54 protein-coding genes and 2 tRNA genes (2 of these 56 only partly in view) are annotated in these 56,947 nt (G+C 68.3%); 28 read left to right on the top strand and 28 right to left on the bottom strand.

Going from position 1 to position 56,947, the window contains the following annotated elements:
* From BLV57_RS22570 to BLV57_RS22580, 3 genes are all read right to left on the bottom strand, one after another.
* A protein-coding gene (locus BLV57_RS22570) for an SAM-dependent methyltransferase (RefSeq protein WP_245757455.1) crosses the window boundary here: on the bottom strand, nt 1-19 show its beginning. 830 nt of this gene lie to the left of the window's left edge; only the first 19 of its 849 coding nucleotides appear in the window; the start codon lies at nt 17-19; the stop codon falls past the left edge of the window.
* 83 nt (nt 20-102) lie between these two features.
* Complete coding sequence (locus tag BLV57_RS22575) at nt 103-2,433, bottom strand: GH92 family glycosyl hydrolase (RefSeq protein ID WP_091291744.1); 2,331 nt, start codon at nt 2,431-2,433, stop codon at nt 103-105.
* 93 nt (nt 2,434-2,526) lie between these two features.
* On the bottom strand, nt 2,527-3,969 hold the full coding sequence (locus BLV57_RS22580; RefSeq protein WP_091291746.1) for an amidohydrolase: 1,443 nt from the start codon (nt 3,967-3,969) through the stop codon (nt 2,527-2,529).
* Nucleotides 3,970-4,091: 122 nt separating this feature from the next.
* Between BLV57_RS22580 and BLV57_RS43380 the strand changes: the two genes are divergently transcribed.
* Nucleotides 4,092-4,253, top strand: a complete 162-nt coding sequence (locus BLV57_RS43380) for a hypothetical protein (RefSeq protein ID WP_176968747.1) — start codon at nt 4,092-4,094, stop codon at nt 4,251-4,253.
* Between the two features lie 248 nt (nt 4,254-4,501).
* Complete coding sequence (locus tag BLV57_RS22585) at nt 4,502-7,726, top strand: S8 family serine peptidase (RefSeq protein ID WP_091291750.1); 3,225 nt, start codon at nt 4,502-4,504, stop codon at nt 7,724-7,726.
* Nucleotides 7,727-7,786: 60 nt separating this feature from the next.
* On the opposite strand, the gene BLV57_RS22590 is transcribed toward BLV57_RS22585, so the two are convergent.
* Together BLV57_RS22590 and BLV57_RS22595 are read right to left on the bottom strand one after the other, a co-directional pair.
* Nucleotides 7,787-7,990 (bottom strand): hypothetical protein, encoded by a 204-nt coding sequence (locus BLV57_RS22590; protein WP_091291752.1) that lies wholly within the window; start codon nt 7,988-7,990, stop codon nt 7,787-7,789.
* A complete protein-coding gene (locus BLV57_RS22595) occupies nt 7,987-9,069 on the bottom strand; it encodes an ROK family transcriptional regulator (RefSeq protein WP_091291755.1) in 1,083 nt (360 codons plus the stop codon). Before BLV57_RS22595 ends, BLV57_RS22590 begins: the two co-directional genes overlap by 4 nt.
* A gap of 73 nt (nt 9,070-9,142) precedes the next feature.
* Here BLV57_RS22595 and xylA point away from each other — a divergent pair, with 73 nt between their 5' ends.
* Nucleotides 9,143-10,291: a xylose isomerase gene (xylA, locus tag BLV57_RS22600; protein WP_091291756.1), complete on the top strand. Its 1,149-nt coding sequence runs from the start codon at nt 9,143-9,145 to the stop codon at nt 10,289-10,291.
* Between the two features lie 46 nt (nt 10,292-10,337).
* On the opposite strand, the gene BLV57_RS22605 is transcribed toward xylA, so the two are convergent.
* On the bottom strand, nt 10,338-11,810 hold the full coding sequence (locus tag BLV57_RS22605; RefSeq protein ID WP_176968748.1) for a pentapeptide repeat-containing protein: 1,473 nt from the start codon (nt 11,808-11,810) through the stop codon (nt 10,338-10,340).
* Nucleotides 11,811-12,014: 204 nt separating this feature from the next.
* A complete protein-coding gene (locus BLV57_RS22610) occupies nt 12,015-12,458 on the bottom strand; it encodes a MarR family winged helix-turn-helix transcriptional regulator (RefSeq protein WP_091291759.1) in 444 nt (147 codons plus the stop codon).
* Between the two features lie 134 nt (nt 12,459-12,592).
* Between BLV57_RS22610 and BLV57_RS22615 the strand changes: the two genes are divergently transcribed.
* The 3 genes from BLV57_RS22615 to BLV57_RS22625 all read left to right on the top strand — a co-directional run bounded on the left by BLV57_RS22615 (nt 12,593) and on the right by BLV57_RS22625 (nt 16,573).
* Complete coding sequence (locus BLV57_RS22615) at nt 12,593-13,771, top strand: MFS transporter (protein ID WP_091291761.1); 1,179 nt, start codon at nt 12,593-12,595, stop codon at nt 13,769-13,771.
* A gap of 50 nt (nt 13,772-13,821) precedes the next feature.
* On the top strand, nt 13,822-14,613 hold the full coding sequence (locus BLV57_RS22620; protein ID WP_245757473.1) for an aldo/keto reductase: 792 nt from the start codon (nt 13,822-13,824) through the stop codon (nt 14,611-14,613).
* 73 nt (nt 14,614-14,686) lie between these two features.
* A complete protein-coding gene (locus tag BLV57_RS22625; RefSeq protein WP_091291766.1) occupies nt 14,687-16,573 on the top strand; it encodes a M48 family metallopeptidase in 1,887 nt (628 codons plus the stop codon).
* Here BLV57_RS22625 and BLV57_RS22630 read toward each other — a convergent pair.
* Nucleotides 16,570-17,301: an AraC family transcriptional regulator gene (locus tag BLV57_RS22630; RefSeq protein WP_091291769.1), complete on the bottom strand. Its 732-nt coding sequence runs from the start codon at nt 17,299-17,301 to the stop codon at nt 16,570-16,572. The genes BLV57_RS22625 and BLV57_RS22630 overlap by 4 nt on opposite strands.
* Before the next feature lie 11 nt (nt 17,302-17,312).
* Between BLV57_RS22630 and BLV57_RS22635 the strand changes: the two genes are divergently transcribed.
* A complete protein-coding gene (locus tag BLV57_RS22635) occupies nt 17,313-18,206 on the top strand; it encodes an SDR family oxidoreductase (RefSeq protein ID WP_245757456.1) in 894 nt (297 codons plus the stop codon).
* A gap of 38 nt (nt 18,207-18,244) precedes the next feature.
* Here the strand turns inward: BLV57_RS22635 and BLV57_RS22640 are convergent, their stop codons facing one another.
* Together BLV57_RS22640 and BLV57_RS22645 are read right to left on the bottom strand one after the other, a co-directional pair.
* Nucleotides 18,245-19,558 carry a lipase family protein gene (locus tag BLV57_RS22640; protein WP_091291771.1) on the bottom strand — a complete coding sequence of 438 codons (1,314 nt, stop codon included), beginning with the start codon at nt 19,556-19,558 and terminating at the stop codon, nt 18,245-18,247.
* Nucleotides 19,555-21,132: an acyl-CoA synthetase gene (locus BLV57_RS22645; RefSeq protein WP_091291773.1), complete on the bottom strand. Its 1,578-nt coding sequence runs from the start codon at nt 21,130-21,132 to the stop codon at nt 19,555-19,557. Before BLV57_RS22645 ends, BLV57_RS22640 begins: the two co-directional genes overlap by 4 nt.
* 144 nt (nt 21,133-21,276) lie before the next feature.
* On the opposite strand from BLV57_RS22645, the gene BLV57_RS22650 reads away from it, so the two are divergent.
* The 9 genes from BLV57_RS22650 to BLV57_RS22690 all read left to right on the top strand — a co-directional run bounded on the left by BLV57_RS22650 (nt 21,277) and on the right by BLV57_RS22690 (nt 29,164).
* On the top strand, nt 21,277-22,056 hold the full coding sequence (locus tag BLV57_RS22650) for a DeoR/GlpR family DNA-binding transcription regulator (protein ID WP_091291775.1): 780 nt from the start codon (nt 21,277-21,279) through the stop codon (nt 22,054-22,056).
* Nucleotides 22,057-22,066: 10 nt separating this feature from the next.
* Nucleotides 22,067-22,438 (top strand): DUF4406 domain-containing protein, encoded by a 372-nt coding sequence (locus BLV57_RS22655; RefSeq protein ID WP_245757457.1) that lies wholly within the window; start codon nt 22,067-22,069, stop codon nt 22,436-22,438.
* Nucleotides 22,439-22,708: 270 nt separating this feature from the next.
* Entirely contained in the window at nt 22,709-23,128 is a 420-nt protein-coding gene (locus tag BLV57_RS22660; protein ID WP_091291777.1) for a hypothetical protein, read from the top strand.
* Nucleotides 23,129-23,161: 33 nt separating this feature from the next.
* A complete protein-coding gene (locus tag BLV57_RS22665; RefSeq protein ID WP_091291779.1) occupies nt 23,162-24,322 on the top strand; it encodes an ROK family transcriptional regulator in 1,161 nt (386 codons plus the stop codon).
* 64 nt (nt 24,323-24,386) lie between these two features.
* Nucleotides 24,387-25,400, top strand: coding sequence for an ABC transporter substrate-binding protein (locus BLV57_RS22670; protein ID WP_091291782.1), 1,014 nt, complete (start codon nt 24,387-24,389; stop codon nt 25,398-25,400).
* On the top strand, nt 25,397-26,146 hold the full coding sequence (locus BLV57_RS22675) for an ABC transporter ATP-binding protein (protein WP_091291784.1): 750 nt from the start codon (nt 25,397-25,399) through the stop codon (nt 26,144-26,146). The genes BLV57_RS22670 and BLV57_RS22675 overlap by 4 nt, the downstream gene beginning before the upstream one ends.
* Nucleotides 26,146-26,979 (top strand): ABC transporter permease, encoded by an 834-nt coding sequence (locus tag BLV57_RS22680; RefSeq protein ID WP_091291786.1) that lies wholly within the window; start codon nt 26,146-26,148, stop codon nt 26,977-26,979. The genes BLV57_RS22675 and BLV57_RS22680 overlap by 1 nt, the downstream gene beginning before the upstream one ends.
* Entirely contained in the window at nt 26,976-28,295 is a 1,320-nt protein-coding gene (locus tag BLV57_RS22685) for an LLM class flavin-dependent oxidoreductase (RefSeq protein WP_281244425.1), read from the top strand. The genes BLV57_RS22680 and BLV57_RS22685 overlap by 4 nt, the downstream gene beginning before the upstream one ends.
* On the top strand, nt 28,292-29,164 hold the full coding sequence (locus tag BLV57_RS22690) for a TauD/TfdA dioxygenase family protein (protein WP_091291788.1): 873 nt from the start codon (nt 28,292-28,294) through the stop codon (nt 29,162-29,164). The genes BLV57_RS22685 and BLV57_RS22690 overlap by 4 nt, the downstream gene beginning before the upstream one ends.
* Here BLV57_RS22690 and BLV57_RS22695 read toward each other — a convergent pair.
* The 7 genes from BLV57_RS22695 to BLV57_RS22725 all read right to left on the bottom strand — a co-directional run bounded on the left by BLV57_RS22695 (nt 29,149) and on the right by BLV57_RS22725 (nt 33,367).
* Nucleotides 29,149-29,754: a LysE family transporter gene (locus BLV57_RS22695; protein WP_091291790.1), complete on the bottom strand. Its 606-nt coding sequence runs from the start codon at nt 29,752-29,754 to the stop codon at nt 29,149-29,151. The genes BLV57_RS22690 and BLV57_RS22695 overlap by 16 nt on opposite strands.
* 184 nt (nt 29,755-29,938) lie before the next feature.
* Nucleotides 29,939-30,397, bottom strand: coding sequence for a SecDF P1 head subdomain-containing protein (locus tag BLV57_RS22700; protein WP_091291792.1), 459 nt, complete (start codon nt 30,395-30,397; stop codon nt 29,939-29,941).
* A 57-nt stretch (nt 30,398-30,454) separates the two neighbouring features.
* Nucleotides 30,455-30,661, bottom strand: a complete 207-nt coding sequence (locus tag BLV57_RS22705) for a helix-turn-helix transcriptional regulator (protein ID WP_091292016.1) — start codon at nt 30,659-30,661, stop codon at nt 30,455-30,457.
* A 22-nt stretch (nt 30,662-30,683) separates the two neighbouring features.
* The gene (locus BLV57_RS22710) at nt 30,684-31,535 is read right to left on the bottom strand and encodes an ABC transporter permease (RefSeq protein WP_091291794.1); all 852 of its coding nucleotides are present in this window, start codon (nt 31,533-31,535) and stop codon (nt 30,684-30,686) included.
* Complete coding sequence (locus BLV57_RS22715) at nt 31,532-32,416, bottom strand: ABC transporter ATP-binding protein (RefSeq protein ID WP_218134867.1); 885 nt, start codon at nt 32,414-32,416, stop codon at nt 31,532-31,534. The genes BLV57_RS22710 and BLV57_RS22715 overlap by 4 nt, the downstream gene beginning before the upstream one ends.
* Nucleotides 32,417-32,509: 93 nt before the next feature.
* Complete coding sequence (locus tag BLV57_RS22720) at nt 32,510-33,157, bottom strand: DUF998 domain-containing protein (RefSeq protein WP_143047122.1); 648 nt, start codon at nt 33,155-33,157, stop codon at nt 32,510-32,512.
* Nucleotides 33,158-33,293: 136 nt separating this feature from the next.
* A tRNA-Gly gene (locus BLV57_RS22725) sits at nt 33,294-33,367 on the bottom strand.
* Between the two features lie 87 nt (nt 33,368-33,454).
* Between BLV57_RS22725 and BLV57_RS22730 the strand changes: the two genes are divergently transcribed.
* Nucleotides 33,455-33,528, top strand: a tRNA-Pro gene (locus tag BLV57_RS22730).
* 144 nt (nt 33,529-33,672) lie between these two features.
* A complete protein-coding gene (locus BLV57_RS22735; RefSeq protein ID WP_176968749.1) occupies nt 33,673-34,464 on the top strand; it encodes a lysozyme in 792 nt (263 codons plus the stop codon).
* A 52-nt stretch (nt 34,465-34,516) separates the two neighbouring features.
* Here BLV57_RS22735 and BLV57_RS22740 read toward each other — a convergent pair whose 3' ends face one another.
* The 3 genes from BLV57_RS22740 to BLV57_RS22750 form a co-directional block, all read right to left on the bottom strand.
* Nucleotides 34,517-36,142, bottom strand: coding sequence for a carbohydrate-binding protein (locus tag BLV57_RS22740; RefSeq protein ID WP_091291801.1), 1,626 nt, complete (start codon nt 36,140-36,142; stop codon nt 34,517-34,519).
* 234 nt (nt 36,143-36,376) lie between these two features.
* Nucleotides 36,377-36,835: a nuclear transport factor 2 family protein gene (locus BLV57_RS22745; RefSeq protein WP_091291802.1), complete on the bottom strand. Its 459-nt coding sequence runs from the start codon at nt 36,833-36,835 to the stop codon at nt 36,377-36,379.
* 10 nt (nt 36,836-36,845) lie between these two features.
* Complete coding sequence (locus tag BLV57_RS22750) at nt 36,846-37,715, bottom strand: TIGR03619 family F420-dependent LLM class oxidoreductase (RefSeq protein WP_091291804.1); 870 nt, start codon at nt 37,713-37,715, stop codon at nt 36,846-36,848.
* A gap of 74 nt (nt 37,716-37,789) precedes the next feature.
* Between BLV57_RS22750 and BLV57_RS22755 the strand changes: the two genes are divergently transcribed.
* The 3 genes from BLV57_RS22755 (at nt 37,790) to BLV57_RS22765 (ending at nt 39,153) form a co-directional block, all read left to right on the top strand.
* Nucleotides 37,790-38,092, top strand: coding sequence for a class I SAM-dependent methyltransferase (locus tag BLV57_RS22755; protein ID WP_245757458.1), 303 nt, complete (start codon nt 37,790-37,792; stop codon nt 38,090-38,092).
* Nucleotides 38,017-38,247 (top strand): hypothetical protein, encoded by a 231-nt coding sequence (locus tag BLV57_RS22760; RefSeq protein ID WP_143047123.1) that lies wholly within the window; start codon nt 38,017-38,019, stop codon nt 38,245-38,247. The genes BLV57_RS22755 and BLV57_RS22760 overlap by 76 nt, the downstream gene beginning before the upstream one ends.
* A gap of 96 nt (nt 38,248-38,343) precedes the next feature.
* Entirely contained in the window at nt 38,344-39,153 is an 810-nt protein-coding gene (locus BLV57_RS22765) for a hypothetical protein (RefSeq protein WP_091291809.1), read from the top strand.
* Between the two features lie 67 nt (nt 39,154-39,220).
* Here BLV57_RS22765 and BLV57_RS22770 read toward each other — a convergent pair whose 3' ends face one another.
* Nucleotides 39,221-40,030, bottom strand: coding sequence for an Fpg/Nei family DNA glycosylase (locus BLV57_RS22770; protein ID WP_091291810.1), 810 nt, complete (start codon nt 40,028-40,030; stop codon nt 39,221-39,223).
* On the bottom strand, nt 40,030-40,500 hold the full coding sequence (locus tag BLV57_RS22775; RefSeq protein WP_176968760.1) for a ribose-5-phosphate isomerase: 471 nt from the start codon (nt 40,498-40,500) through the stop codon (nt 40,030-40,032). Before BLV57_RS22775 ends, BLV57_RS22770 begins: the two co-directional genes overlap by 1 nt.
* A 46-nt stretch (nt 40,501-40,546) precedes the next feature.
* On the opposite strand from BLV57_RS22775, the gene BLV57_RS22780 reads away from it, so the two are divergent.
* Both BLV57_RS22780 and BLV57_RS22785 read left to right on the top strand, forming a co-directional pair.
* The gene (locus BLV57_RS22780) at nt 40,547-41,206 is read left to right on the top strand and encodes a 2-phosphosulfolactate phosphatase (protein ID WP_091292017.1); all 660 of its coding nucleotides are present in this window, start codon (nt 40,547-40,549) and stop codon (nt 41,204-41,206) included.
* On the top strand, nt 41,203-42,030 hold the full coding sequence (locus BLV57_RS22785) for an MBL fold metallo-hydrolase (protein WP_091291813.1): 828 nt from the start codon (nt 41,203-41,205) through the stop codon (nt 42,028-42,030). The genes BLV57_RS22780 and BLV57_RS22785 overlap by 4 nt, the downstream gene beginning before the upstream one ends.
* On the opposite strand, the gene BLV57_RS22790 is transcribed toward BLV57_RS22785, so the two are convergent.
* Nucleotides 41,993-42,604 carry a mycothiol-dependent nitroreductase Rv2466c family protein gene (locus BLV57_RS22790; protein WP_091291814.1) on the bottom strand — a complete coding sequence of 204 codons (612 nt, stop codon included), beginning with the start codon at nt 42,602-42,604 and terminating at the stop codon, nt 41,993-41,995. The genes BLV57_RS22785 and BLV57_RS22790 overlap by 38 nt on opposite strands.
* 159 nt (nt 42,605-42,763) lie before the next feature.
* Here BLV57_RS22790 and pepN point away from each other — a divergent pair, with 159 nt between their 5' ends.
* Nucleotides 42,764-45,334, top strand: coding sequence for an aminopeptidase N (gene pepN / locus BLV57_RS22795; RefSeq protein WP_091291816.1), 2,571 nt, complete (start codon nt 42,764-42,766; stop codon nt 45,332-45,334).
* A gap of 88 nt (nt 45,335-45,422) precedes the next feature.
* On the opposite strand, the gene BLV57_RS22800 is transcribed toward pepN, so the two are convergent.
* The 5 genes from BLV57_RS22800 to BLV57_RS22825 form a co-directional block, all read right to left on the bottom strand.
* Complete coding sequence (locus BLV57_RS22800) at nt 45,423-46,007, bottom strand: hypothetical protein (RefSeq protein ID WP_091291818.1); 585 nt, start codon at nt 46,005-46,007, stop codon at nt 45,423-45,425.
* An 8-nt stretch (nt 46,008-46,015) separates the two neighbouring features.
* The gene (locus BLV57_RS22805; RefSeq protein WP_091291820.1) at nt 46,016-50,392 is read right to left on the bottom strand and encodes an RHS repeat-associated core domain-containing protein; all 4,377 of its coding nucleotides are present in this window, start codon (nt 50,390-50,392) and stop codon (nt 46,016-46,018) included.
* Between the two features lie 231 nt (nt 50,393-50,623).
* Entirely contained in the window at nt 50,624-51,106 is a 483-nt protein-coding gene (locus BLV57_RS22810; RefSeq protein WP_091291822.1) for a DUF5130 family protein, read from the bottom strand.
* Nucleotides 51,093-51,335, bottom strand: a complete 243-nt coding sequence (gene ctaJ / locus BLV57_RS22815) for an aa3-type cytochrome oxidase subunit CtaJ (protein WP_091291824.1) — start codon at nt 51,333-51,335, stop codon at nt 51,093-51,095. The genes BLV57_RS22810 and ctaJ overlap by 14 nt, the downstream gene beginning before the upstream one ends.
* A 645-nt stretch (nt 51,336-51,980) precedes the next feature.
* Entirely contained in the window at nt 51,981-52,481 is a 501-nt protein-coding gene (locus BLV57_RS22825; protein WP_091291826.1) for an HNH endonuclease, read from the bottom strand.
* A gap of 386 nt (nt 52,482-52,867) precedes the next feature.
* On the opposite strand from BLV57_RS22825, the gene BLV57_RS22830 reads away from it, so the two are divergent.
* The 4 genes in view from BLV57_RS22830 to BLV57_RS22845 are tightly spaced (at most 40 nt apart) and all read left to right on the top strand, a layout consistent with a single transcriptional unit that may run on beyond the window.
* Nucleotides 52,868-53,920 carry a mechanosensitive ion channel family protein gene (locus BLV57_RS22830; protein ID WP_176968750.1) on the top strand — a complete coding sequence of 351 codons (1,053 nt, stop codon included), beginning with the start codon at nt 52,868-52,870 and terminating at the stop codon, nt 53,918-53,920.
* Between the two features lie 40 nt (nt 53,921-53,960).
* The gene (tnpB, locus tag BLV57_RS22835; RefSeq protein ID WP_091291828.1) at nt 53,961-55,346 is read left to right on the top strand and encodes an IS607 family element RNA-guided endonuclease TnpB; all 1,386 of its coding nucleotides are present in this window, start codon (nt 53,961-53,963) and stop codon (nt 55,344-55,346) included.
* Nucleotides 55,347-55,350: 4 nt separating this feature from the next.
* Nucleotides 55,351-55,740: a globin gene (locus tag BLV57_RS22840; RefSeq protein ID WP_176968751.1), complete on the top strand. Its 390-nt coding sequence runs from the start codon at nt 55,351-55,353 to the stop codon at nt 55,738-55,740.
* Nucleotides 55,740-56,947: the 5' portion of a glycoside hydrolase family 13 protein gene (locus tag BLV57_RS22845; RefSeq protein WP_091291831.1), read on the top strand. The gene runs 364 nt beyond the window's last position; the window shows 1,208 of its 1,572 coding nt (coding positions 1-1,208); it begins with the start codon at nt 55,740-55,742; the stop codon falls past the right edge of the window. The genes BLV57_RS22840 and BLV57_RS22845 overlap by 1 nt, the downstream gene beginning before the upstream one ends.

Below are 56,947 nucleotides of genomic sequence, written 5' to 3' on the forward strand. Positions count from 1 at the left end.
GATCCGCAATGTCACTCAAGTTGCACTCCCCAACACACGTGCACGTGGATGGCCTCCACAGTACCGCTCCGGCAAGTCATTCACTCACCGGAGCCACCCGTTTCAGCCTCCCGCCACCAGCGATGGCGGGGCCGAAGCCGTGCCCCAGCCGTTGGGCTCCGACGTCAGGGTAAACCGCGTCGTGCCCGATTGGAGTAGTTCACGGTGATTGATCCACGAGTCTTTCACCTCGGTTCCGCCTGCCCGCACCGAGGCGATGTACTGGAACTTCGACGCGTCCGCGCCAGGCGCCTGGATGGCGAAGCGGCGCCCGCCCTCCGGGGTGATCTCGATCTTGGGGAACATCGGCGCGCTCAGCAGGTACTGCCCGGATCCCGGTGTCGCCTCGAAGATCCCGGCCATCGAGAACACCAGCCACGCGGAGATCGTGCCCAGATCGTCATTGCCCGGCATGCCGTACGGCGTGTCGGTGAACAGCGTCCGCGCGGCGCGCAGCACCGCCGAGGTCTTCCACGGCGCGCCGGTCCAGGCGTACATCCAGGGCGCGTGCAGGTCGGGCTCGTTGTTGGGGTTGAAGGCGAAGTTGTTGTGATAGTCGTACGCCCCATGAACCCATGAATCCTTGGCGGCCTTCGCGGGATCGGTCAGCAGCAGCTTCATGTCGAAGAACGTGTCGAGCCGCTTCTCCGCCTCGGCCGGGCCGCCCATCAGGCCGAACAGCTTCCGCGTGTCCTGCTGCGCGAGCCACTGGTACTGCCACGGCGTGCCCTCGTGGAAGCCGGTCGACTTCGCCGGGTCCGCTTCGCCGGCCCACGTGCCGTCGGCCGCGCGCGAGCGCGGGAAGCCGGTGAAGCCCTTGGACTGGGTGCCGGTGTCCCACAGCTTCGTGAAGTTCGAGCATCGCGAGGCCAGCGTCGCGGCCTTGTCGCGCTCGCCGAGTCCTTGTGCCATCAGGGAAAGCGAGCAGTCGGCCAGCGCGTACTCGAGTGTCGCCGAGCCTGCCTGCCTGGTGTCGCCGAAGGTGTAGCCGGGCACGTCGCGGTAGCCGATCCAGCCGTTCTGGACGTAACTCGGATTACCGTCGCGGCCGCGGAACTTCGACTGGTCGGCGGGCACCTCGTTCGCGTTGCGCCACAACGCGTCGAACAACGCGCGCGCCGTCCTGTCGTCGAGCAGGCCGCGCCGGTAGTTGTCGACCACCCACGGCGTCACCGGATCGCCGCTCATCACGTTCGTCTCGCCACCGGCCAGCGCCCAGCGGGGCACCCAGCCGCCGTCCTGGTAGATCTTGAGCACCGAACGCGTCATGTCCCCCGCGCGTTCCGGATGCAGCAGCGCGACGAGCTGATTCTGCGAGCGATACGTGTCCCACAGCGAGAACATCTGGTAGTACGGCCGGTCACTGGCATGGACCTTGTCGTCGAACCCGCGGTACTTGCCGTCCACATCGGACCCGACGGACGGGTGCAGCAGCGAGCGGTACAGCGCGCTGTAGTACGTGCGCTGGTCCTTTGTGGACCCACCGGCGACGCGCATGCGATTCAGCTCGTCACGCCAGGTCTTGTTCGCCTGAGACTTGGTCTTGTCGAAGGAGCCGGCCTCGGCGGCGCGGTTGAGCCGAGCACCGTCCACAGAGGTGTAGGAAAGCCCGACCGAGGCGCCGACCTGTTTGCCCTGCGACTGGTCGAACGTCAGCCACGCGCCGGTACGGCCACCGCTCAGCGACGCGTCGCGCGCCCCCGGCTTGAGCACGCCGCCGCTCCAGGTGCCGAACGACGCGAACGGCCGATCGAACTTGGCGCTGAAGAAGACCCGGTACCGCTCCTTTTCGGTCTCCCAGCAGAAGTTCCCGCCCTGCAACCAGCCTTCGACGGTGTCACCGCCGACGACCTTCACCTCACCCGCGTAGCTGTAGCCGTTGCTCTCGCCGACCTCGATCAGCACGTTCTCGCTCTGGCCCGCCGGGTAGGTGTAGCGGTGCTTCCCGGTGCGCTCGGTCGCGGTCAGCTCGGCGCGCACGTCGTACTTGTCGAGCTTGACCGAGTACTCCCCCGGCGCCTTGGACTCGTTGGCGTGACTGAACTTCGAGCCGTACTGCGCCGGGTTCGACGAGGTCACCGCGCCGGTGGTCGGCATGAACCGGATGTTGCCCATGGTCTGGCAGCCGACGCCGGACAGATGCGTGTGGCTGAAGCCGAGGATGGTGTCCTGCGCGTAGTCGTACGACGCGTACTTCTTGAGCTGCGTGTCCGGGCTCAGCTGCACCATCCCGAACGGCACGGTCGCGCCGGGGAACGTGGTCCCGTCGCCGTTGTTGCCGATCGAGGTGTCGACCAGCTCCGTCGGATCGGCCGGGAACCCGGGCCCCGCCTCGGCGGCGGGCGCCAGTGCGACCCCGAGCGTGACGGCCATCAACCCGGCCAACCAGCGCATGTGCGAACTCCTCTGACAACGTTGTCACAACCCCTGCCGAAGATCCTCTCCGACGCCCGGGATCTTCGTCAACCGACGATCGTCGCGCCCTTCTCAGGAGCGGAAGGTGACCTTGCCGCCCATGATCGTCGCGCGGATCGGCATCGCACGGAGATCAGCGCTCTCGGCCGGATCTTCGGCGGTGATCACCAGATCCGCGACATCGCCGGCGCGGACGCCGGACCGGCCGCGCGCGGCGGCGCTCAGCGTGTCCGCGAGCGGGATCGCCTGCTCGGGGTGCCACGCCGGGCGGTCGTCGTCGGTCCGGCTGACCGCCGACGCGATGCCGTCCCACGGGTCGAGCGGCGCGACCGGCGCGTCCGAGCCGATCTCCAGCCGCGCGCCCGCCGCGAGCAGCGCGCCGTAGGGAAACGCCCGCGCGGTACGGGAAGCCCAGTACCGGTCGGCCACGTCGCGGTCGTCCGGCTGCTGTGCGGGCTGGACGCTCGCGATCACGCCCAGCTCGGCGAAGCGGGCGAGGTCTTCGGCGCGCAGCAGCTGCGCGTGCTCGATGCGGCCGGGACAGCCGACCTCGGCGAACGCGTCGAGCGCGATCGTGTTGGCGTGGTCGCCGATCGCGTGCACCGCGGGCGAGATCCCGTTCTCCCAAGCCTTTCGTAACAGTGGCACGAGTTCGGCGGGTGGCGTTTCGAGCAGCCCGAACGACGGCGAGCCCGGATACGGGTCGTGGCAATAGGCCGTGCGCGTGTTGAGCGAACCGTCCACGAACACCTTGAGCGGGCCGACGGTGAGCAGCCCGCCCGAATCCGGCACGACATCGCCGGTGCGCAGGCCCCGCGAGATCGCCAGATCTAGCGCGAACCTCGCGATCACGCAGTCGACCCGGATGGGCGGCGGCGTGGCCGCGAGCCTGCGCGTCCAGTCGGCGATCGTGTCGGTGTACTCGTAGTCGGCGATCCCGGTGACGCCGCGCGCGGCCGCGGCTTCGAGCGCCTCGGCGACCCAGCGGTCCTGGGTCTCGCGGGACGCGACCGGGAGTTCGGCGGTCGCGCTCATGCAGTCGTTCTCCAGCAGCACCCCGGTCGGATGCTGCTCACGGCCGACCAGTTTCAGCGCGGCCGGGCTCAGCCACAGCGCGTGGAGATCGCCGCTGAACAACGCGACCGGCTGACCCGGCAGCGCGCGCTCGAGCAAATCCTTGTGCGGGACGTCCGGCCAGAGGCCGTCGCGGAACCCGGCGCCGGTGACCAGCTCACCCGGCCCGCACGGGTGCGCGGCGACGAGGTCGACGGCCTCGGCGGCCGAACGCGCGCCCTCGAGCGGAATCCGCCGCCGGGCGGCGGCCCACTGGACGGTGTGGACATGCGCGTCGACGAGCCCGGGCAGCAGGGTGCCGCCGTCGGCGTCGAGCACTTCCGCGGCCCCCGCGGGCTCCCCCGGCGGGGTGATCGCGACGACGCGATCCCCGGACAGCCGGACGTCGGCCAGGTCGCCACCGACACCCCGGCGGACGCCACGCAACAACAACTCGCTCATGGAAACCACCCTGCCAGACCTCCACTCGGCGGCAGACGCTTCGAGCGCATTCGAAGTGCTTGGTCCGCGGTCACTACGCGGTGAGACTGAGTGAACGACCTTGGTGACATCTGGGGGCTGCCGTGACCATTCGCATCACCGTCGCATCCCCGCCCGGCCATGATCCGGGCGTGGTGCGGACGGCGGCGAAACACGGGTGGGCCGCACTCGGCACGAGGGGCACCGATCAGCGCGGATTCACCCGCAGGCTCCGGCTGGCCATCAAGCGGCGAGCGGAGTCCTGAGTGTTGCCAACGGGAAGAGCCGTCGGCACACTCACAATTTCGAATGCGCATTGAAACTCGCATATATCGATTCGATCACCGTTACCGAATAACGGTAACGGATCTTCTCCGGGAATTCCGCAACGTGTTACTCCATTCAGCTCACACCGAATGGCCGAATTGCACAGAACAGTGACAACCGCTTATTGCGGTCTGCCGATTCCGGATATCTACTGCTCGGGCATGTCCATGAACGAGAGGCCGGAACAGTGAATTCACGCTGGAGAAGGCGAGCAGGCATCACCGTGCTCGCCACCGCGTTGAGCGCTTCCACCCTTGGCGCCGCGCCGAGTGCGTTCGCTCAGGAGGCGCCACCGAGCAGCCCGACGGCCGGTGCGTCGAACGGGAGCGAGCTCGACACGCACGACAAGGAACTGGTCGCCGAAGCCGAAAAGGCCGGTAAGCCGGATGTCACGCTGCTGATCGCGGCGGAGCGCGGCAAGGCCGAGGTAGCGGCGAACGAGTTGCGCGCGCTGGGCGGTGTCGTGCAGTCCAACGACACGAAGCTCGATTACCTCAAGGTGACCGTGCCGGTGAAGCAGGCCGAGAAGGCCGCCAAGCTCGGCAGCATCAACGCGGTCGACGTCGACGGCCTGATCAAGCTCGACGACCCGCGGCCCGACGGGGCGTCCGACCCGCTGCCGCAGCCGGCCCCCGGCAAGAACACCCCGCGCGTGAACCCGTACATGCCGACCGGTGACACCTACGCCGCGCAGTTCGGCCAGGTGCTCCCCGGCTGGGACGGCAAGGGCACCACGGTCGCGGTGCTCGACTCCGGCGTCGACCTGGAGAACCCGGCGCTGCAGACCACCAGCCACGGCGAGAAGAAGATCGTCGACTGGTACAACGCCAACTCCCCCACCTCGGGCGACGGCACCTGGGTCAAGCAGTCCACGCAGACCTACACCGGCACCTTCACCGCGAACGGCCGCACCTGGACCGCGCCCGCCGGTGGCCCCTACACCCTCGGCACGCTCGCCGAGACCGCGGGCGACCTGGGCGGCGCGGGCAGCGAGACCGGCGGTGACCTCAACCGCGACGGCGACCGCACCGACACCTGGGGCATCCTGCTCGACACCGTGACCAAGCAGGTCCGCGTCGACCTGAACCAGAACGGTGACTTCACCGACGACAAGGCGATGGCCGACTACAAGGTCGCCAACGACTTCGGCTTCTTCGGCACCGACAACCCGGCCACCGACGTCGTCGAGAAGATGGCGTTCGTCGTGCAGACCGACCACGACGGCTACGTCAACATCGGCATCGCCGGTGCGGCGCACGGCTCGCACGTCGCGGGCATCGCCACCGGCCACGACCTGTTCGGCGGCAAGATGCAGGGCGCGGCGCCCGGCGCGAAGGTGCTGGCCGTCAAGGTCTGCCTGACCACCTCGTCGTGCACCTCGTCCGGCCTGATCGACGGTGTCATCTACGCCGCCAAGAACGGCGCGGACGTCGTCAACATCTCCATCGGCGGCCTGCCGGCGCTCAACGACGGCAACAACGCGCGTGCGGAGCTCTACAACCGCACGATCGCCGAGTACAACATGCAGCTGTTCATCTCGGCCGGTAACAGCGGCCCCGGCGGCAACTCGGTCGGCGACCCGTCCGTGGCCACCGACGCGGTCAGCGTGGGCTCCTACATCACCAAGGAGACCTGGCTGTCCAACTACGGCTCGAAGACCGCGCAGGCCGAGTCGCTGCACCCGTTCTCCTCGCGTGGACCGGCCGAGGACGGTGGCTTCAAGCCCGACATCATCGCGCCGGGTTCGGCCATCTCGACCATCCCGCGCTGGCAGGCGCCCGGCCCGCTGCCCGGCACGTACACCCTGCCCGCCGGGTACGCGATGTTCAACGGCACGTCGATGGCCGCCCCGCAGGCGACCGGCGCCGCCGCGCTGCTGGTGAGCGCGTACAAGGCCACGCACAACGGCCAGCGTCCCGCGGTCGCGCAGCTGCGCTCGGCGATCAAGTCGACCGCCCGCTACGTCAACGGGATCGGCGCCTACGCGCAGGGCGCGGGCCTGTTCAACGTGCCCGCGGCGTTCATCGCGCTGCAGCTGAACCCGAAGCCGGACACCGTCGCCACCTCGGTCGAGGTGCACACCGTCCTCAGTGGACTGCTGAAGACGCCGAACACCGGTGTCGGCATCCACGACCGCGAGGGCGTCGTGGCAGGCAAGTCGTTCACCCGCACCTACACGCTGAAGCGGACCACCGGTTCGGCGAACCCGGTGCCGTACTTCGTCAGCTGGGTCGGCAACGACGGCACCTTCTCCTCGGGCAACCACGTCCAGCTGCCGCTGAACACCGAGGTGAAGTTCGACGTCAAGGTGAACCCGGCGACCGCGGGTGTGCACTCAGCGCTGCTGCGCCTGGACAACCCGTTCACCATCGGCATCGACGTGCAGACGATGAACGCGGTGTTCGCGGCCCAGGACTTCGAGGCCGCGAAGGGTTACAAGATCGACAACTCCGGCAAGGCGGCGCGCAATCAGGCGCAGAGCTTCTTCGTGCGGGTGCCCAAGGGCGCCAGCGCGCTGAAGATCGACCTCGCCGGTGGCGGCGCTGAGAAGGGCAAGGGCCAGGTCCGCTTCCTGCGCTACGACCCGACCGGTGTGCCGCTCGACGTGACCTCGTCGACGAACTGCTACAACCCCGACGCGGGCGCGGGCTGCTCCGGCGGCACGGCGACCAGCCGCACGGTGGCGAACCCGCTGCCGGGTGTCTGGGAGATCACCGTCGAGGCCAGGCGTACGTCCGATGTGGACAACGCGCCGTTCACCGTCAGCGCTTCGGTGCTGGGCACGGCCATCTCGCCGAACCCGGATGACATCGCCTCGGCGACCGTCGGCACGCCGCTGGCGCGCAGCTACACGGTGACGAACACGCTCGGCGCGTTCACCGGGAAGCTGACCGGCGGCGCGCTGGGCAGCACCTCGATCCAGAAGCCGACCATCGGCAACCTGGAGCAGAAGCAGTTCCCGATCACGGTGACCCCGGGCTCGACGTCGCTCACCGCGACGATCGGCAACACCTCGGACGTCGGCGCCGACCTGGACCTGCTGGTGTTCAACTGCACCACGGGCTCGTGCGTGCAGGCAGGCGCCAGCGCCGACGGTGACTCCGAGGAGTCGGTGACCATCGCGAACCCGGCCGCTGGCCAGTGGGTCGTGCTGATCGACGGCTTCGCGGTGCCTTCCGGCTCGACGACGTACGACTACCTCGACACGTTCGTCAACCCGGCGTTCGGGTCCGTCGCGGTGACGGACGCGGACGCGGCGCGTGCCTCCGGCAGCGCCTGGACCGTGCCCGGCGTGGTGACCGTCAACGCGGCGCCCGCCGCCGGCCGCATCCTGCGCGGTGTCCTGTCGGTCCGGACGTCCGAGAACGTCCAGGTCGGCACGGGCACGGTGCTCGTGAGGTCGGTCAGCTAGTGATAAAGCGGGCTTTATCCCGGGTGCTTTTCCCGGGATAAAGCCCGCTTTATCCCGTTCCTAGGGCTTGGGCTCGTCGCGCTGGATGTCCTCATCGACCTGAACATGAGTCACGGACTCCAGCGCGGCGAGCTCTTTTACTTTGGCCGCAGGGACTTCCGCTCTCGTGGCACCTAGCCGCGGCTCCACCGAAAGCACCCGGCCGCCCAGCGCGGCCACGGCCTCGGCGATGTCCGAGGTCGCCATGATCAGCACTGTCCTCATCGTCCACTCCGCAAGTAGGCACCGGGGTCCGTCAGCACGCGGTGGATCACGCGCCCGGCCGCGCCGAGCGTCGCGGCCTGCGCGCCCAGCCCGGACGCGGTCAGTGTCGGGACCGAGCCCCTGAGCTTGCCGAGCCGCTCGCGCAGTACCCGTGTGATGGGCTCGGACAGCTTCGGGAACAGCGGCGCGAAGATCCCGCCGAGCACGATCCGGTCGACGTCGAAGAGATTCACGGCCGACGCCAGCGCGACACCGAGCGCCTCACCGGCGACCAGCTCGTCGCCGAGAACTTCTTGTCCCGCATAGGTTTCCAGGCAGCCCCGGCCGCCACAGCGGCACGGCGGGCCGTCCGGTGACACGACGACGTGACCGAGTTCGCCCGCCAGCCCGTTCGGCCCCCGGAACAGCTCGCCGCCGACCACCAGTCCGGCGCCGATGCCGATTTCTCCTGACACGTAAAGGAAATCGCGCTCGCCGGCGCCGAACCACAGCTCACCGAGCGCGGCGAGGTTGGCCTCGTTGTCGAGTTCGACGGCGACCGGGAGGTCAAGCAGCTCGGCCGCGCGGACGTCCCGCCAGCCGAGGTTGGGGGCGCTGACCAGCAGCCCGGCGCCGACCGGGCCGGACAGCGCGAGCCCAGCGCCCGCGACGGTCAAGCCGAGACCCCGGGCTTCTTCGAGCACTTCGAGCGCCATGGTCCGGAGTTCGGCGAGCACGTCTTCGGGGCGCTCGCGGTTGTCACGTTCGCGGCGGACGTCCCGCCGGACCTCGCGCGTGAGATCGACCAGGCACACGGCCAGGTAGTCGACGTTGATCTCCAGCCCGAGCGCGGCGACCCGCGCGCCACTGAGCACGACGTCCACCCCGGGCCTGCCGCGCTCACCGGCGCGCGCGGGGCCGGACTCGGCGAGTATCCCGGCGTCGACCAGGTCACCGACCAGTTTGGACACCGTGCTCTTGGTCAGGCCGGTGAGCTCGGCAAGAGCGGCGCGGGTCAGCGGGCCGCGCCTGCTGACCTCGCCGAGCACGACTTCGAGGTTGCCGGCACGCATCGAGTCGTGCCGCACGGCCTGGGACATGGCACGCACCTTATTGACTCGGGCGGGTCGGCGTATTTAGTCTATAACGTGAACTAAATGGAAGGAAGCCAGCATGGACGCCTACGCCCCCACCCCGGCCGACAAGTTCACCTTCGGCCTGTGGACGGTCGGCTGGCAGGCGAGCGACCCCTTCGGCACGGCGACCCGCGCCCCGCTCGACCCGGTCGAGAGCGTGCACCGGCTGGCTGAGCTGGGCGCGTACGGCGTGACCTTCCACGACGACGACCTGCTCGCCACCGAGCCCGACCGCGACAAGGCCGTCCAGAAGTTCAAGGACGCGCTGGCCGCGACCGGCCTGCAGGTCCCGATGGCGACGACGAACCTCTTCACCCACCCCGTCTTCAAGGACGGCGGCCTCACCAGCAACGACCGCGACGTCCGCCGCTTCGCCCTCGCCAAGGTCCGCCGCAACCTCGACCTCGCCGCCGAATTAGGCGCCCGCACCTACGTCGTCTGGGGCGGCCGCGAAGGCGCCGAGTCCGACGCGGCGAAAGACGTCCGCGCGGCACTCGACCGCTACAAGGAAGGCCTCGACCTGCTCGCCGAGTACGTCGTCGAGAAGCGCTACGACATCCGATTCGCCTTGGAGCCCAAGCCGAACGAGCCCCGCGGCGACATCCTGCTCCCCACGATCGGCCACGCGCTGGCGTTCATCTCCCAGCTCGCGCGCCCATCGATGTTCGGCCTGAACCCGGAAGTCGGCCACGAGCAGATGGCCGGGCTCAACATGGTGCACGGCGTCGCGCAGGCACTGTGGCAGGGCAAGCTGTTCCACATCGACCTCAACGGCCAGCACGGTCCCAAGTACGACCAGGACCTCATCTTCGGCCACGGCGACCTGACCAGCGCCTTCTTCCTGGTCGACCTCCTCGAGCACGGCGGCTACGACGGTCCCCGCCACTTCGACTACAAGCCCCTGCGCACCGAGGACTCCTCGGACGTCTGGGAATCTGCGGCGGCCAACATGCGCACGTACCTCATCCTCCGCGCCAAAGCCCAAGCCTTCCGCGAAGACCGCGAAGTCGCCGAAGCACTGGCCGCCTCCCGCGTCCCCGACCTGGCGACCCCCACCCTCGCCCCCGGCGAAACCCTCGACTCCCTGCTCACCGACGACTTCGACCCGGCCGCCGCCGCTGCGCGCGGCTACCACTTCACCCGCCTGAACCAGCTCGCCCTGGAACACCTGCTCGGCATCCGCTGACCTGTTCAAAGCCCGAAGCCTCCGCGGCGGCCGCCTGAGCGTGGGATCAAGGCTCAGGGCTCTCAGCGTCGCTCGCGGAGCCGCCTCGCACGATCCGACGCCGAGCGCCGGTTCCCTCGGACTTTGACTGGATAACCCAGCCAGCCGGCAACACGTGCCCGCTTCTCGTATTGACAACGGTAGCGTCGACCAAGGACACGACGGAGTCGAAAACCGCCCGGTCGAACCTGGCGTCCCAGGCGAAGGACGCACCAGCGAACCAGGCGCTCCCCGCGAACGACGCCTCCTCGAACGAGGCGTCCGCACCGAACGAAACCCTGCCGAACAAAGCGTCGCCGTCGAACGACGCCGTGTCGAATCCGGCGTTCATGGCGAACGACGCACCGGTGAACGTCACATCCTCCGCGAACGACGCCCCGCCAAACCATGCGTGCCCGGCAAATGATGCCTCGTCGAACAAGACTTCTCCTGCGAACAACGCCTCGCCGAACGAGGTGGTCCCTTCAAACGCCGCTTCGCCGAACCTCGCGCCCCCGGCGAACGACGTACCACGGAACCCGGCTACCCCACCGAACGACGCTTGCTCGAAGAGGGCGTGTTCTCCGAACGAGGCCCGGCCGAATGCGGCGTCCCCGGCGAACGACGCCTCCTCGAAAAGGGCTTCCCCATGAAACGCCGCCTCGCTGAACCAGGCGGTCCCTCCGAACGAGGCCCCGGTGAACTTGGCGCCCGTGCCGAACACAGCTTTGCCGAACCTGGCTTTACCCGGGAACGACGCTCCCCTGAACTCGGCGTTCCCGATGAACAAGGCTTCATCGAAGCGCGCGTCCTGCGAGATGACCATGTAGGTGAAAGTGGCTTCGCTGTGAAATGTGGCCTTCCGGAAATCCGCGGAGGCAATGCGGCTTCGAGTCAGGTCGAACTCGACGAGGACGGCGTCACGCAGATCCAGCTTGATGTTGTCCCACAAGGTTTCGGGAATGTCTTCGACCGTCTCGTCCCAATGCAGGTGGCGCTGCAGGATCTGTTGCGCCGTGCGACGCACGTCCAGTTCCAGGCGGCGAGCCGCGACTTCCTCATCGCTGACAACGTGTTCGCCTGCCTCCCCGTCATCACCGGGCGACGGTTCGGCATTCCGGTCGGGCGGTGGCCGGTACGGAGCGCGCAAGTAGGCGCAAATCCGATCCACCACCGTTTGCCGCAGATCAGGATGGGTCTGAGCGAGGCGTTCCAGGTCCGTCAGGCCACCGATACGCACGGCGGCCTTCTCACTGCCCAGCTGCTCGCTGGCTTTAGCGGACAAATCGGTGATCTGCGCTGCCCGATCAGCGGCCAGCTGCCGGTGGTGCTCGCGCTGCCCCAGGCGCAGCCGCTCCACGGTGACCACGGCGGCAAGGATCGCGAGGACCGCGGCCGCACTTTTCCAGCCGGTGTCAAAGGCATCGCGATGCTCGGCACGGGTGCCGCCCCACAGCAGGACGGTGACCCCGACGCCCACCGCGATGCTCAGCACCAGCACGAGCCACACCCACAGCCAGGCGAACTCCCGCTGCCGTCGGTCCGCCCTCGCCCTGCCCATTCGCCTATTCCAGCACGAACGAATACGCCCTGACCCAGGTTCCAGCCGTTGTAGCCCGAAAGCCACTTTCGTCAGATGCGATCTGACGAAAGTGGCTTTCGGGCTATCACACCTGACGAACGCCCCTTTCGGGCAAGGCTTGGGTCAGAAGGCTAGGGCGCCCAAGGCCGAGACCAGCGGAGCCAGCTCGGGCAGGGATTCCGCCTCGGCCAAGGCTTCCGCCAAAGCCGAGTCGTGCGTCGGGCGCGCAGCCTCCAGCAGCTCGCGGCCCGACGGCGTGACCTCGGTATAGATGCCCCGCCGGTCCGTCGGGCACAGGTACCGCTGCAGCAGCCCCCGGTCTTCGAGCCGGTTCACCAGCCGCGTAGTCGCCGACTGGCTCAGCACGACCGCGTTCGACAGCTGGTTCATGCGCAGGTGGAAGCCGTCCTGGCGAGCGAGCGCGTCGAGCACGCTGTATTCGCTCACCGAAAGCTCGTGGGAGCGCTCGAGTGCGCGGCCCAGTTTGTCCTCGATCCGCGCGTGCAACGCGGCGAGCGTGCGCCAGCCCTGTGCGCGGGCTTCGACGGCGTCGTCATCCAGTGACACGGTTCACCACTCTCTCGGTTGCCAAGGCACCCTTGCGTGCGCCACTATCGAGCTTACGCAATAACCGGCGTGTGCAACTATCTCGGACGCGGGTTATTGCCAACGCCCATACTACCGGGAAGAAGGAACCTTCCATGCCTGCCGCTCTGCTCGCACTGGCGATCAGCGCCTTCGGGATCGGCACGACCGAGTTCGTGATCATGGGCCTGCTGCCCGAGGTCGCGGGCGACTTCGGCGTCTCGATCCCGTCCGCCGGCCTGCTCATCTCCGGCTACGCGCTGGGTGTGGTGATCGGCGCTCCCCTGCTGACCGCGGTCGCCTCGCGGGTGCCGCGCAAGACCGTGCTGGTCGGCCTGATGGTGCTGTTCATCGCGGGCAACCTGATCTCCGCGGTCGCGCCGGCCTACGGCCTGCTGATGACCGGCCGGATCGTGGCGGCGCTGTCCCATGGCGCGTTCTTCGGGGTCGGCTCGGTGGTCGCGGCCTCGCTGGTCGCGCCCGCGAAACAGGCCAGCGCCATCGCGATGATGTTCACCGGCCTGACCGTGGCCAACGTCCTCGGCGTGCCCGCGGGCACCGCGCTCGGCCAGGCACTCGGCTGGCGTTCGACGTTCTGGGCCGTGAGTGTGCTCGGCGTCATCGGCCTCGTCGGCATCCTGACGCTCGTCCCGGCACAGGCCACGACCGAGAGCAAGGGCCTGCGCAGCGAACTCGCCGTGTTCCGCAACCCGCAGGTCTGGCTGGCATTGGCGATGACCGCGCTCGGCTTCGCGGGTGTGTTCGCCTCGTTCACCTACATCGCCCCGATGATGACCGAGGTCGCGGGCTTCTCCGCCGGCGCGGTCACCTGGCTGCTGGTGTTGTTCGGCGGCGGCCTGTTCGTCGGCAACATCCTCGGCGGCAAGGCGGCCGACCGGAACCTCATGCCGAGCCTGTACGTGATCCTCGCCGCGCTCGCCGCGGTGCTGATCGTCTTCGTCTTCACCGCGCACGCCCAGCTGCCCGCCGCCATCACCATCGCGGTCTTCGGCGCAGCGGGGTTCGCGACCGTCGCGCCGCTGCAGGCGCGCGTCATGCAGAAGGCCGAGGGCGCGCCCGCGCTCGCCTCGGCCGCGAACATCGCCGCCTTCAACCTGGGCAACGCCGCGGGCGCGTGGCTCGGCGGCGCCGCGATCGAGCACGGCCTCGGGTACACCGCACCGAACTGGATCGGCGCGGCGCTCGCCGCCGCCGGCCTGGCCGTCGCGGTGCTCTCAGGGCTGCTCGACCGCAAGCAATCGGTTACCGTCACAGAGGAAGCACTAACCCGATGAAGGACAGTCACTTGAGCATTCCGACCATCAAGCTCAACAACGGCGTCGAGATGCCCCAGCTCGGCTTCGGCGTCTTCCAGGTCCCCGACGAGGAGACCACCGCGGCCGTCAAGTCCGCTTTGGACGCCGGGTACCGCAGCATCGACACCGCGGCCATCTACGGCAACGAAGCGGGTGTCGGCAAGGCGCTGGCCGAGTCCGGCATCGACCGCGACGAGCTGTTCATCACCACCAAACTGTGGAACAGCAAGCAGGGCTACGACGAGACGCTGCGCGCGTTCGACGAGAGCATGACCAAGCTGGGCCTGGAGCGGCTGGACCTGTACCTCATCCACTGGCCCACCCCGGAGCGCGATCTCTACCTCGACACCTGGAAGGCCTTCGAGAAGCTGTACGCCGACGGCCGCGTCCGCGCGATCGGTGTCTCGAACTTCCACCAGGCGCACCTCGAGCGCGTTTTCGAGGCGAGCGGCATCGTCCCCGCGGTGAACCAGATCGAGGCGCACCCGTACCTGCAGCAGACCGAGCTGCGCGCGTTCGACGCCAAGCACGGCATCGCGACCGAGGCGTGGAGCCCGCTCGCGAAGGGCGGCGGCCTCCTGGATGAGCCCGCGATCGCCGCGCTGGCCGAGAAATACGGCAAGACCCCGGCGCAGATCGTCATCCGCTGGCACCTCGACCTCGGCAACGTGGTCATCCCGAAGTCGGTCACCCCGTCGCGCATCCGCGAGAACCTCGACGTGTTCGGGTTCTCGCTCACCGAGACGGACATCGAGAGCCTGACCGGCCTCGACCGCGGCGAGCGCACCGGGCCGGACCCGGACACGTTCAACGTGGCGTGATCAGCTGACGAAAAACCCCATTTCGCCCTGGCCAGGTGGATTACCATCCGGTCGAGCGAAATGGGGTTTTCTCATGCATGCCTGGGGGCGGGCTTTCTTTTCGGTGCTGTTGCTGGTGGCTTTCCCGTTCGTCGTGATCGCCGTCGGCGCCGGCGGCGTCTACGCGGGCCTGCAGGTCGGCCACCGCGCGGGCGGCTACATCATGCTGGGCGGGATCGGCGTGATGCTGGCGCTCGGGTTCGGGCTGGTCAGCGCGCTGCGCGCGAAGTTCCCCGCCACCGAGGGACCGCGGCTGACCCGCGAGGAGCAGCCGGGACTGTGGCGGGTGGTCGACGATCTCGCCCGGCAGGTCAGCACCCGGCCGCCGGACGAGATCGTGCTGGTCGGCGAGATCAACGCGGCGGTCTACGAGGACAGCCGCCTGCTCGGCCTGCGCGCGGGCAGGCGCACGCTCCTGATCGGCCTGCCCTTGCTGGCCGCGATGAACGTCACCGAGCTGCGCGCGATCCTCGCCCACGAACTCGGGCACTACAGCGGCGGGCACACCCGGCTGCTCGCGGTCACCTACCGCGGCACCCGCACCCTGGAGCACACCGTCGGCAGGCTCGACTCCGGGCTCGCGAAGACGCTGCTCGACGGCTATTCGCGGCTGTACCTGCTGATCGCCCAGTCCGCGAACCGAAGACAGGAACTGCAGGCCGACGAGTACATGGTCGCCGCGGCGGGCAAACAGGTCGCGGCGAACGCGCTGCGCAAGGTCGCGACGCTCAGTCCACTGTGGAACGCCTACTTCGACCGTTACGTCTCGCTCGGTGCGGTCACCAAGCGCACCCCCGAAGTCCTGCTCGGCTTCCGCGCGTTCCTGAAAGATCCCGCGCAACGGGAATGGGTCGCCCAAACCGCCGACGAAATCCTCGCGAACGAACCGAGTTCCCGCTTCAACAGCCATCCCTCGACCAGCCGCCGCATCGCCGCCATCGCCGCACTCCCCGACGTGCGGCCGAATATCGACCGCCGCCCAGCCTGGTCGCTCTTGGACTCGCCGCGCGAGGACATCACGCACGCCGAACTCGAGGTCCTCATCCGCGACCTCGGGCCACGCGCGCCCTGGGACGAGATCGTCCGCCTCGCCGGGCTCCGCTCCGTCCACAAGGGAGCGGAGATGCTGGCCGAGGCAGGCAAGGAAAGCGGACTGGCGCCCGGCGGCACGATCGGCGAGGTCATCCAGGTCTTGCGCCACGGCGACATCGAGCGCTTGGCCGCGCCGATGCGCAACGAGTCGCTGGCGCCAGAGGTCATCGCCGAAGCCAGCGCGAAGATCGTCACCGAACTGCTCGGCGACGCCATCGTCTCCGCGCTCGCCGACGCCGGGCACGCCCGCCACGAGCTGAACTGGGGCGGCGGCTGGGAACTCAAGCTGTACGACCAGCCCTTCGACATCGAAGCACTGGTCAAACCCGCCGTCGAAGATCCACGCGCGGTCGGCGAACTCGTCCATCACCTGCAACGGCTGCGCGTGCCAGCCGCGTTCGTCCGCCCGCCAGGCCAAGAACCCGAGGAAGAGCCGGAACCCCCGGAAACACGCTTGCTCGGGATCCTGAGCGCGCTGCAGGAAGGCCGCAAACTGGTGGACCTCCTGGTGTGCACCACCGAGCTGATCCTGGTGCCGATGTCGCGCTGGGTGCTGGTGCGCCGCGGTTTCGCCGGGCTCATCGGCGCGGCGGGCATGGTCGACCGCAAACGGCTGAAGGGCCTCGATCCCAAGACCGTCGACGCCTACCGCCGGATTCCGCTGAGCACGGTCACCGGCGGCGGCTTCACCCAGCGCAGGCTCACCGAATACCTCGTGCTTTCCCTGCCTGACGGCGAACTCCGCCTGACGCTGAGCAATCACGTCTCGGACTTCGGCGACGCCCGCGCGCGGCTGGAGGACTTCCTGGAGCGCCGCTCAGACGGCTAGCACGCCGCGGGCTCGGGCAAGCGGCCTTCGAGGAACGCGCCGGGCGGCACGCCCATCGTCTCGCGGAACTCCGCCGTCATATGCGACTGGTCGAAGTATCCGGCCTCGGTCGCGGCTTCAGCCCACGCACCCGGCCGGGCATGCGTTAGAACGGTGCGAACCCGGTTGATCCGCAGCACCTTTTTCGGTGCCACACCGATGTTTTCGGTGAACAGATCCCGCAAATGCCGTTCGCTGACGCCGAATCGCCGCGCGATCGTGTGCACGGGTGACGGCAGGTCGCCGATCGCGGAGTGCACCAGGTCGCTCCGCGACAGGTCGCGAGCCGTCCGGCGTGCCAGCCGGGCCAGTAGCTCTGCCTGGATCGTCTTGAGAAGCGCCTGCCCGGACTCCGGCTCGTCGCCCCAGAGTTCGCTCAGCGGAACGATCTGATCGACGAGTTCGCTCGCGGGCACGCCCAGCAGCAACGGCGCCCGCCCCGGCCGGATGCGGAGCCGGACACCGAACGGGACCTGCTTGCCCCGGTGATATCGGGCGCGCGTGCGCGGCCCGGTGACCAGCCACCGCCCCGAGCCGTCGGCTGTCGTCCGGAAGACCAGCGTGGTCGCCGGATCGGGCACATGCGTCAGCACCCGCTGATCGGCCCCCATGGACGCTTCCCGGATATCGGCGATCCATGGCCGCAGCGCCGCCGGCACCGGTATCTCGTTCCCCCAGATCCCGCTCACATTTCCACTCTATGCCGAAACTTCCTATCGACGGCCACACCCGCGCTGGCACGGTCTCGGTCATGATCCTCATCACCGGTGCGACCGGCACCATCGGCAGCGAAGTGGTCCGCCGCCTGACAGCACGCGGCGAACCCCTGCGCGCACTGACCCGCGACCCGTCCCGTGCTCCCTCGGGCGTCGAAACCGTCGTGGGTGATCTCGACCGTCCCGAATCACTCGCACCGGCCGTGGCCGGCGTCGAGGCGGTCTTCCTGCTGACCCAAGGCGGGCCATCGGCGGCCCGCCACGACCTGGCGATGGTCGAGGCCGCGCGTTCGGCAGGCGTGCGCAAGATCGTGAAGCTGTCCTCCATCGGGCTCGACGTCCTCGACGAATCCGAGGTCGACTGGCATCGCGAAGGCGAGCGCGCGGTGCGGGACAGCGGCTTGGCGTGGACCATGCTGCGCCCGTCCGCGTTCGCTTCGAACGCGCTGCGCTGGGCGGCGCCGATCCGCGAGGGCCAGCCCATCCCGAACCTGACCGGGAACGCGGCGCAAGGCGTCGTCGATCCCCGCGACGTGGCCGAAGTCGCGGCCGACGCGCTCGTTTCCTCAAAACACGAGGGAGAGATCTACACCTTGACCGGCCCGGAACTGCTGACCACCGCGGACCAGGCCGACCGGCTGGGCGTGGCGATCGGGACCGCGCTCACGACCGTCGACGTGCCGCTCGGCTCGGTCCGCGCGCAACTGCTCGCGTCCGGAATGGACCCCGAGTTCGCCGACGCCACGGTCACCGGACTCGAGATCATCCGCTCCGGCCGCAACGCCGTGCTGGCCGACGGCGTCGAGCGGGCGCTCGGACGTCCGCCGACCAGCTTCACGGCCTGGGCGACCGACCACGCCCCCGCTTTCAGGTCGTGAGTGGCGCGGCCGGTTCTAACCGGCCGGAACACTCACGACTACCCCACGGGACGGCCGAACAGCGCCAGCAGGTCGTGGTAGAGCACCGACCCGAACGTCACCAGCGCGGAAGGCGAGAGCAGCGAAGACAGCACGGTCTTCGTGCTGCATCCCGAAGGCGCGGGCTTGCCGGAAAGCCGATCCTTGAGCCAGTTCAACGCGTTCGCGGCCCCGGTCGCGACCAGGATGACGTGCTCGCTCAGGATGTCGCGCTGGTACTTCACCCGGGCGCCGCCTGCGCAGTAGTCCCGCACGATCTGGTCGGTGTCCGCGCTGGGCACCAGCTCGTCGTTGACCGAGTGGTAGACGAACAGCGGCGCGGTAGGCGTGGCCTTGCCCATGGTCACGTCCGCGAGCACCTGCCGGGGCACCGGCTGGTTCAGCGGGTCCTGAATCGTGAAGTACTTGAACAGGTCCTTGAACGCGAACGTGGCCGTGTTGCCCGAGTTGCACTGCGTCTTGGCCTTGGCCAGCGCGGCCTTGCCTTCAGCGGTCATGTTCGCGTCCAGGAACTCCGCGAGCTGCGGGTAGGCCTGCCCGAGCCCGGCGATACCGCTCATCGCGATCCCGGCGAACGGACCGCCGTTCGCGTTCTTCAGCACATGCGCCGGGTTCACCGGCAGGCCGCCCTCAGCCACGCCCTTGATGTTCAGCTCGGGTGCGTACGACGGCTGCATTTCCGCTGCCCAGCCCGAGGCGAGCGCGCCACCCGAGTAACCCCACAGGCCGACGGAGGTCTGCGCGTTCAGGCCCAGCGGGGTGAAGTTCTGCGCCGCGCGTATACCGTCCAAAGTGGCGTGACCGGCTTGTTTCCCCGCCACGTAAGCACTCTTGGGACCTTCGTAGTCCGGCACGCTCACCGCCCAGCCCTGCTGGACAGCAGCGTCGATCAGCAGGATCTCGGCCTGCGCGACGATGTTGTCGTTCCCGGCGCCCTGCCGCAGCTGATACGAGATCGCGCACTGCGGCGCGGCGCTGTCCTCGGCGACCTGGTAGCTGAGCAGTGGCCGGGATGAACTCGGCTTCGCGCCCCAGGGCAGCAGGACGGTCGTGACCGTCGCCTGTGGACGGTCCAGTGCGTCGTTCGTGCGATACAGCAGCTGCCAGGCCTGGACCTTCTGGGGTAGCGCCGCGAACGCCGACACCCCGACTTCCCGTGACCGCAGCACGGTGCCCGGCGCGAGCGACTCGTAACCGTCGGGCGGGGCGTAGAACGGGTCGCTCTGCGGCGGAGGTGGCGCGGCCGCCATCGCCGGGGCGGCCATTGTGGACACTAGGAGCACAGCACACAGCACAGCGAGGAGCCTCTTCATTGAGGTACGCCTTCCTGATAGTCGCGGAGCTTCTGGCGGAGCACTTTCCCGGTCGCGTTGCGCGGCAGTTCGCCGAGGAACACGACGTCACGCGGAACCTTGTAGCGAGCGAGATTTCCCTTGACGTAAGCCTTGACCGTGTCGGCGTCGATCTCCGACGACGGGACCACGAACGCACGCAGCCGCTGGCCGAACTCGCGGTCCGGCACGCCGATGACGGCCGCTTCGAGCAGCGCCGGGTGGGACGCGAGCAGGTCCTCGATCTCGGCGGGGAACACGTTCTCGCCGCCGGAGACGATCATGTCGTCGTCGCGCCCGTCGACGAACAACCTGCCGTCGGCGTCGAAATGGCCGACGTCGCCGCTGGACATCAGGCCGTCGATGATCTCCTTGGTCCCGCCGCCCGAATAGCCGTCGAACGCGAGGCCGCTGCCGACGAAGATCCGGCCGCGCGTGCCCGCCTCGGTCACCTCCCGGCCTTGCTCGTCGTAAAGCCGCACGAGACATCCCCTCGGCGGCTTGCCGACCGTGCCGGGCGCGGCACGCCAATCCGCGGGCGTGGCGATGGTGGCGACCGCGACTTCCGTTGAGCCGTAAAGGTTGTGGATCACGTCGCCGAACAACGCGGTCGCCCTGTTTCCCAGATCGGCGCCCAGTGCCGACCCGGCGCTGAACAGGATCCGCAGGCTGGACGTGTCGTGGTCGCGCACGCCGCCGAAGTCGACGATCCGCTGCAGCATCGTCGGCACCACCACGAGCACGTCACACCGATGCTTCGCGATGCCTTCGAGCGTGGCCCGCACGTCGAACCGCCTGCGGAACACCACGGTCATGCCGAGCGCGAAGGCGAGGATGAACTGCGACAGCCCGGTGCCGTGGAAGGTCGGCGCCGCGACGTACATCGTCTGCCCGCGGCGCAGCGGGATGCGTTCGAGGAACTGCGCGGCGGCCAGCGGCGAGCGGACCCGGCGCGGCGCGCCCTTCGGCGTCCCGGTGGTGCCGCTGGTGAGCAGGACCAGCGCGCCACCCGAGCGCGGGAGCTTGAGATCGCGCTGGTCCCCATGCACCAGCTCCTCGACCAGCGACTCGGGATACCGGCGCACCTCGGCGTCGACGTCACCGAGCAGATCCGCGAACTCCTCGTCGTGCACCAGCGCCGAGACCCCCTCGCGCCGCGCGACGTCCGCGAGCTGCGGGCGGGAGAAGCCGGTGTTCATCAGCAGCAGCCGCGCGCCGAGCTTGGCAGAGGCGAGCATCGCGTCGACGACACCTCGGTGATCCCGGCAGAGCACCGCGATGACCGACTCCGCGCCGAACCCGTGCGTGAGCCACGCCCTGGCGAGCGCGTTGGACCGGCGATCCAGTTCTCCGTAGGTCACCGGACCGCACTCGTCGATGATCGCGACGGCGTCCGGATCGCGGCGGGCCGACACCTTCGCGGCGCCCGCGATCGGCCCGAGCCCGCGCACCGCGCGCAGCGACGCCAGCGCCAGATCAGGACGGCCGACCTCCACCATCCCGGCTTTGACCAGCACGGACAGCGAGTGACAAGTGGCGCCGATCCGATTGAGCATCGTCGAGGCTCCCTCCGGTCACGGCACCGCCGCCGTGACCTACCGCACAGTAGCTTCGCGGATCGCAATCTGACAAGCCTTCTGACCAGTTTCGTAACGCACAAGGATCTATCAGTTCGCACAAGCCCGTGGTAGAAATCGGAGGTGCCGGTAGCCGATCGACTCGACGTCACCCTCCGCCTCGTCCAGGCCGCGGGCCGCATCTCCGTGGCCGACCTGGCGGACCGGCTCGGCGTGTCCGAAATGACCGTCCGCCGGGATCTCGACGCGCTGCAAGCCCAAGGCCTGCTCCAGCGGATCCGCGGCGCGGCGACCGCCACACGCGAGCCCGAATCCGGCTTCGCCGCCCGCGCGAAGTGGCAGGAGGCGACGAAAGCCCGCATCGGCGCGCTCGCGGCGAGCCTGATCCGGCCCGGCGAGACCGTCCTGCTCGACGCGGGCACGACGACCGTGCACGTCGCCGCGGCGCTCGCCGAACGCGCGCCGGTCACCGTCGGTGTCCTGAGCCTGCAGGCGGCGGCGCGGCTGACCGACGTTCCGGGCGTCCGACTCCTTCTGCTGGGTGGAGAACCGCGCCCCGCCGAAGGCTCCTTGGTCGGGCCGATAACACTGCGCGCGCTGAGCGAACTCAGTTTCGACTGTTTCGTGCTTTCACTGGGCGGAATTCACGCCGAAGACGGCTATTCGGAATTCTCACTCGAGGATTCCGCCGTGAAACAACTCGCACTCGGGCGCGCCTCCCGCACGATCGCGGTCGCCGACGCGACGAAACTCGGCACGCGCGCGTTCAGCCGGATCGCCGGGCTCGACGCGGCCGCCGAGTTCGTCACCGACAGTGCCGCCGAGGACCCCGAAACCCACCCGGTCGGCCCGCGCACCCTCGACGCGCTGCGCGAAGCGGGCACGACCGTCCACTTGGCATAGGAGACACCCGATGATGATCTTGGTGGCCGGTCCGTACCGCTCCGGAACCGGCGACGACCCGGCCAAGCTCGCGGCCAACGTCGCCGCGATGCACGAGGCGGCGCTGCCGCTGTTCCGCGCCGGACATGTGCCGGTGACCGGGGAAGACCTGGCACTGCCGCTCGTCGCACTCGCCGGCTCCACCCGTGTGGGGGACGAGGTTTTCGACGAGATCTTCCATCCCATCGCCGAGCGGCTGCTCGAGTATTGCGACGCCGTTTTGCGGATCGGCGGACCGTCCGCCGGAGCGGACGAAATGGTCGCCAAGGCGAGTGCCGCCGGGAAGATCATTTACCGCTCGGTGGCGGAGGTGCCACCCGTTCAGCCGTTCAGCGCAGCGTAAGAACCCTTCACCGCAACCCGCGTGTGTCGGCGAGGGGAATAACGCAAGATTCATCCAGCGCCCGCTCACACTCCAGGGGTGCCCCAGCAAGTCCCCCGTCAGCGCGAGAGTTAAGCTGTCCGCCCTTCCGCCGACCGGCCCGGAAAAGATCTCTCCTTGATCGCCATCCCCGCCGATCCCCGGTAATGGTCGTAACGAACGCCTGTCCCCGCGCGAGTGACAACTCAATCCCGCGGACGGGAGCACGGAAACGGACAAAGGAGTCCACCCTTGCCAGCAGTTCTCATCCTCACCGCGCTGGCTGTTTTCTGCACGCTGGTCTACATCCAGGCCAAAGCGCACCAACAGCTCGACGTGGAAACACCTGCCGCGACACGGCAGGCGAGCGACATCGTCCGACAGCAGTTCCGCGACTGGAAACCCGTTTCCGGCCCCGGCACGTTCAACTTCCAGCCACGCCAACGTGATCACGCCCCGACCCTGTCGATCACGGTCAGCGGCACCGAGGTCAGCAGCACGGTGACCATCTGGGCCTCGCGGTACGACTCGTCCTATCGCGGGATGTACCACGCCACGCTGCTGTGGTGGCGTCAGCGCGGGCTCGTCAAGCAGCTCACCCGTGACGACCTCCCGGTCCCCGGCTTCCTTTCGGCCAGCTCTCACATGGTGAGCACCCTGCGCGTGTCCTAGGCAACCCCGCGCACGCGTGTAACCATCTTGGCCATGGGTTCTCAGCGGGCGCTGCGCGATGGTCCACAAAGGACACATCGGCGCAGCGCCAGCGCGAGTTCCGTGCTTCGCACCGTGCTCGACCACGGACCCATCGCCCGCAGCACCATCGCCCGCCGGACCGGCCTCTCCCCCGCCGCGGTCACCGGGCACACCGCCGAGCTCACCGAGCTCGGCCTGCTGCGTGAACTCCCCGAAGTCGGCGGCGCCATCGGCCGCCCGCACGTCCCGGTCGACCTCGACACCGCGCACCACGTCATCGGCGGCATCCATCTGGCCGTCCACTTCGCGACGGTCGCGCTGCTCGACGTGCGCGGGCGTGTGCTCGTCCAGCGCGTGATCCCGCACCCGAGCCTGGACCCGGTCACCGTGCTGCTCGGCGCCGCCGACGCGCTGCTCGAACTCGGCAGGCCGCACGGCATCGGCGTCGCCACCGGCGGCTGGGTGGACGAGCGGACCGGCTCGATCATCGACCATCCCCTGCTGGGCTGGCGCGACGTGCCCGCACGCGACCTGCTGACCGGGCACACCGGGCTGGCCGTCGCGGTGGACAGTCATTCCCGCGCGCTCGTCCACGCCGAACGGCTGCTCGGCCAGACCCGCGCGCGGGCGAGCGTGGTCCAGCTCTTCGCGGGCAACGTCGTCGACGCCGCCTTCGCGACCGGCGACACCGTCCACCACGGACCCCGGTCGGCGGCGGGCGCCGTCGCGCATCTCCCGGTCGACGACAGCACCGAGCCCTGCGACTGCGGGCGGACCGGCTGCCTGCAGGCGACGGTCTCCGAGCAGACGGTCGCCCGTAAGGCCGGTCTCCCCTTCACGGAATTACTCGATCTCGCGAAAAAAGGTGACGCGAATTCGATCGCGCTATTTCACGAGCGCGCACGATTACTCGGCCAGGCCGCCGCGTTATTGCTCGACGTGCTGAATCCGGAAATTCTGATCGTCGTCGATCAGAGTGTGCACCACGTTCCCGGCTGTCTTTCCGCGCTGCGCGAAGAGGTCGATGTCCGCTCGTGGATCTGCGATGACGCGGAGAAAGTCGTTGTGCCGTCAAGCTTTTCCGGCCGCGAGCTGGCGACGGCAGGCGGTGCCGTACTGCTGAACGCACTGTACCAAGATCCCTTGAGCACGAGCCTGCGTCGCACATCCTGAGATTTCTTTAGTTCAAATTATCGCAATGTTGCTCTGGTCTCGATGACTGTCGAATAGTGACGGCGTGAACAAAACCCAGCCATTGCTCGCCACAGTCCTCGTGGCCGCGGTGGCGCTGACCGGCTGCGGCACCTCCGCGACGGCCAGCGCACCCGGTCAGCCCGAAAAGCTCGAGCTGCGTTACCAAGGCTCCGCGAACAACGTCTCGCTCCCCGAACTCGCCGAAGACCTAGGCTACTTCGGGCAGGTGAAACTCAAGTGGGTCGGCAACACGATCAGCGGCCCGCAGGACATCCAGTCCGCCGCGACCGACCAGACCGACTTCGGCGGCGCCTTCACCGGCGCGGTCGTCAAGCTCATCGAAGCGGGCGCGCCGGTCAAGGCGGTCATCAACTACTACGGCTCCGACGACAAGACCTTCCTCGGCTTCTACGTCAAGGAGGACAGCCCGATCCGCACGCCGCGTGACCTGATCGGCAAGAAGGTCGCGGTCAACACCGTCGGCGCGAACCTCGAAGCCGTGCTCGACACCTGGCTGCTCAAGAACGGGCTCACCCAGGCAGAGACGGACCAGGTCCAGCTGGTGGTGCTGCCGCCGGTCAACACCGAGCAGGCATTGCGGAACGGCCAGGTCGACGTCGGCGCGCTCAACGGCATCCTGCAGGACCACGCCGCGGCGAGCGGTGGCCTGCGCAGGCTGGTCAGCGACGTCGAAGCGTTCGGGCCGTACAACGGTGGCCCGTACGTGCTGCGCACCGACTTCATCAAGAAATACCCGGAGACGTCGAAGATCTTCGTCTCGGCCGTGGCCAAGGCGATCGAATGGGAACGCACGACGCCTCGCGAGGAGGTCATCGCCCGGTTCACGAAGATCATCCAGAACCGGCACCGCAACGAGAGCACGGACACGCTCAAGTACTGGAAGAGCGTCGGCATCACGCACGGCGGCCTGATCAGCGACCAGGACTACACGCTGTGGGAGGGCTGGCTCAAGCAGTCCGGGTTCATCAAGAGCGACAAGATCGACACCAAGAAGCTCTACACCAACGAGTTCAACCCCTATGCGGGGTCCAAATGATCAACATCCGAAGTGTCACCAAGACTTTCGGCGCGCTGACCGCGTTGGACGATGTCTCGCTGGACATCGACGACGGCAGTTTCCTCTCACTGGTCGGGCCGAGCGGCTCGGGTAAGTCGACGCTGCTCGACCTGCTCGGCGGGCTCAGCAAGCCGACTTCCGGCGAGGTGCTCATCAACGGCTCGCCGGTGACCGGCCCCGGCCTCGATCGCGGGGTGGTCTTCCAGCAGTACGCGCTGTTCCCCTGGCGGACCGCGCGCGCCAACGTCGAGTTCGGACTGGAAGGCGGGTCGCTCACCAAGCGGCAGCGCGCCGACCGGGCTCGCGAATTCCTAGACCTGGTCGGGCTTTCCGGGTTCGAGGAGAAGCTGCCGCACGAGCTGTCCGGCGGCATGAAGCAGCGCGTCGCGATCGCCAGGAGCCTCGCCTACGACCCGGGTGTGCTGCTGATGGACGAGCCGTTCGCCGCGCTGGACGCGCAGACCCGGGACCAGCTGCAAGACGAGCTGCTCCGGATCTGGCGGCGTACCGGGAAGACGATCGTGTTCATCACGCACGGCATCGAGGAGGCCGTCTACTTAGGACAGAGGGTCGCCGTGCTGACGTCACGGCCAGGACGGCTCAAGGAGGTCGTCGACATCGACCTCGGCGAGCGGACCGGGGACGTGCGGTCTTCGGCGGGCTTCGTGCGCCACCGCCATCAGCTCTGGGAACTGCTGCACGACGAGATACGGAAGGCGGCCTGATGACCGCGACACTGGAAAAGCCCCTCGTCCGCACGCCAACCCTGGTGGACAAACCGAAGAGCCTGTCCCCCTTCGTCAAGGCGGTACGCAGTTCCGCGGCCATCATCTTGTTCCTGGCCGCCTGGGAACTCGTCCCGCGTTATGTGCTCGACGACAGCACGCGGACGTTCCTGCCACCGGTTTCCGAAGATCTGGCGGCATTGTGGGAGCTGATCCTCAACGGCCAGCTCGCCGATCACCTGACGGCGAGCCTCGGCCGCTCGGCGGCGGGCTTCGCGGTCGCGGTGGCCATCGGTGTCCCGTTAGGACTGTTGATCGGCTGGTATCGCCCGGTGGCGGCGTTCCTGAACCCGCTGCTCGAACTGATGCGCAACACCGCCGCGCTGGCGTTGCTGCCGGTGTTCACCCTGCTGCTCGGCATCGGCGAGCTGTCCAAGATCACGCTGGTGGTCTACGCCTGCGTCTGGCCGGTGCTGCTCAACACGATCGCCGGGGTCAACTCGGTCGATCCGCTACTGGTCAGGGCCGCCCGCTCGCTCGGGCTGTCCAGTCCGCGGCTGTTCCGCAAGGTGATCTTGCCGTTCGCGGTGCCGACGATCTTCACCGGCATCCGGCTGGCGGCGTCGTACTCGATCCTGGTGCTGATCGCCGCCGAGATGGTCGGCGCGAAGGCCGGGCTCGGTTATCTGATCAACAACACCCAGGTCAATTTCCAGATCACCCAGATGTACGCCGGGATCATCGCGGTCTCGGTGCTCGGTCTCATCGTCAACCAGGGCTTCGTCGCACTCGAACGACGGTTCTCCGCTTGGCGCCCGAAGGAGAAGGCGTGACCAGACAGTTGCATTTGAACGCGTTCCTGATGCAGAACGGCCATCACGAGGCCGCGTGGCGGCATCCGGACACCGACCCGAAGCGCGCGACGACGTTGCAGCACTACGTCGAACTCGCGCGGACGGCTGAGCGCGGCAAGCTCGATTCGCTGTTCCTCGCTGACGGAGTCGCGTTGTGGGGCAACGTCCGCTACAACTCGCACAACCTGTTCGAGCCGCTCACACTGCTGTCCGCGCTGGCCGGCGCGACCGAGCACATCGGACTGATCGCGACGGCGTCGACCACGTACAACGAGCCGTATCACCTGGCACGCAAGTTCGCGTCGCTCGATCATCTCAGCGGCGGGCGCGCCGGGTGGAACATCGTCACCTCGGCGGGCAAGGACGAGGCGCTCAACTTCAACCGCGACGCCAGGCCCGCGCACGAGCTGCGCTACGAGCGCGCGACCGAGTTCATCGAGGTCGTCAAAAAGCTTTGGGACAGCTGGGAAGACGACGCCGCGGTGATCGACAAGGCGAGCGGCGTCTACGCGGACACCGACTTGATTCACCCGATCGACCACGTCGGCGAGCATTTCCAGGTGCGCGGCCCGTTGAACGTCCCGCGCCCGGTCCAGGGGCACCCGCTGCTGGTGCAGGCGGGTTCGTCGGAGACCGGCAAGGAGTACGCGGCGCGCTACGCCGAGGCGGTGTTCACGGCGCAGCAGACCTTCGAAGAGGGCAAGGCGTTCTATGACGACGTCAAGGCCAGGCTCGGGCGGCACGGCCGCACTCCGGACGAGATCAAGATCCTGCCGGGGATCAGCCCGATCCTCGGCCGCACCGAGGCGGAGGCACGCGAGCGCGAAGCCGAGCTCAACGCCCTCATCACACCCGAATACGGCGTCCGGCAGCTGTCGAACCTGCTCGACCACGACCTGGCCGGATACCCACTGGACGGCCCGCTGCCCGACGTCGGCACCTTCACCGAGGGCCAGCAGAGCCGGTTCGACCTGGTCACCGGCTTGGCGCGGCGCGAGAACCTGACCATCCGCCAGCTCATCGAGCGGCTGGCCGGCGGACGCGGGCACCGTGTGTTCGCCGGCACCCCGGTCCAGGTCGCGGATCAGCTGGAGCACTGGTTCACGGCGGGCGCCGCGGACGGGTTCAACATCATGCCGCCGACGCTGCCCGGCGGGCTCACCGATTTCGTCGACCTCGTGGTCCCGGAACTGCAGCGCCGGGGCCTGTTCCGCACCGAATACAGCGCTTCCACCCTGCGCGGGCACTACGGCCTCGCGCGGCCCGCCACCCGAGTAAAGGAGCACGCGGCATGACCCTCATCGACATCAGGAAGATCACCGGGCGGATCGGCGCCGAGGTCATCGGCATCGACCCGGCCAGCGACTTCGACGTCCAGTTCGTCAAGGACGCGCTGCACGAGCACAAGGCGCTCGTGTTCAAGAACGTCTCACTGGACGACGAGGGCCAGCTGCGCTTCGCCGCCCGGTTCGGCGAGCTGACCAAGGCGCACCCGACCGTGCCCTCGGTGGACGGCGCGCCCTCGATTTTGCCGGTGGACAGCGAAGAAGGCCGCGCGAACCAGTGGCACACGGACGTGACTTTCGTTGTCGCGCCGCCGAAAGCCAGCACGCTGCGCAGCCTCGTCGTCCCGCCGTACGGCGGTGAGACGCTGATCGCGAACACGGCCGCGGCTTATCGGGATCTGCCGTCGCCGCTGCGGGCGTTCGCCGACACCCTGCGCGCGGTCCACACCAACGACTACGACTACGTCCAGCCTTCCTTGAGCGACAAGGAAAAGGCGCGCCGCGAGATCTTCGTCTCGCAGAAGTTCCGCACCGCGCACCCGGTCGTCAGGGTGCACCCCGAGACCGGCGAGCGCGGCCTGTTCATCGGCGGGTTCGCGCAGCGGATCGTCGGACTGTCCACAACGGAGTCACGCGACATCCTGCGGCTGCTGCAGTCCTACGTGACCAGGCCGGAGAACATCGTCCGGGTGGCGTGGGAGCCGAACCAGCTGGTGCTGTTCGACAACCGGATCACCCAGCACTACGCCATCGACAACTACGACGACCTGCCGCGACGCCTGCACCGGGTCACCGTGGCCGGCGATGTCCCGGTGGGCGTCGACGGTGAGCGCTCCGAGTCGCTCGAAGGCGACGCTTCGCACTACACGACCATCTGAACCGCGAGCCCGGCGATCACCGCGCTCGACGTGAGCGCGGTGATCAGCCGTCCTTTGTGGCCGGTCAGCAGCCGTCCCAGCACCGCTCCCCCACAGGCGACGGTGAGCTGCCAGCTGGCCGAGGCTAGAAACGCGGCGATCACGAACACGGTCGCATTGGCCGTTTGGGCCTTGTCGCCCATGACGAGCGCGGCGAAGTAGATGACCGTGGCCGGGTTGAGCACGGTGATCCCGAGAAGACTGAAGTACGCCTTGGACACGGTCAACGGCTTGACGACTCTCGTGTCCACTTCGGACTTGAAGTCCCGGATGGCCCGTGCCGCCCCGACACCCGCGAGGCCTACCAAGATGACCGCCGCGACGATCCTGAGCGTTCCGCCGATCGGTTGGATGACCGCCGCGACACTCGCGCCACCTAGGGCTGCGACGAGCGCGTAGAGCCCGTCCGCGCTGGCCACCCCGAGCGCGGCCGCCGCACCGACCTTGAGCGAGTTCCGCGCGGTCAGCGCCACCAGATACGCCGCGACCGCGCCGACCGGCAGCGCGATCCCATACCCGGCGAGCAGCCCCGCGACGAACGAGGCGGTCACGACACTGGACGTGGTCGCTTCCGGCTCAGGGTCGCCTGCTGCTTCGCCGTCGCGGAGGCGACGACGGGCAACGACCTGGGTACGACGATGGCTGACATGCGGCCGATGCTCTCAAGCCCGATCCAGCCCCCGCCACCGATTTTCCGTCGTGAGTGTTCCGGCCGGTTCTAACCGGCCAAAACACTCACGACCCACCCTTGATGGCATCGACGATCTCTTGGGCTTGGACGGCCGTGAACTCACCGTCGAGCTGAATGACGCCACCGCTGACCGGCCTCTCGATCACCGGCGCGAACGCGATTTTCCCGGCCACCACCATCGCCACCTGCTTGCCGACGTTCTCCATCGTGAACCTCGCGAACTTCGCCGCCTCGTCGTCGGGCAGCTCGAGCCGGACGTGGTGCCCGCTCGCGGGCGCGTACCCGACCGAGGCCTTGGTGAACTCGGCGAGCACCAGCACCACCGGACCGACCCGATAGCTCACGCCCGCCTTGTCCTTGAGTACATTCCCCTCGGCCTCGACCACGAAGCGCAGCTCAAGCGGTGAGGCGGCGGCGAGGGCGGGCTTCGGCGCCGGGGTGCCGGGCACCTCGGTCGAACAGGCGGCGAGCAAGACCGCCACCACGAGCGCCAGCCAGCGCATTCCTCCAGCGTAGCCGGGGTCGTGAGCGTTGCGGGCGGTTCTAACCGCCCGCAACGCTCACGACGCTGAACGCTCGCCCAGCCGGGGAAACGGCTCAGTCGAGAAGATGACCTCCACCGCCACCTCGAAGTACTCCGCGATCTTCAGCGCCAGGAAGAGGCTGGGGCTGTACTCGCCGCGTTCGAGATAGCCGATCGTCTGGTAGTGCACGCCGAGGCCGTCGGCGAGCTGCCGCCGCGAGATGCCTCGTTCCGCACGCAACATGGCGATGCGGTTGTGCACCACCTCACCCGACACGCTGCATCGCCTTCTCCCGGCGCTCGGCCACACTCGATCCCGACTCACGGCGCGCCATCCGGCGCAACACGATCGGCGCGAGGATAAGGCCGACGATCGCCCAGGCGCCGAGCACCCCGATGGTTTCCAGGTGCCGCCACGACTGGCCGATTTCGGCGGCCGCCGCGCCGTCCGGCAGCATCGCCGACCGCATGCCGAGGGCGAGCCAGTAGATCGGGAACACCTGCGCGAGCCACTGCAGCCAAGGTGCCAGCGCCGTGATCGGGTAGAAGATCCCCGAGATCGCGACCAGGCCCATCATCGGCAGCATGAGCAGGCCGAGGCTGCGCGGGTTGGTGATCAGCGCGCCGAACACCGCGCCGAGCGGCAGCGTCGCGACCATGCCCAGCACCAGCACCCCTGCCAGCATCAGCCACGACCCCACGCCGGGGACCGCCAGGCCGTCCACGAAGAACGAGCCGGCGATCAGCAGGATCACGACGTTGATGATCAACCCGCCCGAGACCGTGACGAGCTTGCCGAAGAGATATCCGAGCATGCCGTTCGGAATGGCCTTGGCGCGCAACAGGGTGCCGTCCTCGCGCTCGACCGTGAGCAGCTGGGCGATGGCGAGCATGCCGTAGAAGATGATGTTCATCCCGAGCAGGCTCGGCAGCACCATCGCGCCGAGCACCATGCCGCCGGTCGGCACCTGCGCCCCGCGCATGAAGAACAACGTCACCAGCAGCACGACCGGCCAGAAGAGCTGGCCGAACAGGTCCTGGGCATTGGTGAACGACTGCCGCAGCTCGATCAGCCCTCGGCTCCAGCCCGCGCGCAACGCGGTCATGACCGGGTTCATCCCGCCACCTCCTCGAGAGTGCGCACGCCGGCTTCGCCCTGGCCGGATTCGGCCTGGCGCACCAGGGCCATGTAGGTGTCCTCGAGCGACGCCCGGCGGACCTCGAGCTCCTCGACCGATTCGCCGTACTGCTTGAAAAGCTCGTACACGAACTTCGTCGCCGCGGTCGTCGAGTGCACGAAGCGCTGCCCGTCCCGCGTCCACCGCACCTCAGCCTCCCCCGCGATCCGCCGCGAGAGCTCATCGGCCGAGCCGTCGGCGATGATCCGCCCGTTCGCCAGTATCATGATCCGGTCGGCCAGTTTCTCGGCCTCGTCCAGGTCATGGGTGGTCAGCAGGATCGTGGTCTCGTGCTCATCGGCGAGCCGGTGCACGAGATCGTGGAACTCGCGCCGCGACTCGGGATCGAATCCCGCGGTCGGCTCGTCGAGGAACAGCAGCTCCGGCCGCCCCACGATGCCGATGGCGACGTCCAGCCGTCGCCGCTGCCCACCCGAAAGCGTCCGGATCTTCTTGCCAGCGTGCTCGGTCAGGCCGACCGCGTCGACCAGTTCGTCCGCGTCCCAAGGCCGCTTGATCTGCTCGGTCGAATAGCAGGTGTAGTACGAACCGAGATGGGCGAGCAGCTCCCGCACACCCCATTTCCCGTGGTCACGCCATGACTGCAGAACGACCCCCAGCCGCGCCCGCCAGTCCTCCCCGCCCTGCGCCGGATCCACCCCGAGCACCGCGACCCGCCCGGCGGACCGCATCCGGAAGCCTTCGAGAATCTCGATCGTGGTGGTCTTGCCCGCCCCGTTCGGGCCGAGCAAGACGACCACTTCCCCTTGCCTGGCTTGAAAACTCACGTCGTGCAGCACATCGTTCGCGCCATAGCGCATGCGCAGGCCGTCGACGTCGAGCACCACTCTGTCCCCTGTGGTCACCGCCATCACCCCCCTGTCTCATTGCTACCTCAAATCGTAGCATACCTACTACATCTCGCCGTTGTCATGCTCCTTCGCGACAGCCCCGATGGCGACCGAGCTCCACACCCACCCGAGCGTCGCGACGACGTAAAGCAGGACGACCCCGCCCGAAGTCCCCATGAACGCAGGAGTCGCGAGCAGCGCGACCCCGGTCAGCACGCTGTAGACGGCCAGACCCTTGTGCTTCCGCGCGGCGAAGTAGCGAGCGAAAACGAAGCAGGACAACGTCCACGCGACGATCGCGACCATGAAGGCGACCATGTGCAGCGTCCCGTGCCAGCTGACGGCTTCCGGCTGCCCGGCCGGCGCACCCGCCGGAAATCCGAACGCGGGATCGGCGGTGAACACACCCCCGGCGACCATCCCCGCTCCCATGCCCCCGATGAGCCGCGGCCCCCAAGTACTACCTCTCATCGCCTTCCTCAGCCCGGCGGCCGAGACGAGGAACAGCACCCCGGCGAGCACGAAGTTCGCGATCTGCACCCACCCGCCGTCACCGAGACTCAAGAAGCTGAACGGATGCACGGTCAGGTCGAAGCCGTCCCGGGTGGCCGCCTGAGCGAACCCCAGCACGAGATACAGCGGTCCCGCGACGACGCCGGCGAGCAGCCGAGTCTTCGTAGCGGAGGTCTTGGCGGGCGCGTACGTGGTCATCGTCGTGATCCCTTCGATGGTCGAGTGCACCCAAGGTCTCACCGACAACTTTTTTTGTCAAGACAACCCTGCTTGTCTTGCATATGGGCATGAAAAAAGCCCTGGCCACGAAGTCGTGACCAGGGCTTTTCCCAGGTGGAGCGGGTGACGGGAATCGAACCCGCGTAGCTAGTTTGGAAGACTAGGGCTCTACCATTGAGCTACACCCGCGCGCTCCCGGGTACCGGGTGCGAAGCAAGCTTAGCGGCTACCGCTAGGCTGTCCTCACACCACCCCTCCGGGGGACGGTGTGACCCTCGGGATGTGGCGCAGCTTGGTAGCGCATCCGCTTTGGGAGCGGAGGGTCGCAGGTTCAAATCCTGTCATCCCGACTTCGAAGTCGTGAGTGTTCCGGACGGTTCTAACCGTCCGGAACACTCACGACGCATTTCAATCGTGGTCGAAAACCTTTGTCCGCCCCGTCCGCGCGCTGCACGATGAACCAGTTGTCCGCGCACGACTTGACTGGGGTGCACATGAAAAGGACGATCCTGCTCTGCCTGACCACGGCCGCGGTCGCGTTGACCAGCGCCACGACGGCTAACGCCAGCACCGCCGGCGACCACGCGATGGGGTCGCAGATCGCCAAGCACGAAGGCCGCCAGACCACGAACGGCGCCGTCCGCGCGGCCGGGGAAACCGTGCCAGGCATGGATGTCAGCAGCTTCCAGGGCAACGTCGACTGGCAAGCCGCGTACAACGCGGGCGCGCGCTTCGCCATCATCAAGGCGACCGAGTCCACCGGGTACACGAATCCGTACTTCACCCAGCAGTACAACGGTTCCTACAACGCGGGCATGATCCGCGGCGCCTACCATTTCGCGCTGCCGAGCGAGTCGAGCGGCGCCACGCAGGCGAACTACTTCCTGGCCAACGGCGGCGGTTGGTCCGCCGACGGCAAGACGCTGCCGGGCGCGGTCGACATGGAGTACAACCCTTACGGCCCAACATGTTACGGCTTGAGCCAGGCCTCGATGGCCGCCTGGATCCGCGACTTCAGCGACACCTACTACGCCCGCACCAGCAAGCGTCCGGTGATCTACACGTCGACCACGTGGTGGAGTCAGTGCGTCGGCACCCAGGGCGCCTTCGCCGACACGAACGCATTGTGGATCGCGAACTACGCTTCGACCCCGGGCCCGCTGCCGTACAACTGGACGTACTACACGTTCTGGCAACACGCGGACGGCGGACGCTTCCCCGGCGACCAGGACCTCTTCAACGGCCCGTACAGCCAGCTGCAGGCGTTCGCCCGCAACCACGACTGAAAGGTCGTGCGCGTTGCGGGCGGTTCTAACCGCCCGCAACGCGCACGAGCCCTTACGGCAGGGTCACGTCGAGGTAGTCGAGGTTCGCCGGGCCGTCGGCCGTGGTCGCCGTGACCCGGATCGTGTTCGAGCCCGCGACCAGGTTCGCGGTGCGCGAGACCGCGCTCCACGTGGTCCAGGCGCCGGTGCCGGGGAACGTGACCCCGGACGCGACGACCGTGCCGTTGACCGCGATGTCGACCGGGCGTGCGGCCGTGGTTCCGTTGGCGTAGCCGAATTCCAGGGTGGCCTGGCCCGCGGCGGCCGCGTTCACCGTCCACTCGACGTAGCTGCCCGCGGCGTTGGTGGCGTTGGCGAAGCCGGTGCCGGAGAAGCCGACGTGGTTGGAGTCGATGGTGCCGCCCGCGGACAGGGTGGCCGACTCGGCCTCGTAGCGGACGGTGTCACCGGGCGGGGTGGTGCCGGACTTGGACACGCGGAACAGCACGGTGCCGTGACCGGGCACCGAAGCGCTGATCGCGCCGGAGGTCGTCTTGGTCGACTTCGTCCACAGGTCCTTGAGCGTGTACGAGGTCGCGCCACCCATGCCGATCGCGGCGGCCGTGGTGCTGATGGTCGCGGTCGCGGTGTTCTCGTTCGACAGCGCCACCGCGTGGTCGCCGTTGGCCAGCACCTTGTTGTAGACGACCAGTCCGCCGCTGTTGCTGGTGATGGTGGCCTGCTTGCCCAGCTTGTCCTGGTCGACGTCGATGACGTCCTTGTTCTCGAGGATCTTGAACGTGTCGTCGTTGACCTTGCGCAGGTCGGAGCCGATCAGCAGCGGCGCGGCCATGACCGCCCACAGGCTGAAGTGGGTGCGGTACTCGGTCGGGGTCATCCCGCCGTTGCCGACCTCCAGCATGTCGGGGTCGTTCCAGTGCCCCGGCCCGGCGTACTGCGACAGCACGCGGTTGGCCTTGGCCTTGCTGATCATGCTGGACCAGTTGTCGGAGATGTCACCGGTGGTGCGCCACAGGTTGCCGACGGGCTCGCCCCAGGTCCAGATCTTCGGGTCGCTCTTGCCCCACTCGCAGATCGAGTAGACGATCGGGCGGCCGGTGGCCTTGAGCGCGTCGCGCATCGCCTTGTAGCGCTTCTGCGCGTCGACGCCCTGGTTGTTGCAGTTGTCGTACTTCAGGTAGTCGATGCCCCACGAGGCGAACAGGTTCGCGTCCTGCTGCTCGTGGTTGAGGCCGCCGGGGAAGCCGGCGGTGTTGCAGGTCTTGGTGCCCGCGCTGGTGTAGATGCCGATCTTCAGGCCCTTGGAGTGGATGTAGTCGGCGACGGCCTTGATGCCGTTCGGGAAGCGCTTCGGGTCGGGCTGGAGGTCACCCTTGGAGTTGCGGGTCGGCAGCGCCCAGCAGTCATCGAGGTTCACGTACTGGTAGCCGACGTCCTTGAGGCCCTTGTTCACGAAGATGTCGGCGATGCCCTTGACCATCGCCTCGTTGAACTCCGCCCGGCATCCGGTCGTGTTCCAGTTGTTGAAGCCCATCGGCGGCGTCCTGGCAAGGCCGTTCTCCAGGGCGAGCGCTTCCTCGGGGGCACTGAGCTGAACGGTGGCCGAAGACACCGCGCTCAGCGCGAGAACTGCCGCGGCGGCCGAAGCCAGCTTGCGCAGCAGGGGGGATGCCGACATTCGTACTCCTAGGTTCCACTGGGTGGTCACTACGACCCGAAAGCGGCCGAGACGTCGAATGATCAGATGGATGCATGACGGCTTGCACCCATTAATCAGACAAATCTCGTTGCGCCACTTTGAGCCAGTGGTAAAGGTAGGAGGTCTGAACCGCATTAGTAAAGAGGGCTTACTAAGCGGAGTCGGCGGGCGGCCGTCCGCGTGACAGTCGCACTGGTGAGGCTTCGCCCCTGGTTACTTCCCGTGTTCGGCCTGACGGGCCGTCGCGAGCGCGCGGTCGGTCTCCCAATGCGCGCGCATCGAGCGGATGAGCCCGTCCTCGCCGACGCGATAGACGAAAACACCGTCGGTGTCGACGACGTAGCCGCCGGGCAGATAGGTGGTGATCGTCCCGACGTTCGCGACCTCGCGGCCATCGTTGGCGGCGTGCGAGTCCCTGATCACGAACTCGAACCGCTCGACCTGGGCGATCGTGAGGTCCCAGAACGCGGCCACCGCGTCGGAGCCGCGATGGCCCTTGCCCTCGGCGTCGAACATCGACGGGCCGACCGGGTCCTCGATCACCGCGTCGGCGGCGAACAAGGCGACCCAGGCCTCCTTGTCGCCAGCGCAGACCGCGTTCATCGACCGCCAGGCGGCCTGGCGGGCCGCGGGCTGCTCGGCAGCGGGATCCCAGCACACATCGGCACCCACGGCGCGCTCCTTAAAATCGCGAGATGATCTCGTCGCCGAATTTCTTGATGGAGTCCTTCTTGGCGGTCAGTTCACCGTCGAAGCCGATGCCGTCGAACACCCACGGCATGGTGATGATGTCGGTGACGCCGATGTCCCCCTGCGCGCGATAGCCGTCGAGACCGAACTTGTCGATACAGACGGCCTGATACTCGAACGGGTCGTCCGCGCGCCCGTTTTCGGCGAGCAGCGCGCGCAGCCGTTCGATGGTCTCGCGCAGGTCGTCGAACTTCATCATCGCCGACGACCAGCCGTCCGCGACGCGCACGGCGCGGCGCAGCGCGACGTCGGTGTGCCCGCCGATGTAGAACGGGACGCGCTTCGGCGGCGTCGGGCTCATCCGGAGCTTGCCGAAGTCGAAGAACTCACCGTGGTACTCGACCATCCCGCCGTCGAGGATCAGCCGCAGCACGTCGATCGCCTCGTCCACGCGCTTGCCGCGCCGCTCGTACGGCGCGCCGCACCACTCGAACTCCTCCGGCGACCAGCCGACGCCGAGGCCGAGCCCGAACCGGCCTTTCGTGAGCGCCGCGACCGAGTTGACCTGCCGGGCGAGCAGCACCGGGTTGCGCGAGCCGAGCTTGAGCACCGAGGTGTAGAACTCGATGTCGGTGGTCACCGCGCCCATCGCCGCGGCGGCGACCAGCGGGTCGGACCAGGGCGTCTCCTCGGTCCAGAAGCGACTGCCGTCCGGGGTGTACGGATAGTCGGCGGAGACCGTCTCGGAGTAGAAAAGCGAGTCAGGCAAAGCGATCGACGAGAAGCCGTACTCCTCGGCCGTGCGCGCGAGGTCGGCGAAGTGCTCCAGCGGATTCATCGCGACCGAGAGCGTGAACTTCATGGTTCCGGACTATAACGTGTTCTAGTTTTCTCCGCCAGTGATCGCCCTCGTTCGGACTGGGCGCCGGGTCGCGGGTGCTCGACCTGGGCTGCGGCACCGGGCAGCTGGCGTACCCGTTCGCGGAGGTGGCGGGCGCGGTGATCGGGATGGACCCGTCCGTGGACATGCTCGCGCGGGCCGCCGCCGACACGGACGTGCCGGTGCTGGAAACCCTGCTGGGCAAGGAAAGTCTCGGTGACCGCGAACGGGATTCCGATGTGGACGCACGACACGCCATGGTCGCGCGGGCTACGCCGAGGCGTTGCGCGCGGCCGGGTTCACCGACGTCAAGGAGGAGCGGTTCGACTACGTGGAGGAGCACACGGCCGACGCCGTGATCGGCTCCCTGTATTCGGCGGCGCGACTGGACGCGCTGACCGTCGAGCAGCGGGCGGAGTTCGACGCCGAACTGCGGGCGGCGCTGGGTGACGGGCCGTTCGCCGAGGAGGTGCCGGTGAAGGTGCTCACCGGGCGGACGGCCGCGATCGAGTAGTCACCCGGTGTGCCCTGGGCCTCATCGGGAACCTCCGGCGTACCGTCCGCGTTGTCCGTTTCAAAGGCTCTGCTTCGAAGAACCCGGGAGTGACCCATGGGTACCGCGATCTTCCTGATCGTGCTCCTCGTCCTTGTCGTCGGCGGCGGCATGTACCTCGCGAAGTCGCGGGCCGCCGCCCGCCAGCAGCAGCTGGACGACGCCAAGGCCGACGCGCGCCGCCTGCTGGAGCGGCTCGGCGGTCAGGTGCTGAACCTCAGCGGCACCGACACGGCGTCGCAGCAGGCGCTGGCCGACGCGGCGGAGCGGTACAACGCGGCAGGCTCGCAGATGGAGCAGGCCAAGACCATCGAGCAGGCCCGCCTGGTCAAGGACACCGCGGTCGAGGGGCTGTACTACGTGCGCGCCGCGCGCGTGGCGATGGGCATGGACCCCGGCCCCGCGCTGCCGGACGACGCCGAGCGCGAGCGCGCGGGCAAGGTCACCGAGCACCGCAGCGTCGACATCGAAGGCCAGCACTACGAGGCTTCGCCCGAGGCAGGGCACAACACGCCGTACTACTACCCCGGCGGCCGCGTCGCGGGCCGTCCGGTCCCGCAGGGCTGGTACAGCGAGCCGTGGTGGAAGCCGGCGCTCGTCGCTGGCGCGTGGGGCCTCGGCTCGATGTTCCTGTTCAGCGCGATGTTCTCCGGCATGAGCGGCATCGCGAGCGCCTCGGCCTGGGAGTCCGGCTACGACGCGGGCCAGCAGGACGCCATGGACGCCGGTGACATGGGCGGCGGCGACGCCGGCGCCGACATGGGCGGCGATGGCGGCGGCTGGGACGGCGGCGGCTTCGATGGCGGAGGTTTCGACGGCGGAGGTTTCGACGGCGGCGGCGACTTCGGCGGCGGCTTCGACTTCTAGGATAAAGCGGGCTTTATCCCGGGCGCTTTTCCCGGGATAAAGCCCGCTTTATCCCGTTCTTCAGCCCTCACGAGGCTTGGCAGTGCGGGCACCAGTAGAGGTTTCGGCCGACTAGTTCCGAGTGGGCGATCGGCGTCCCGCACACGTAGCACGGCAGCCCGGCGCGGCGGTAGACGTAGACCTCGCCGCCGTGGCGGTCCTCGCGGGCGGCGCGGCCCATCACCTCGGGCAGGTGCTCCGGCGCGACCGTGTCGATGCGGCCGGTGCGCACGCCGTCCCGCATCAGGAACACCAGGTCGGACCAAATGTCCTTCCACAGCGCGGAATCCAGCGAACGGCCGGGCAGCATCGGCGCGATCCCGTGCCGGAACAGCACTTCGGCGCGGTAGACGTTCCCGACGCCGGCGAGCACCGACTGGTCCATCAGCAACGCCGCGAGCGAGGTCTTCGAGCGCGAGATGCGCGCGAAGGCCTTGTCAGGGTCTGCGTCGCGGCGCAGCGGGTCGGGGCCGAGGCGGGCCATGATGGCGTCGACCTCGCCCGAGGTGAGCAGCTCGCACCGGGTCGGGCCGCGCAGGTCGGTCCACTGGGTGCGGCCGACCATGCGCATCCGCACCTGGCCGACCGGCTCGGTCACCGGCAGCTTCATCTCGCTGAACGTGCCGTACAGCCCGAGATGGACGTGCACTGTCCCGTGTGGACCGTAGTCGTGGAACAGGTGCTTGCCGTACGCCTCGGCGCGGACCAGCACCTGACCGTCCACAAGGGACGCTTCGGCGGCGAACCGGCCCTGCGGGCTGCTGACGGCCACCGGAGCGCCCGCGAAGCGGCGCTGGTGTGCCTTGGCGAGCCGGTGGAGCGTGTGCCCTTCGGGCATCAGGCAGGCAGTGCGGGCGGGGTGCCGGTGCGCTCGTAGTCGAGCACCTGCTGAACGCGCCTGGCGTGCCGCTCGTCGGGCGACGGCGGGGTCTCGAGGAACGCTTCGACGATCGCGGTCGCCTCTTCGACGGTGTGCATCCGCGCGCCGACGCCGATGAGCTGGGCGTGGTTGTGCTCGCGGGTCAGCTTCGCCGTCTCGACGCTCCAGGCCAGCCCGGCGCGGGCGCCGCGGACCTTGTTGGCCGCGATCTGCTCGCCGTTGCCCGAACCACCGACGACGATGCCCAGGCTGCCCTCGTCGAGTACCACGCGGCGCGCGGTCTCGATGCAGAACGCAGGGTAGTCGTCGGCCGCGTCGTAGACGTGCGGACCGATGTCGGTCACTTCGTGGCCCTGCTCGCGCAGGTGCGCCACCAGGTGGTTCTTCAGTTCGAAACCGGCATGGTCGGATCCCAGATAGACACGCACAGTGCGGAAGTCTGCCATCCGGCCTTCCGGCGGGCATGCTGTGGGGGTGGGCTACTGGGGGCAAGACGGCTTCGGCGTGCGGCTCGAATGGGGCCGCGAAGGCGTCGAGACGCTCGGCGCCACGTGCGCCGTGCTGGTGATCGTGGACGTGCTTTCCTTCAGCACCACGGTCGACCTAGTGCTCAGCCGCGGCGGACGCGCGAGGCCGCTCACCTGGCGCGCGGACGCCCGGCTGCCCCGGCCCGCGGCCATCGGCGATTCTCCCGGCCTGACGGACCTGCCCTCTCCCAACGGCGCCACGCTCACGACAAAGGCGAAGGAAACCGGCGCGACCGTCTTGGTCGGCTGCCTGCGCAACGCCGACGCCGTCGCCGAGGCCGCGAACGAACTGGCCGGAACCGGCGCGATCGGCATCATCGCGGCAGGCGAGCGTTGGGGCGTCTCCCAAGGCCCGCTGCGCCCCTGCGTCGAAGATCACTTAGGCGCGGGGGCGATCGTCACAGCGCTTAGCCGTACTAAGTCCCCAGAAGCCGCACTGGCCTCCGCCGCTTATCAAGCGACGGACGTCGAGAGGGCGCTCACCGAATGTTCGTCCGGCCGTGAACTCATCGGAAAGGGCCACGGCGCCGATATCCCACTCGCGGCCGCACTCAACGTCAGCACTACCGTCCCGATTCTGAAGACCGACCTACTGGAGCAGCTTTGACCTGGCAGGAACTGGCCGAAGGCGTCTACGCCCGCCGCTACGAGGAACTCGACCTGACCGTCGGGCTCGTCGTCGGCACCGAGAAGTGCCTCGTGATCGACACCAGGGGCGACGTCGACCAGGGCGCCGAACTCGCCGCCGCCGTCCGTGAGATCACACCGCTGCCATGGATCGTCGCGTACACGCACGCGCACTTCGATCACGCCTTCGGCACGACGCCGTTCCTGCCGTGCGAGGTCTGGGCGGCGGAAGGCTGCCGCGCGGAACTCGACACCTTCGGCGACAACGCCCGGCGCAAGCGGGCCGAGTCCTACCGCGCGGAGGGGAAGCCCGAGATCGCGGACGCGCTTGACAGGACCAGCATCGAACGGCCAGACCGCGTCGTCGAAACCGAGGTCACGCTCGATCTCGGCGGCCGGTCGGCGGTGCTGATCAACCTCGGGCACGCGCACACCGACCACGACCTGATCGTCCACGTGCCGGACGCGGGTGTGGTCTTCGCGGGCGACACCGTGGAGAACGGGCCGGCCGGGTGGACGGCCGACTCGTTCGGCGTCGACAACGACCTGACGAAGTGGCCTGCCGCACTTGACCGGATTCTGGCGTTATGCCCGAAAATAGTGGTGCCGGGCCATGGCGAACCTGTCGGCCCGGCCTTCGTTGCCGAGCACCGTGACGGTATGGCTTCGCTGTCCGTGCTCGACGCCGCGGTGACCGCGGGCGAGCTCACCGTAGTCAGTGCGCTCGCCCGCTCCCCTTATCCCGAGGACGTCACCGAAGCGGCGCTCAGTCGAAATTCAGCTCGCCCGTCCGAGTCCGCTTGAGCTCGAAGAAGTCGGGGTAGCCCGCGAGCAGGCGAGCGCCGTCGAAGACCTTGACGGCGTCCTCGCCGCGCGGGATCGAGGTGAGCACCGGGCCGAAGAACGCGACGCCGTCGATGTGGATGGTCGGCGTGCCGACGTCCATGCCGACCGGGTCCATGCCCTCGTGGTGGCTCTTCTTCAGCGCCTCGTCGTACTCGGTGGAGTACGCGGCCTCGGCGAGCTCCGCCGGCGCGCCGATGGCGGCGAGCGCCTCCTTGATGACGACGTCGTAGTCCTTGACGCCGCCGTTGTGGTAGCGCGTGCCGAACTCGGTGTAGTAGCCGCGCAGCGCCTCTTCGCCCTGCGCCTGGGCGAGCGCGGTGGCGACGCGGACCGGGCCCCAGCCCTTCTCCATGAGCTCGCGGTACTGCTCCGGCAGCTCGTCGCGGCCGCTGTTCAGCACGGACAGGCTCATGATCCGGAAGCGGAGGTCGAGGTCACGATGCTTTTCGACCTCGAGGATCCACCGCGACGAGATCCAAGCGAACGGGCAGATGGGGTCGAAATAGAAGTCGACCTTCACCTTCTCGGACATTCGATGACTCCCTGAAAACGGTTGGCTGTCGGGACGGTCCCCACACTGCCAGCCAACAGCCGGTGGGCGACGCTTGTTCCCGGTCGTCAGTGAGCGTGTCCGCATGATTGGATGCGAGTAGCCACTACCGAAAACCGATACCAACAACCAGAGGTGCCCGTGCCCGCCCCGAACCTGACCCGCGACCAAGCCAAGCAGCGCGCCGAGCTGCTGGAGGTCGAGTCCTACGACATCGAACTCGATCTGACCGACGGTCGCGGCGGTCCCGGCGAGAAGACCTTCTTGTCGACGACCACCGTCCGGTTCACCAGCAACCGTGCGGGTGAACGCAGCTGGATCGACATCGTCGCCGAGAGCGTCCGCTCCGCGACCCTCAACGGCGTCGAGCTCGACGTCTCGGCCTACATCGAGGACAAGGGCGTCGAGCTGCCCGAGCTGGCCGAGTCCAACGAGCTCGTGCTCGTCGCGGACTGCCGCTACATGAACACCGGTGAGGGCCTGCACCGCTTCGTCGACCCGGTCGACGACAGCGTCTACCTCTACACCCAGTTCGAAACGGCCGACGCCAAGCGGATGTTCGCCTGCTTCGACCAGCCGGATCTGAAGTCGGTCTACCGGCTGACGGTCATCGCGCCGCAGGACTGGAAGATCATCTCGAACGCGCTGGCCGAGTCCGTGGAGGAGACTCCGGAAGGCGCCGCCCGCACCGCTTTCGGCGTCTCGCCGCGGCTTTCGACCTACCTGGTCGCGCTGATCGCGGGCCCGTACGCCGAGTGGCGTGACGAGTACACCGACGAGCACGCCACCATCCCGCTGGGCATCTACTGCCGCGCCTCGCTCGCCGAGCACATGGACGCCGAGCGGCTGTTCACCGAGACGAAGCAGGGTTTCGGCTTCTACCACCAGAACTTCGCGACGCCGTACCCGTTCGGCAAGTACGACCAGCTGTTCGTGCCGGAGTTCAACGCGGGCGCCATGGAGAACGCGGGCGCCGTGACGTTCCTCGAGGATTACGTCTTCCGGAGCCGGGTCACCCGCTACGCCTACGAGCGCCGCGCCGAGACGCTGCTGCACGAGATGGCGCACATGTGGTTCGGCGACCTGGTCACCATGCGCTGGTGGGACGACCTGTGGCTGAACGAGTCGTTCGCGACCTTCGCGAGCGTGCTCGCGCAGGCCGAGGCGACCGAGTACAAGAACGCGTGGACGAGCTTCGCGAACATCGAGAAGTCGTGGGCGTACCGGCAGGACCAGCTGCCCTCGACGCACCCGATCGCGGCCGACATCGTCGACCTGCACGCGGTCGAGGTCAACTTCGACGGCATCACCTACGCCAAGGGCGCAAGCGTGCTCAAGCAGCTCGTGGCCTACGTCGGCCTCGAGCACTTCCTCGAGGGCCTGAAGGTCTACTTCACCAAGCACGCGTGGAGCAACGCGACGCTGGCGGACCTGCTGTCCGCGCTGGAGGAGGCGTCCGGGCGCGACCTGTCGTGGTGGAGCGCGCAGTGGCTGGAGACGACCGGCCTCAACTCGCTCAGCCCGCGCTACGAGGTGGACGCCGACGGCACGTACCGCTCGTTCGCGGTCGTGCAGACCGGCGCCAAGCCGGGCGCCGGCGAGCTGCGCACGCACCGCGTCGCGGTCGGTGTCTACGACGAGGACGGCGACGGCAAGATCGCGCGCGTCCGCCGCGTCGAGCTCGACGTCGACGGCGAGCGCACCGAGGTGCCGGAGCTGGTCGGCACCGCCGCCGGCAAGCTCGTGCTGGTCAACGACGACGACCTGACCTACTGCACCATGCGGCTCGACCCGGCCTCGCTGACCACGCTGATCGACCGCATCGCCGACATCACCGAGCCGCTCCCCCGCACGCTGTGCTGGTCCGCGGCCTGGGAGATGACGCGTGAGGCCGAGCTGAAGGCCCGCGACTTCGTCACGCTCATCGCGCGCGGCATCCACGCCGAGAGCGAGGTCGGTGTCGTGCAGCGGCTGCTGCTGCAGGCGCAGACCGCGCTGAACTCCTACGCCGACCAGGACTGGGCGCGCGAGAAGGGCTGGCCGTCGTTCACCCAGCGCCTGCTGGAGCTGGCTCAGACGGCCGAGGCGGGCTCGGATCACCAGCTGGCGTTCGTCAACTCGCTGGCCGGTTCCGTGCTCGACGAGAAGACGCTGGCCGTGCTGCAGGGCTGGTTCGACGGCTCCGCCCCGCTGGAAGGCCTGACGGTCGACACGGACCTGCGCTGGCGCCTGCTGCAGGCGCTCGTCGCGCACGGCAAGGCCGGCGAAGACGAGATCGACGCCGAGCTCGCGACGGACAACACGGCCGCCGGCCGCCGTCACGCGGAGCGGTCACGCGCGCTGCGCCCGACCGAGGACGCCAAGGCCGACGCCTGGCAGCGCGCGGTCTACGACGACGCGCTGCCGAACGCGGTGAGCGACTCGCTGATCTCCGGCTTCTCGCACCCGGGCCAGAAGGCGCTGCTCGGCTCGTACGTCGCGAAGTACTTCGAGGTGATCGACGAGGTCTGGGCCCGCCGCTCCAGCGAGCGCGCCCAGCCGACGGTGGTCGGCCTGTTCCCGTCGTGGGCCGTCGAGGCGTCGACCGTGGAAGCGGCCGACGCTTGGCTGACGGGTGAGCAGCCCGCCGCTCTGCGCCGCCTGGTGTCCGAGGGTCGCGCGGGCATCGTGCGCGCGCTGGCCGCCCGGGACTTCGACTCCCACCAGGCCTAGCCAAACCCCGAAAGGGGCGTTCGTCAGGTCCCATAGCCCGAAAGCCACTTTCGTCAGATCGCATCTGACGAAAGTGGCTTTCGGGCTTTCACGAGCCCAGCGCGGCCCTGATCTCGGCGACCACGCTCGGCGGGAACCAGTCCTCCAGGTCCAGCGACTGGGCGACGCGGTCGAGCACGGGCCGCGCGCCGAGTGTCAGCGCGACCCGGACGAGGTGGCTCGGCGGCGGAAGGTCGTCATCCTCGTCACCACCGGCGATGTCGGCCAGCAGCTCGTCGACGACGTCCAGCGCGTCAGCCCGGCCCAGCCGCAGCAACGCGATCGCCTTGATCTCCTTGAGCCGCACCACCCGCCAGGCGAGGTCGTTCGCTAGGAAGAACCCCGGATCGACCTCTTCGGCGAAGCGCAACGCGGCCTCGTCGTCGCCCGCGAGGATCGCGGCTTCCGCGAGGTGAGCGCGGATCCAGTTCGGCTCGGCTCCCGACTCGATCGCCGCCGTGCCCGCCGAGACCGCCTCGCCGAGCCGGTCCGGATCCTGTTGCGCGAGCATCGCGAGCGCGATCGCGTGCGCTTCCGGGTCCGCATGCTCGAGCGCACGCTCGAGCAACGCGGCGCGTTCCTCGCTGAAAGTCAGGCCGGCGGCCTTGTTGATCAGCTCCCGTGGAGAGGTCATCGAGTTCCTTAAACGGCGTGGTTGATGGCGCGTGCCTTGGCGTCATACTTCTTGGCTTTCGCCAGCAGCGCCTCTTTGACCTCCGGCAGCAGGCCGGGAGTCCTCGCCTCCTCGCGCAACGCCCGCGCGGCCGCCGTGAACGCGGCGCCGTGCTGGCCCATGTCCGTGGCGCCTTCCTGGGTCCGGTTGGCGTTCTTGTGCTCGCCCGCCGCCGCACTGGCGTTCTCGTCGGGACTGCGCCAGTTCGGGCAGTCGTCGTCGATGCCGATGCGCCTGCCGTCCGGGCGGATCTCGCCGCAGCGGCACGGTTTGCGCCGCCGCGACTGGTTCGCCGCCAACCCGAGCGGGTCGGACCAGGTGAGCGGATTCGGGACGTAGGCGTCCGGATTGGGCGACGGCAGCAGCCCGAGCGGATCGGCGCTGAGGTACCGGCCGGTCTCCGGCTCGTAGTAGCGATGGTGGTTGTAGTCGAGCCCGGTCTCGTCGTCGTGGTACTGCCCGGGGAAGCGCAACGGCGTGGACGCCCGCTGGTTCAGCTCGGCGAGCGCCTGGCCCCACACGGTGCTTTGCTTGTGCCAGGCCAGGTTCCCGGCCGCGTCGATCAGCTCGGTCGGTGTGCCGACCAGGTCGGTGACGATCGAGTAGAACTGTTCGTCCACCCACTGCTGGGACGGGCGCGTCCGTTCCGTCTGCGTCAGCACCTCGCCGGTCTCGGGGTGATGCGACCAGGTCATCGCGCGGCCAGCGCTGTGCGTCTGCTCCACCAGCTGCTCACCGGCCCAGCAGAAGTCGACCTGTTCGGCGACCGCGCCCGCGGCGTCCAGCCGCTGCTTCGCGATCCTGCGGCCGAGCGGGTCGTAGAGATAGCGCCACACCGTGCCGTCCGGTGTCACGACGCCGACCATGCGGTCCTCGACATCCCAGGAATAGCGCCAGATATCGGGTTTGGCGGACAGCCGCTTCCGCTGCTTCATCACGACCCGGCCCTGCGCGTCGTACCGGTAGTGGACGTTCCCCGCCTGACGCAGCCGCGGCCCGTCGTACGCGCGGATACCTTGCGCGTCCGTGTCCTGGCTCGGCCACGCCGCGGCGGTGATGTTGCCCGACTGGTCGTAGGCGTACCGCTCGGCCCAGCCGTTCCCCTGCGCCGCGGTGATCCGGCCTGCCGGGTCGAGCTCGAACCGCCGCGAGCCGCCGACCCGGTCGTCGATCGCGAGCACCTCGCCGTCGGCGCGGTACCGGTATTCGCGGCGCTGGACGACCTGCGCGCGCCGGACGTCCGAGGCCACCGACGAGACCGTCTGCGAGGTCAGCCGGTCGCAGACGTCCCAGGACTGCGCGATGATCGCGCCCGAGTCGAGCAGGCGCTCGACCTCGCGCTCGGCCACGTCGTGACCGAACGACATCGTCCGGCCCGCCGTGCGCAGCGAGACCGGCTGCCTGCCGACGTCGAACGACCACCGCTCGACCGCGCCGGTCGGTGTCGTGCGGGAAACCCGCCTGCCCGCCAGGTCGTACTCGGTGCGCACGGTGCGGCCGTTCACGGTCTCGGCGACGATCCGGCCGAGCACGTCACGCTCGAAGGTGACCGTGGCGTTCGCGTTGGCCGCGGCCACGAGCCTGCCGCGCTGGTCGAACTCGTAGGTCGCGAGCGTGCCGCCAGCCGAACGCCGCTCGACGATCTCGCCGAGCGCGTTGCGGAGGTACTCGACGCGGTCGCCCGCGCCGTTCACCGTCGCGGTCACCTCACCCGCGAGGTCACGCTCGTACCGCGTGGACCGGCCCGCGAAGTCCGTTTCCGCGATCAGCCTGCCGTGCGGGTCGTAGTCGTAGCGCCAGACTTCGCCCTGGGTGTTCGTCACCGCGACGAGGTTCATCTCGGTGTCGTACTCGAACGCCAGCCGCGAACCGTCCGGCCGGACTTCCGAACTCGGGAAGTCGAAGTGCGTGGTCTCGATCCGGCTGACGTTGCCCAGCACGTCGACGTGCTCGACCGGGCTGCCCTCGCCGTCGTACCGCCAGCGCTCGACGGCGCCGTCGGGATGGGTGTGCGAGGTCATCTTGCCCTCGACCGTCCACGTGAACCGCTCGACGCCGCCGGTCGGCAGCGCGATCCCACTCACCCTGCCGAACTGGTCACGCGCGTACCGCGTGGTCGCGCCGTGCGCGTCGACCACCGCGACCGCGAGCCCGGCCGCGTTGCGCTCCACGCGGCGGGTGCCGCCTGCCGGGTCGGTGATCGCGATCGTCTGCCCACGCTCATTGCGCTCATAGGTCGTCGTCGCGCCGAGCGGATCGGTCGCGGAGACCAGGAAACCCGTTTCGTCATAGGACTGCCGCCACACCGCGCCGTCGGGATCGACGATGACCACCGGCAAGCCGAGTTCGTTGTACTCCGCCATCGCCTGGGTGTGGTCCGGGCGCGTGATCCGCACGACGTTGCCGGACTCGTCGCGTTCCCAGGTGGTCCGGCGGCCGAGCGGGTCGGTGCGCGACACCAGCCGGTCGAAGCGGTCCCACTCCTGCAGCGTTTCTTCGCCGAGCGGCCCGATCTCGCGCACCACCTGCCAGAACTCGTTGAAGTGGTGGGTGAACGCGTGGCCCCGCGAGTCGGTGTAGACGGTGACCGCGTTTTCCTCGTCATAGGACCAGGAACCGGCCATCGCGCCGCCGGAACCCTCGGTGCGGACACACCGTCCTTTGTGGTCGTACTGGTATGAGTACCACTCACCGTTGCGGTCTTCCCAGCGAATGATCCGCCCGGAGGCGTCGTAGCGGAACCGGTGCGCCCTTCCGGAGGAGTTGACCACCTCGGTCAGCCGCCGCTGCTCGTCGTAGCCATAGCGCATGAGGGTGATCGGCTCGTCGCCCTCCAGCCACATGCGGCGCACCAGCAGATCCTCGGTCTCCACGCCGATGTGATAGCCGCCGGAGTGCCGGATCGCGGTCGGTGCGCCGTTTTCGTCGTAGTCGAAGGCGATCTGGTTGCCGTGGCGGTCGGTGATCGCCGCGAGGGGAACGAGCCCGGCGTGCCCGGTGAAGGACAGGGTCCGGCCCCGCTCCGGCTGGTCGATCGCGTACCCCTCGGCCGTCCGCCGCAACGGCCAGCGCGCGCCGAACTCGGCGAACACGGCCGACTCACCGACGGGAGGCAGCGGGTACACCAGCCTGGCGCCGTCGGAATCGGCGAAGTAGACGGCGTCGTCCTCGATCTCGATCCGCTGGTCGAGCGTCGAGGACCAGGACTGGCCGAAGAACCGGCCGACGCGGTACGACGAGTAGTGCGTGCGCTCGAAGTCGAGCGGCAGGGTGCCGATCAGCTCGATGTCGTACTGCTCCAGGTACATCTGCCCGGTCGCCAGGTCGATCGGCTCACCCGAGCCCGGCGTGCACTCGGTATCCCGCGCGTCGGTCTTCGGGTTGTCCACGTTGTCCTTCATGGACGGTGACTTGCCGTCGCCGCCCTTGGGCTTGCCGCTCGGTGACGTGCCGGGACCGTCCACCCCGTCGGGCCCGTGGGTGCCGTCCGGGACGTCACCGCCCTTGGGCTCGTGGACGTTCGGCGCGTCGGCCTTGGGACCCGCTTTGGCCGCGGAGGGTGTCGTGCCGCCCTTGCCGCCGGCCTTGCGGCCCAGTTTGGCGAGCTTCTCCATGATCTCGCCGAGCTTGTCGATGATCTTGCGCAGTTTCGGCGCCACGTTGCCGATGGTCTTAACCAGCTTGCGGATGAACTCCGAGACCTTGCTGATCGTCTTCGTGATCGCGGTCGTCGCCTGTACGGCGACCAGCGGAGTGGCGAAGCCGAGCGTGCAGGCCTCCTCCAGCGCCCAGCTGATCAGCTTGCCGACGAGTTCGGCGATCAGGTCGCGCACCAGCTCACGGACCGCGGCCACCACCGTGCCCATGATCATCACGCCGGTGGACACCCCGTCGGCGAGCGACGCGGCGCCGGCCAGCGCGTCGGACTGCTCCGCGACCGTGGCCCGGTACGCCTCGGCTGCCTCGCCGGTCCAGCCCGCGGTGCCGTTCTTGGCCTCGTTCAAGTAGTCCTGCGCCACCGCGGCGACCTCAGTGGACACGTTCGCCCAGGTGTCGGAGAAGGACTGGATCACCGGCGGATCACCCGCCAGCCAGTCGAGGGCCTCCTTCAGCGGCTGCACATGCTCGATCAGCCACGAAACGCCGTACTGCGCCAAGGTGCCGATCGGGTCGACGACCAGCGACAGCACCTCGAGGCCGACACCGACCGCGCCCAGCCCCGATTCGACCCAGCTGCCGTCCTTGACCCCGTTCGCGAGATCGACCGCCGACTCGGCGATGCCGATCCCGGTGACCCCTGTCGTCTGGGACTTCGCTTGCGCCACAAGCGGATTTCCGTCAGGCATGGCAACCCCCTTCGCCACTGACCGACGCTAACGACGCCTACCCGGTTCCTCAACCAGCCCAGGTTGCGGCATTCGGCCCAGTACCCCGAAAGCCACTTTCGTCAGGTCTGAAAGCCCGAAAGCCACTTTCGTCAGATCGCATCTGACGAAAGCCACTTTCGGGCTTTCAAGAGCCCCGGGTGCGCGAAAGCCCCCTGCCAGTGCTGGCAGGGGGCTTTCGACGGGGAGGACTCAGTGCTTGGGTGCCGGGCCCGCCTGGTCGGCGAGCATGCGCAGCGCGTTGACGAGACCGCCAACCAGGTCACCCTCCTTGAAGGACGCGACCATGCTCGCGGCGGCCAGCTTGGCGCCGCGGTCCGGCAGGCGCTGGAAGGCGATGCCGCCGGTGACGATCTCGATCAGGCGCTCGCCGGGCGACACGGCGATCAGCACCGCGTTGCCGGGGTTGTCGACCGAGTCGTGCAGCCGCTCGGCGGCTTGGCGGCTGTCCGAGCCCAGCTCACCGAGGTAGATGCTGAAGTCCAGGCCGGTCTCGCGGCTGGCGAAGGTCAGCGCCTCGTCGAGCCGCGCAAGCTGCTGCGGCGTGAAGGGGCCGGATGGAGTAGCCGGTTCGTACATCTTGGCTACGGAGCGCCGTCCGGTGGCCGTAATGGCAACGCCATAACCGGGTTCTTCAGTGTCCGCTGACTGGGACACGAGCTCACCAGTTGCCACGTGCGCCTCCCTTGACGGCCGGAGTGTTCTCGGCGGCGGGTGCGGCCTGCGCGTGGTGGCCGACGCCTTCGGGGTTGGCGGTCCACCACAGCGGCGCGTAGTCCCACGGCTGCCCCGGCCGGTACCTGGGCGTGCCACCGTTCTTGGACCGCAGCGTCAGGGCGCCGAACAGGAAATAGATGGCAGCCGGGATCGCCACGAAGACCACGATCGTCTCGACAAGGTTCACGCGGGCAGCGTATCGGATACCCGATCGGACCACCCGATCACGCCGCACTAGTGAGAACGAGTTCGTCAACCGCTCGACGCGTCAGACCGGCCGTCCGCCGCTTGCGCGCCCCGGACTCCCACTTTGGGGCGAACATGTGCGCGCGAAAGGTTGCAACTCAACGTACAGGCGGCTGCACCCGTCGCTGTTGTCTTGTCGGCGCGGTGAAATCCTCGTAGCTTTTTCACCTGTACGGGCCTTGCGCCCCGCTCCCCATGCTCAATTTGGTAACGCACCGGTCTCAGGAGGACGCATCATGCACAAGGTCCAGCCCCCCACCCAGGCGACTTTTGACGACGTTCAGTCACTGCTCGAAGGGATTTTCGAGCCCGGAACACGCGTTACCGCTGGCACCAGGGTGACGCGCGGTACACGCGTCACCCGCGGTACCAGGGTCACGAACGGGACACGGGTCACCCGTGGCACGAGAGTGACCCGGGGTACCCGCGTCACGGCAGGCACGCGCGTCACCCGCGGCACCCGGGTCACCCGGGGCACGCGCGTGACGATGGGGACCCGCGTCACCGCTTCCTGACTGAAAGAGCAGCAGACCGGCTCGCCCCGGCCACCTGGACAGGTGGCCGGGGCGCCGATATATCCGGGGGCCTAAGCCGCCGGCGCACCGAGATACGGCCGCCACAGCGGGTCCGCCTCGGTGGAATGTGCGAGCAGCCGCCAATGCGGCCCGTGCGGAGCACGCGGCACGACCCGCAACCGCCAGCCCAGCTCGGCCAGCGTGTGATCCGCCTTCTTGTGATTGCATCTCGCGCAGCAGGCGACGCAGTTCTGCCAGGTGTGGGGGCCACCCCGGCTGCGCGGCTGCACGTGATCGATCGTTTCCGCCCTTCCGCCGCAGTAAGCGCAGCGGTAGCGGTCCCGGTGCATGAGCCCCGCCCTGGTCAGCGGCACCTTCGCGCGGTAGGGAACCCGCACGTAGGTACTGAGCCTGATGACCGAAGGCACGGGGAGCGACACCGTCGCCGCGTGCAGGAGCGAACCGGCCGGGTCACCGTGAACGACCTCGGCCTTGCCACAGAGAACCAGCACCACGGCCCGCCGCAGCGGGAGCGCGGTCAGTGGTTCGAACGTGGCATTCAGTAGGAGCACCCTGCGCCGCCCCCACAAGGGAGCGCCGTTGGGCATGGTTTCCCGCCCACGACGTTGTCCGGGCGGTCTGTTTGCACCCCCTGGCCGTGTTCCCGGCCCACTGCTGTGGGCACTCAGGACGACCTCCGGCGCTGGTCCGGCCATGGCTTGGCTCGGGGCGCCGAGGGGGATGGGTTGTCGGTCTGGCACTCGACCACCTCCACCGGTACAGCCCTAGTCGACCACAGATCACACCCAAAGCGCACGTGTGTTAAAGGACGTGTCACCGCGCCGTACCTTGATCGACGCATGACGGACTCCGCCGAACGCGAATCGGGCCGAAGGCCGCTATCGTGGCGGCGGGCGCACTCTCGCCGTGAAATACACAGGAAAAGGATTTGTTCTTCGTGACGCTCCTGCTCGCAGAAGCCCCGCCGTGCATCAAGGACCAGAGCACCTGGTGCGCGCAGGTCTACAACATCACGCACAACGAATGGCTCGCCGGCTCCGCTGACTGGCTGTTGACGAAGCCGTTGCGGATCGTGTTCATCCTGCTCATCGCGTTCATCGCGCTGAAGCTCGTGCGCAGGCTGATCAACCGGCTCACCACGATCCCGAAGAGCAACGGCGGCAAGCTGCCCGCGTTACTACGCCCGCTCCGCGAGCGAGCGCCCGACGTGCTCGGGCCTGCCGTCATAGAGCGCAGGCGCCAGCGCGCGCAGACCATCGGCTCGGTGCTGAAGTCGTTGTCCACCTTCATCATCTACGGGCTCGCGTTCATCCTGATCGTGGGCGAGCTGGGCGTGAACCTGGGCCCGATAATCGCTTCCGCCGGTGTCGTCGGCGTCGCGATCGGTTTCGGCGCGCAGAACCTGGTGCGTGACTTCCTGTCCGGGATCTTCATGATGCTCGAGGACCAGTACGGCGTCGGCGACGTCGTGGACCTCGGCAGCGCCACCGGCACCGTCGAGGCGGTCGGCCTGCGGATCACGACTTTGCGTGACGTCAAGGGCACCGTCTGGTACATGCGCAACGGCGAGGTGCTCCGGGTCGGCAACTCGAGCCAGGGCTTCGCGGTCGCCGTCGTCGACCTGCCACTGGCGTACAACGTCGACCTGGAGCGCGCCACCGCCGTGCTCACCGAGGCCGCCGCCGCGGCCGCCGAGACCGAGACGGTCGCGGCCGATCTGCTGGAGCAGCCGGAGATCCTCGGTGTGGAAAGTGTCACACCGGAGGCGATCACCCTGCGCGTGACCGCGAAGGTCCGGCCGGGCCAGCAGTGGGCGGTGCAGCGCGCGCTGCGTGCCCGGATCATGGGCGCGCTGGAGGAAGCCGGTTTCGAACCGCCGATGGGCCGGTTCCCGAAGGCACCGGCCGTGATCGAGGCGCCTGTCGTGACAGCGCGCCCGTCGAACACCACCGGGCAGTCTGACGACCAGCAAAGCCAGGGACAAGGATGATGGCGGGGGTTGTCGGTGATGGCCAGTATGGTCACGTCTTGTGAGCAAGGTGTTGCAGGCGTATCGGTTCGCACTTGATCCGGGCGTGGCGCAGGAGTCGGCGTTGCGGTCGCACTGTGGCGCGCAGCGTTTCGCTTTCAACTGGGGCTTGGCCCAGGTAACAGCGAACCTCGCCCAACGGAACGCGGAAGCCTCCTACGGGTTGGAGGGCGATTCCCAGACCGCGCCTATGAGCTGGTCAGCCTACGACCTCCGCGAACGTTGGAACACTGTTAAAGCCGAGGTCGCGCCGTGGTGGCGGGAGAACTCCAAAGAAGCCTATGCCTCAGGACTGGCGAACCTGGCCACGGCGTTGACGAACTGGAAGGATTCCCAGACGAGCAGGCGGAAAGGAGCTGGAGTCAGGTTTCCGCAGTTCAAGGGTAAGCGAGCGGTATTGTCGTGTCGTTTCACCACCGGCGCCTTCGGGTTGGTCGACCGAGACCGCAGACACGTGAAGCTGCCGCGGATCGGGGTTGTCCGTACCCACGAGTCCACCCGAAAGCTCGCCCGGCAAGTTGCACAGGGCAACGCCCGCATCCGTTCAGCTACGATCACCTTTCGTGCGGGACGTTGGTTCTGTTCGTTCTCCGTCGAGATCGCTCGCACTGACCCCCTACCTGCACGACCGGACACGGTCGTCGGGGTAGACCTCGGCATCAAATCTCTCGCAGTGCTCTCCACCGGCGAGCGAGTGTCCAACCCGAAACACCTCGAAATCGCGCAGCGCGAGCTACGTCGACTGCAACGGCAAGCCATGCGCCGCTGCGGCCCAGACAAACGCACCCAGCAGAAACCGTCACAGCGGTGGCGTCAGACCCAAGCCCGTATTGCGAAGCTCCACGTCCGGGTTGCCAACGCGCGCCGGGACGGACTGCATAAGCTCACCATTCGCCTGGTTCGGAGTTTTGGCACGGTGGTACTGGAGGATCTCAGTGTTTCCGGCATGCTCCGCAACCACAGGCTGGCCCGTCGCATTGCCGGAATCGGCATGGCCGAGTTCCGGCGCCAAATGACCTACAAGACCGCTTGGTCTGGAGTGCGGCTGCACATCGCCGATCGGTGGTATCCCAGCTCCAAGACCTGTTCGGGCTGCGGCGTCGTGAAAGCCAAGCTGCGCCTATCCGAACGCATCTACACTTGCGAGAACTGCGGTCTTACCCTGGACCGTGACCTCAACGCCGCTCGCAACCTCGCGGGTCTGGCCGAGTTGTCCTCCCCGAGTTGCGGGGCGACACGAAACGAGCCCGATGGAAACCCACATCAGACCCGGCTGGTTCGGGCAGCGGGTATCGCCACGGGAAGACCCACACACGGTGTGGGCCAACGCCGACACGGCAACGCGTCGGCTCGGGACACACCTCAACGATTCCTGAACGGACAATGAACCCGTGACCTCTCCCGGTGAAGTGAGCCTGTACGAAGCGATCGGCGGTGAGCCGACGTTCCGCGCGATCGTCGCGCGGTTCTACCAGGAGGTCGCGGCCGACGAGGTGCTGCGGCCGCTGTACCCCGAGGAGGACCTCGGCCCGGCCGAGGAGCGCTTCCGGCTGTTCCTCATGCAGTACTGGGGCGGCCCGCACACCTACTCCGACCAGCGCGGTCACCCTCGGCTGCGGATGCGGCACAACCCGTTCAAGATCGGCCCGATCGAGCGCGACGCGTGGCTGCGCTGCATCCGGATCGCCGTCGACGAGGTCGGTGTCGAAGAGCCTTACCGGGCACAGCTATGGGCTTATCTGGAGATGGCGGCGCACAGCATGATGAACAGCTTCGTCTGATGAGACGCGCGGGCAGGGGGCCGCAAGGGGAACAGGCGTGGTGGCGCGAAGCCGTCTTCTACCAGGTGTACGTGCGGTCGTTCGCCGACTCCGACGGTGACGGGGTCGGCGATCTGGAAGGCATCCGCGGCAGGCTCGGCTATCTCGAGCTGCTCGGCGTGGACGCGATCTGGCTGACGCCGTTCTACACCTCGCCGATGGCCGACCACGGCTACGACATCGCCGACCCGCGCTCGGTCGACCCGTTGTTCGGCAACCTGGCCGATTTCGACGCGCTGGTCGCCGACGCGCACGCGCGCGGCATCAAGGTCACCATCGACCTGGTGCCGAACCACACCAGCAACACGCACACCTGGTTCAAGTCGGCGATGGCCGCCGGGCCGGGCAGCCCGGAGCGCGACCGGTACATCTTCCGCGACGGCAAGGAGGACGGGCCGCCCAACAACTGGGTCAGCTCCTTCGGCGGCCCGGCGTGGACGCGGGTCCCCGACGGCCAGTGGTACCTGCACCTGTTCGCCGCGCAGCAGCCGGATCTCAACTGGGCCAACCCGGAGGTGCGCGCCGACCTGGAGCGCACGCTGCGGTTCTGGCTCGACCGCGGCGTCGACGGTTTCCGCATCGACGTCGCGCACGGCATGGCGAAACCGGCCGAGCTGCCGGACATGGACCCGAGGGCGCAGCCGATGGTCGCGACCGGGTTCTACGACCCGCGGTTCGACAACGACGGCGTCCACGAGATCCACCAGATGATCCGCAAGGTGCTCGACGAGTACCCGGGCACCATGGCGGCCGGCGAGCTCTGGGTGAGCGACGAGGAGCGGCTCGCGAAGTACCTGCGGCCGGACGAGCTGCACCTGGCGTTCAACTTCAAGCTGGTGCTCACGCATTTCGACGCCGACGCGCTGCACGCGGCCATCGAGCGGTCACTGGCGGTCCCTCAGGCCGCCGGCGCGCCCGCCACGTGGACCTTGTCCAACCATGACGTGTGGCGCCAGGTGAGCCGCTACGGCGGCGGTGAGCAGGGTGTCCGGCGGGCCAGGGCGATGGCGCTCGTCGAGCTGGCGCTGCCGGGCGCGGTCTACCTCTACAACGGCGAAGAGCTCGGCCTCGGCAACGTCGACGTGCCCGTCGAGGCGATGGCGGATCCGCGCGCGAAGACCGCGGGTCCCCAGCACAGCCGGGACGGCGCGCGCGTGCCGATCCCCTG

It is taken from the genome of Amycolatopsis xylanica, from assembly GCF_900107045.1.
Classification (GTDB): domain Bacteria; phylum Actinomycetota; class Actinomycetes; order Mycobacteriales; family Pseudonocardiaceae; genus Amycolatopsis; species Amycolatopsis xylanica.

Excerpts from the sequence above, each read along its gene's own strand:
- BLV57_RS22595 (WP_091291755.1), bottom strand. The coding sequence starts at position 9,069 with ATGTCCCAGGCCGTGCGGCACGACTCGATGCGTGCCGGCAACCTCGAA.
- BLV57_RS22620 (WP_245757473.1), top strand. The coding sequence starts at position 13,822 with ATGCCCCAGCTCGGCTTCGGCGTCTTCCAGGTCCCCGACGAGGAGACC.
- BLV57_RS22790 (WP_091291814.1), bottom strand. The coding sequence starts at position 42,604 with ATGTCCGAGAAGGTGAAGGTCGACTTCTATTTCGACCCCATCTGCCCG.
- BLV57_RS22720 (WP_143047122.1), bottom strand. The coding sequence starts at position 33,157 with ATGACCACGTACGCGCCCGCCAAGACCTCCGCTACGAAGACTCGGCTG.
- BLV57_RS22625 (WP_091291766.1), top strand. The coding sequence starts at position 14,687 with ATGCATGCCTGGGGGCGGGCTTTCTTTTCGGTGCTGTTGCTGGTGGCT.
- BLV57_RS22805 (WP_091291820.1), bottom strand. The coding sequence starts at position 50,392 with ATGCCTGACGGAAATCCGCTTGTGGCGCAAGCGAAGTCCCAGACGACA.
- BLV57_RS22715 (WP_218134867.1), bottom strand. The coding sequence starts at position 32,416 with ATGCGCTATGGCGCGAACGATGTGCTGCACGACGTGAGTTTTCAAGCC.
- BLV57_RS22665 (WP_091291779.1), top strand. The coding sequence starts at position 23,162 with ATGGGTTCTCAGCGGGCGCTGCGCGATGGTCCACAAAGGACACATCGG.
- BLV57_RS22700 (WP_091291792.1), bottom strand. The coding sequence starts at position 30,397 with ATGCGCTGGCTGGCGCTCGTGGTGGCGGTCTTGCTCGCCGCCTGTTCG.
- BLV57_RS22675 (WP_091291784.1), top strand. The coding sequence starts at position 25,397 with ATGATCAACATCCGAAGTGTCACCAAGACTTTCGGCGCGCTGACCGCG.
- BLV57_RS22615 (WP_091291761.1), top strand. The coding sequence starts at position 12,593 with ATGCCTGCCGCTCTGCTCGCACTGGCGATCAGCGCCTTCGGGATCGGC.
- BLV57_RS22735 (WP_176968749.1), top strand. The coding sequence starts at position 33,673 with ATGAAAAGGACGATCCTGCTCTGCCTGACCACGGCCGCGGTCGCGTTG.
- BLV57_RS22710 (WP_091291794.1), bottom strand. The coding sequence starts at position 31,535 with ATGAACCCGGTCATGACCGCGTTGCGCGCGGGCTGGAGCCGAGGGCTG.
- BLV57_RS22750 (WP_091291804.1), bottom strand. The coding sequence starts at position 37,715 with ATGAAGTTCACGCTCTCGGTCGCGATGAATCCGCTGGAGCACTTCGCC.
- xylA (WP_091291756.1), top strand. The coding sequence starts at position 9,143 with ATGGACGCCTACGCCCCCACCCCGGCCGACAAGTTCACCTTCGGCCTG.
- BLV57_RS22740 (WP_091291801.1), bottom strand. The coding sequence starts at position 36,142 with ATGTCGGCATCCCCCCTGCTGCGCAAGCTGGCTTCGGCCGCCGCGGCA.
- BLV57_RS22765 (WP_091291809.1), top strand. The coding sequence starts at position 38,344 with ATGGGTACCGCGATCTTCCTGATCGTGCTCCTCGTCCTTGTCGTCGGC.
- BLV57_RS22645 (WP_091291773.1), bottom strand. The coding sequence starts at position 21,132 with ATGCTCAATCGGATCGGCGCCACTTGTCACTCGCTGTCCGTGCTGGTC.
- BLV57_RS22770 (WP_091291810.1), bottom strand. The coding sequence starts at position 40,030 with ATGCCCGAAGGGCACACGCTCCACCGGCTCGCCAAGGCACACCAGCGC.
- BLV57_RS22800 (WP_091291818.1), bottom strand. The coding sequence starts at position 46,007 with ATGACCTCTCCACGGGAGCTGATCAACAAGGCCGCCGGCCTGACTTTC.
- BLV57_RS22575 (WP_091291744.1), bottom strand. The coding sequence starts at position 2,433 with ATGCGCTGGTTGGCCGGGTTGATGGCCGTCACGCTCGGGGTCGCACTG.
- BLV57_RS22655 (WP_245757457.1), top strand. The coding sequence starts at position 22,067 with ATGATGATCTTGGTGGCCGGTCCGTACCGCTCCGGAACCGGCGACGAC.
- BLV57_RS22580 (WP_091291746.1), bottom strand. The coding sequence starts at position 3,969 with ATGAGCGAGTTGTTGTTGCGTGGCGTCCGCCGGGGTGTCGGTGGCGAC.
- BLV57_RS22680 (WP_091291786.1), top strand. The coding sequence starts at position 26,146 with ATGACCGCGACACTGGAAAAGCCCCTCGTCCGCACGCCAACCCTGGTG.
- BLV57_RS22690 (WP_091291788.1), top strand. The coding sequence starts at position 28,292 with ATGACCCTCATCGACATCAGGAAGATCACCGGGCGGATCGGCGCCGAG.
- BLV57_RS22640 (WP_091291771.1), bottom strand. The coding sequence starts at position 19,558 with ATGAAGAGGCTCCTCGCTGTGCTGTGTGCTGTGCTCCTAGTGTCCACA.
- BLV57_RS22635 (WP_245757456.1), top strand. The coding sequence starts at position 17,313 with ATGCCGAAACTTCCTATCGACGGCCACACCCGCGCTGGCACGGTCTCG.
- BLV57_RS22705 (WP_091292016.1), bottom strand. The coding sequence starts at position 30,661 with ATGTTGCGTGCGGAACGAGGCATCTCGCGGCGGCAGCTCGCCGACGGC.
- BLV57_RS22590 (WP_091291752.1), bottom strand. The coding sequence starts at position 7,990 with ATGAGGACAGTGCTGATCATGGCGACCTCGGACATCGCCGAGGCCGTG.